This is a genomic window from Nocardia sp. NPDC127526 (assembly GCF_042672265.1).
GTDB lineage: Bacteria > Actinomycetota > Actinomycetes > Mycobacteriales > Mycobacteriaceae > Nocardia.
The window spans coordinates 1-55,115 of the sequence record NZ_JBHXVO010000029.1 but is presented as its reverse complement, the minus strand read 5'-3'; the positions used below and the strand labels follow the sequence as shown (position 1 = coordinate 55,115).

General features: G+C 68.0%; 57 protein-coding genes and 2 pseudogenes (1 of these 59 running past the window's edge). 33 read left to right on the top strand and 26 right to left on the bottom strand.

From position 1 onward, the window contains the following. A protein-coding gene (locus ACFVIV_RS32050) for an NAD(P)H-binding protein (protein ID WP_379202823.1) crosses the window boundary here: on the bottom strand, positions 1-66 show its start. It extends 744 nt beyond the left edge of the window; only the first 66 of its 810 coding nucleotides appear in the window; it begins with the start codon at positions 64-66; its stop codon lies beyond the left edge, outside the window. A gap of 152 nt (positions 67-218) precedes the next feature. On the opposite strand from ACFVIV_RS32050, the gene ACFVIV_RS32045 reads away from it, so the two are divergent. Further along, on the top strand, positions 219-1,025 hold the full coding sequence (locus ACFVIV_RS32045; RefSeq protein ID WP_379202821.1) for a LysR family transcriptional regulator: 807 nt from the start codon (positions 219-221) through the stop codon (positions 1,023-1,025). Positions 1,026-1,145: 120 nt separating this feature from the next. Here the strand turns inward: ACFVIV_RS32045 and ACFVIV_RS32040 are convergent, their stop codons facing one another. Continuing rightward, on the bottom strand, positions 1,146-1,328 hold the full coding sequence (locus tag ACFVIV_RS32040) for a hypothetical protein (protein WP_379202819.1): 183 nt from the start codon (positions 1,326-1,328) through the stop codon (positions 1,146-1,148). 51 nt (positions 1,329-1,379) lie between these two features. Here ACFVIV_RS32040 and ACFVIV_RS32035 point away from each other — a divergent pair, with 51 nt between their 5' ends. From ACFVIV_RS32035 to ACFVIV_RS32020, 4 genes are all read left to right on the top strand, one after another. Further along, positions 1,380-2,957: a deoxyguanosinetriphosphate triphosphohydrolase family protein gene (locus tag ACFVIV_RS32035; RefSeq protein WP_379202818.1), complete on the top strand. Its 1,578-nt coding sequence runs from the start codon at positions 1,380-1,382 to the stop codon at positions 2,955-2,957. A 93-nt stretch (positions 2,958-3,050) separates the two neighbouring features. After that, complete coding sequence (locus tag ACFVIV_RS32030; RefSeq protein WP_379202816.1) at positions 3,051-3,512, top strand: SRPBCC family protein; 462 nt, start codon at positions 3,051-3,053, stop codon at positions 3,510-3,512. A 136-nt stretch (positions 3,513-3,648) separates the two neighbouring features. Then, entirely contained in the window at positions 3,649-4,494 is an 846-nt protein-coding gene (locus ACFVIV_RS32025) for an NAD-dependent epimerase/dehydratase family protein (protein WP_379202814.1), read from the top strand. An 83-nt stretch (positions 4,495-4,577) separates the two neighbouring features. After that, positions 4,578-5,276 (top strand): bleomycin resistance protein, encoded by a 699-nt coding sequence (locus tag ACFVIV_RS32020; RefSeq protein ID WP_379202812.1) that lies wholly within the window; start codon positions 4,578-4,580, stop codon positions 5,274-5,276. A gap of 15 nt (positions 5,277-5,291) precedes the next feature. Here the strand turns inward: ACFVIV_RS32020 and ACFVIV_RS32015 are convergent, their stop codons facing one another. The 3 genes from ACFVIV_RS32015 to ACFVIV_RS32005 are packed head-to-tail and all read right to left on the bottom strand — an operon-like array spanning position 5,292 to position 7,681. Next, a complete protein-coding gene (locus tag ACFVIV_RS32015) occupies positions 5,292-6,671 on the bottom strand; it encodes an acyl-CoA dehydrogenase family protein (RefSeq protein WP_379202811.1) in 1,380 nt (459 codons plus the stop codon). 54 nt (positions 6,672-6,725) lie between these two features. Continuing rightward, positions 6,726-7,013, bottom strand: a complete 288-nt coding sequence (locus ACFVIV_RS32010) for a putative quinol monooxygenase (protein WP_379202809.1) — start codon at positions 7,011-7,013, stop codon at positions 6,726-6,728. Positions 7,014-7,033: 20 nt separating this feature from the next. Further along, entirely contained in the window at positions 7,034-7,681 is a 648-nt protein-coding gene (locus ACFVIV_RS32005; protein WP_379202807.1) for a dihydrofolate reductase family protein, read from the bottom strand. 57 nt (positions 7,682-7,738) lie between these two features. On the opposite strand from ACFVIV_RS32005, the gene ACFVIV_RS32000 reads away from it, so the two are divergent. Continuing rightward, positions 7,739-8,260: a winged helix-turn-helix transcriptional regulator gene (locus ACFVIV_RS32000; protein ID WP_379202805.1), complete on the top strand. Its 522-nt coding sequence runs from the start codon at positions 7,739-7,741 to the stop codon at positions 8,258-8,260. 63 nt (positions 8,261-8,323) lie between these two features. Here the strand turns inward: ACFVIV_RS32000 and ACFVIV_RS31995 are convergent, their stop codons facing one another. Then, positions 8,324-8,611, bottom strand: coding sequence for a hypothetical protein (locus ACFVIV_RS31995; protein ID WP_379202803.1), 288 nt, complete (start codon positions 8,609-8,611; stop codon positions 8,324-8,326). Between the two features lie 35 nt (positions 8,612-8,646). Beyond that, positions 8,647-9,486: an SDR family oxidoreductase gene (locus ACFVIV_RS31990; RefSeq protein ID WP_379202801.1), complete on the bottom strand. Its 840-nt coding sequence runs from the start codon at positions 9,484-9,486 to the stop codon at positions 8,647-8,649. Positions 9,487-9,700: 214 nt separating this feature from the next. Between ACFVIV_RS31990 and ACFVIV_RS31985 the strand changes: the two genes are divergently transcribed. From ACFVIV_RS31985 to ACFVIV_RS31970, 4 genes and pseudogenes are all read left to right on the top strand, one after another. After that, a complete protein-coding gene (locus ACFVIV_RS31985; RefSeq protein WP_379202799.1) occupies positions 9,701-10,675 on the top strand; it encodes an iron-containing redox enzyme family protein in 975 nt (324 codons plus the stop codon). After that, positions 10,626-10,907 (top strand): annotated as a pseudogene (locus ACFVIV_RS31980) (50S ribosomal protein L11 methyltransferase); the annotation flags it as partial. The gene ACFVIV_RS31985 and the pseudogene ACFVIV_RS31980, both read left to right, overlap by 50 nt. Positions 10,908-10,992: 85 nt before the next feature. Beyond that, positions 10,993-11,358 (top strand): hypothetical protein, encoded by a 366-nt coding sequence (locus tag ACFVIV_RS31975; protein WP_379202874.1) that lies wholly within the window; start codon positions 10,993-10,995, stop codon positions 11,356-11,358. Next, entirely contained in the window at positions 11,336-11,554 is a 219-nt protein-coding gene (locus tag ACFVIV_RS31970) for a CDGSH iron-sulfur domain-containing protein (RefSeq protein WP_379202797.1), read from the top strand. Before ACFVIV_RS31975 ends, ACFVIV_RS31970 begins: the two co-directional genes overlap by 23 nt. Positions 11,555-11,562: 8 nt before the next feature. On the opposite strand, the gene ACFVIV_RS31965 is transcribed toward ACFVIV_RS31970, so the two are convergent. The 3 genes and pseudogenes from ACFVIV_RS31965 to ACFVIV_RS31955 all read right to left on the bottom strand — a co-directional run. Continuing rightward, the gene (locus ACFVIV_RS31965) at positions 11,563-12,681 is read right to left on the bottom strand and encodes a serine hydrolase domain-containing protein (RefSeq protein ID WP_379202870.1); all 1,119 of its coding nucleotides are present in this window, start codon (positions 12,679-12,681) and stop codon (positions 11,563-11,565) included. Between the two features lie 268 nt (positions 12,682-12,949). Beyond that, a complete protein-coding gene (locus ACFVIV_RS31960) occupies positions 12,950-14,407 on the bottom strand; it encodes an aminotransferase class I/II-fold pyridoxal phosphate-dependent enzyme (protein ID WP_379202795.1) in 1,458 nt (485 codons plus the stop codon). Between the two features lie 179 nt (positions 14,408-14,586). Beyond that, positions 14,587-14,712: pseudogene (locus tag ACFVIV_RS31955) on the bottom strand (winged helix-turn-helix transcriptional regulator); the annotation flags it as partial. Here ACFVIV_RS31955 and ACFVIV_RS31950 point away from each other — a divergent pair. Then, entirely contained in the window at positions 14,680-15,270 is a 591-nt protein-coding gene (locus ACFVIV_RS31950; RefSeq protein WP_379202793.1) for a DsbA family oxidoreductase, read from the top strand. The pseudogene ACFVIV_RS31955 and the gene ACFVIV_RS31950 overlap by 33 nt on opposite strands. Here the strand turns inward: ACFVIV_RS31950 and ACFVIV_RS31945 are convergent. The 4 genes from ACFVIV_RS31945 to ACFVIV_RS31930 all read right to left on the bottom strand — a co-directional run bounded on the left by ACFVIV_RS31945 (position 15,253) and on the right by ACFVIV_RS31930 (position 19,221). Beyond that, positions 15,253-15,753: an inositol monophosphatase family protein gene (locus ACFVIV_RS31945; RefSeq protein WP_379202868.1), complete on the bottom strand. Its 501-nt coding sequence runs from the start codon at positions 15,751-15,753 to the stop codon at positions 15,253-15,255. The genes ACFVIV_RS31950 and ACFVIV_RS31945 overlap by 18 nt on opposite strands. A 14-nt stretch (positions 15,754-15,767) precedes the next feature. Next, complete coding sequence (locus tag ACFVIV_RS31940) at positions 15,768-16,673, bottom strand: CPBP family intramembrane glutamic endopeptidase (protein WP_379202791.1); 906 nt, start codon at positions 16,671-16,673, stop codon at positions 15,768-15,770. Between the two features lie 82 nt (positions 16,674-16,755). Next, positions 16,756-17,376 carry a PadR family transcriptional regulator gene (locus tag ACFVIV_RS31935; protein WP_379202789.1) on the bottom strand — a complete coding sequence of 207 codons (621 nt, stop codon included), beginning with the start codon at positions 17,374-17,376 and terminating at the stop codon, positions 16,756-16,758. Positions 17,377-17,397: 21 nt separating this feature from the next. After that, positions 17,398-19,221, bottom strand: a complete 1,824-nt coding sequence (locus tag ACFVIV_RS31930) for a PDR/VanB family oxidoreductase (protein ID WP_379202787.1) — start codon at positions 19,219-19,221, stop codon at positions 17,398-17,400. Positions 19,222-19,499: 278 nt separating this feature from the next. Here ACFVIV_RS31930 and ACFVIV_RS31925 point away from each other — a divergent pair, with 278 nt between their 5' ends. The 8 genes from ACFVIV_RS31925 (at position 19,500) to ACFVIV_RS31890 (ending at position 28,194) form a co-directional block, all read left to right on the top strand. Beyond that, positions 19,500-20,645, top strand: a complete 1,146-nt coding sequence (locus ACFVIV_RS31925; RefSeq protein ID WP_379202785.1) for a sensor histidine kinase — start codon at positions 19,500-19,502, stop codon at positions 20,643-20,645. Then, on the top strand, positions 20,642-21,301 hold the full coding sequence (locus tag ACFVIV_RS31920) for a response regulator (protein ID WP_379202783.1): 660 nt from the start codon (positions 20,642-20,644) through the stop codon (positions 21,299-21,301). Before ACFVIV_RS31925 ends, ACFVIV_RS31920 begins: the two co-directional genes overlap by 4 nt. A 333-nt stretch (positions 21,302-21,634) precedes the next feature. Next, the gene (locus ACFVIV_RS31915) at positions 21,635-22,117 is read left to right on the top strand and encodes a cation:proton antiporter regulatory subunit (RefSeq protein ID WP_379202781.1); all 483 of its coding nucleotides are present in this window, start codon (positions 21,635-21,637) and stop codon (positions 22,115-22,117) included. Positions 22,118-22,124: 7 nt separating this feature from the next. Then, complete coding sequence (locus ACFVIV_RS31910; protein WP_379202779.1) at positions 22,125-23,306, top strand: cation:proton antiporter; 1,182 nt, start codon at positions 22,125-22,127, stop codon at positions 23,304-23,306. A gap of 93 nt (positions 23,307-23,399) precedes the next feature. Further along, positions 23,400-24,314 carry an ATP-binding cassette domain-containing protein gene (locus ACFVIV_RS31905; RefSeq protein WP_379202777.1) on the top strand — a complete coding sequence of 305 codons (915 nt, stop codon included), beginning with the start codon at positions 23,400-23,402 and terminating at the stop codon, positions 24,312-24,314. Beyond that, complete coding sequence (locus ACFVIV_RS31900) at positions 24,311-25,921, top strand: ABC transporter permease (RefSeq protein ID WP_379202775.1); 1,611 nt, start codon at positions 24,311-24,313, stop codon at positions 25,919-25,921. Before ACFVIV_RS31905 ends, ACFVIV_RS31900 begins: the two co-directional genes overlap by 4 nt. A 133-nt stretch (positions 25,922-26,054) precedes the next feature. After that, the gene (locus ACFVIV_RS31895) at positions 26,055-27,245 is read left to right on the top strand and encodes an NAD(P)/FAD-dependent oxidoreductase (RefSeq protein ID WP_379202773.1); all 1,191 of its coding nucleotides are present in this window, start codon (positions 26,055-26,057) and stop codon (positions 27,243-27,245) included. A gap of 10 nt (positions 27,246-27,255) precedes the next feature. After that, positions 27,256-28,194 (top strand): sigma-70 family RNA polymerase sigma factor, encoded by a 939-nt coding sequence (locus ACFVIV_RS31890; protein WP_379202771.1) that lies wholly within the window; start codon positions 27,256-27,258, stop codon positions 28,192-28,194. 49 nt (positions 28,195-28,243) lie between these two features. Here the strand turns inward: ACFVIV_RS31890 and ACFVIV_RS31885 are convergent, their stop codons facing one another. The 3 genes from ACFVIV_RS31885 to ACFVIV_RS31875 form a co-directional block, all read right to left on the bottom strand. Further along, entirely contained in the window at positions 28,244-29,449 is a 1,206-nt protein-coding gene (locus ACFVIV_RS31885; RefSeq protein ID WP_379202769.1) for an FAD-dependent monooxygenase, read from the bottom strand. A 126-nt stretch (positions 29,450-29,575) separates the two neighbouring features. Then, positions 29,576-30,862 carry an ArsB/NhaD family transporter gene (locus tag ACFVIV_RS31880; protein ID WP_379202767.1) on the bottom strand — a complete coding sequence of 429 codons (1,287 nt, stop codon included), beginning with the start codon at positions 30,860-30,862 and terminating at the stop codon, positions 29,576-29,578. Positions 30,863-30,902: 40 nt separating this feature from the next. Further along, positions 30,903-31,349: a CBS domain-containing protein gene (locus tag ACFVIV_RS31875; RefSeq protein ID WP_379202765.1), complete on the bottom strand. Its 447-nt coding sequence runs from the start codon at positions 31,347-31,349 to the stop codon at positions 30,903-30,905. A gap of 255 nt (positions 31,350-31,604) precedes the next feature. Between ACFVIV_RS31875 and ACFVIV_RS31870 the strand changes: the two genes are divergently transcribed. Beyond that, positions 31,605-31,742 carry a hypothetical protein gene (locus tag ACFVIV_RS31870; protein ID WP_379202763.1) on the top strand — a complete coding sequence of 46 codons (138 nt, stop codon included), beginning with the start codon at positions 31,605-31,607 and terminating at the stop codon, positions 31,740-31,742. A 12-nt stretch (positions 31,743-31,754) separates the two neighbouring features. On the opposite strand, the gene ACFVIV_RS31865 is transcribed toward ACFVIV_RS31870, so the two are convergent. Next, positions 31,755-32,612 (bottom strand): hypothetical protein, encoded by an 858-nt coding sequence (locus tag ACFVIV_RS31865; RefSeq protein WP_379202761.1) that lies wholly within the window; start codon positions 32,610-32,612, stop codon positions 31,755-31,757. A 219-nt stretch (positions 32,613-32,831) separates the two neighbouring features. Here ACFVIV_RS31865 and ACFVIV_RS31860 point away from each other — a divergent pair, with 219 nt between their 5' ends. After that, complete coding sequence (locus tag ACFVIV_RS31860) at positions 32,832-34,376, top strand: alanine/glycine:cation symporter family protein (protein WP_379202759.1); 1,545 nt, start codon at positions 32,832-32,834, stop codon at positions 34,374-34,376. A 57-nt stretch (positions 34,377-34,433) separates the two neighbouring features. On the opposite strand, the gene ACFVIV_RS31855 is transcribed toward ACFVIV_RS31860, so the two are convergent. Next, positions 34,434-40,622: an amino acid adenylation domain-containing protein gene (locus ACFVIV_RS31855; protein ID WP_379202757.1), complete on the bottom strand. Its 6,189-nt coding sequence runs from the start codon at positions 40,620-40,622 to the stop codon at positions 34,434-34,436. 289 nt (positions 40,623-40,911) lie between these two features. Between ACFVIV_RS31855 and ACFVIV_RS31850 the strand changes: the two genes are divergently transcribed. Both ACFVIV_RS31850 and ACFVIV_RS31845 read left to right on the top strand, forming a co-directional pair. After that, positions 40,912-41,787: an NAD(P)H-binding protein gene (locus tag ACFVIV_RS31850; protein WP_379202755.1), complete on the top strand. Its 876-nt coding sequence runs from the start codon at positions 40,912-40,914 to the stop codon at positions 41,785-41,787. 76 nt (positions 41,788-41,863) lie between these two features. Beyond that, the gene (locus ACFVIV_RS31845) at positions 41,864-42,379 is read left to right on the top strand and encodes an Lrp/AsnC family transcriptional regulator (protein WP_379202753.1); all 516 of its coding nucleotides are present in this window, start codon (positions 41,864-41,866) and stop codon (positions 42,377-42,379) included. 22 nt (positions 42,380-42,401) lie between these two features. On the opposite strand, the gene ald is transcribed toward ACFVIV_RS31845, so the two are convergent. Beyond that, positions 42,402-43,508 carry an alanine dehydrogenase gene (ald, locus tag ACFVIV_RS31840; RefSeq protein ID WP_379202751.1) on the bottom strand — a complete coding sequence of 369 codons (1,107 nt, stop codon included), beginning with the start codon at positions 43,506-43,508 and terminating at the stop codon, positions 42,402-42,404. A gap of 278 nt (positions 43,509-43,786) precedes the next feature. On the opposite strand from ald, the gene ACFVIV_RS31835 reads away from it, so the two are divergent. After that, entirely contained in the window at positions 43,787-44,317 is a 531-nt protein-coding gene (locus ACFVIV_RS31835; protein WP_379202749.1) for a TerD family protein, read from the top strand. On the opposite strand, the gene ACFVIV_RS31830 is transcribed toward ACFVIV_RS31835, so the two are convergent. Beyond that, on the bottom strand, positions 44,305-45,012 hold the full coding sequence (locus tag ACFVIV_RS31830) for a hypothetical protein (protein ID WP_379202747.1): 708 nt from the start codon (positions 45,010-45,012) through the stop codon (positions 44,305-44,307). The genes ACFVIV_RS31835 and ACFVIV_RS31830 overlap by 13 nt on opposite strands. A 39-nt stretch (positions 45,013-45,051) precedes the next feature. On the opposite strand from ACFVIV_RS31830, the gene ACFVIV_RS31825 reads away from it, so the two are divergent. Continuing rightward, the gene (locus ACFVIV_RS31825) at positions 45,052-45,678 is read left to right on the top strand and encodes a TetR/AcrR family transcriptional regulator (RefSeq protein ID WP_379202745.1); all 627 of its coding nucleotides are present in this window, start codon (positions 45,052-45,054) and stop codon (positions 45,676-45,678) included. A gap of 25 nt (positions 45,679-45,703) precedes the next feature. On the opposite strand, the gene ACFVIV_RS31820 is transcribed toward ACFVIV_RS31825, so the two are convergent. Continuing rightward, a complete protein-coding gene (locus tag ACFVIV_RS31820) occupies positions 45,704-46,714 on the bottom strand; it encodes an LLM class flavin-dependent oxidoreductase (RefSeq protein ID WP_379202743.1) in 1,011 nt (336 codons plus the stop codon). A gap of 20 nt (positions 46,715-46,734) precedes the next feature. After that, a complete protein-coding gene (locus ACFVIV_RS31815; protein WP_379202741.1) occupies positions 46,735-47,028 on the bottom strand; it encodes an ArsR/SmtB family transcription factor in 294 nt (97 codons plus the stop codon). Between the two features lie 317 nt (positions 47,029-47,345). Between ACFVIV_RS31815 and ACFVIV_RS31810 the strand changes: the two genes are divergently transcribed. From ACFVIV_RS31810 to thpD, 6 genes are all read left to right on the top strand, one after another. Beyond that, on the top strand, positions 47,346-47,555 hold the full coding sequence (locus ACFVIV_RS31810) for a hypothetical protein (protein ID WP_379202739.1): 210 nt from the start codon (positions 47,346-47,348) through the stop codon (positions 47,553-47,555). A 320-nt stretch (positions 47,556-47,875) separates the two neighbouring features. Further along, on the top strand, positions 47,876-48,646 hold the full coding sequence (locus ACFVIV_RS31805) for a response regulator transcription factor (RefSeq protein WP_379202737.1): 771 nt from the start codon (positions 47,876-47,878) through the stop codon (positions 48,644-48,646). Positions 48,647-48,744: 98 nt separating this feature from the next. Further along, positions 48,745-49,266, top strand: coding sequence for a diaminobutyrate acetyltransferase (gene ectA / locus ACFVIV_RS31800; protein WP_379202735.1), 522 nt, complete (start codon positions 48,745-48,747; stop codon positions 49,264-49,266). Continuing rightward, on the top strand, positions 49,263-50,537 hold the full coding sequence (gene ectB / locus ACFVIV_RS31795) for a diaminobutyrate--2-oxoglutarate transaminase (RefSeq protein WP_379202733.1): 1,275 nt from the start codon (positions 49,263-49,265) through the stop codon (positions 50,535-50,537). Before ectA ends, ectB begins: the two co-directional genes overlap by 4 nt. A gap of 1 nt (position 50,538) precedes the next feature. Beyond that, complete coding sequence (locus ACFVIV_RS31790) at positions 50,539-50,934, top strand: ectoine synthase (protein WP_379202731.1); 396 nt, start codon at positions 50,539-50,541, stop codon at positions 50,932-50,934. Between the two features lie 23 nt (positions 50,935-50,957). Further along, a complete protein-coding gene (thpD, locus tag ACFVIV_RS31785; RefSeq protein ID WP_379202729.1) occupies positions 50,958-51,839 on the top strand; it encodes an ectoine hydroxylase in 882 nt (293 codons plus the stop codon). Between the two features lie 88 nt (positions 51,840-51,927). Here the strand turns inward: thpD and ACFVIV_RS31780 are convergent, their stop codons facing one another. Then, positions 51,928-52,701, bottom strand: coding sequence for an ABC transporter permease (locus ACFVIV_RS31780; protein ID WP_379202727.1), 774 nt, complete (start codon positions 52,699-52,701; stop codon positions 51,928-51,930). A gap of 72 nt (positions 52,702-52,773) precedes the next feature. Then, positions 52,774-53,205, bottom strand: coding sequence for a GNAT family N-acetyltransferase (locus ACFVIV_RS31775; RefSeq protein WP_379202725.1), 432 nt, complete (start codon positions 53,203-53,205; stop codon positions 52,774-52,776). 358 nt (positions 53,206-53,563) lie between these two features. Between ACFVIV_RS31775 and ACFVIV_RS31770 the strand changes: the two genes are divergently transcribed. After that, positions 53,564-54,067 (top strand): hypothetical protein, encoded by a 504-nt coding sequence (locus ACFVIV_RS31770; RefSeq protein WP_379202723.1) that lies wholly within the window; start codon positions 53,564-53,566, stop codon positions 54,065-54,067. Here ACFVIV_RS31770 and ACFVIV_RS31765 read toward each other — a convergent pair. Continuing rightward, entirely contained in the window at positions 53,979-54,407 is a 429-nt protein-coding gene (locus ACFVIV_RS31765; protein ID WP_379202722.1) for a VOC family protein, read from the bottom strand. The two genes, ACFVIV_RS31770 and ACFVIV_RS31765, sit on opposite strands and share 89 nt — an antisense overlap. A 192-nt stretch (positions 54,408-54,599) precedes the next feature. Here ACFVIV_RS31765 and ACFVIV_RS31760 point away from each other — a divergent pair, with 192 nt between their 5' ends. After that, complete coding sequence (locus tag ACFVIV_RS31760) at positions 54,600-55,037, top strand: DoxX family protein (RefSeq protein WP_379202720.1); 438 nt, start codon at positions 54,600-54,602, stop codon at positions 55,035-55,037. Positions 55,038-55,115 lie beyond the last annotated feature (78 nt).

Genomic DNA, 55,115 nt, shown 5'->3' with positions numbered 1-55,115 from the left:
GACGATGTCGACGCGGGCGCGGACCGCCTCCGGGAGTTTGCCGGGGTCGCGCACGATGACGCGCAATTCTTCACTGCGAGTGGATGTTTCGAGCAGGACTCGCTATAGTCGGCCGCCGATGTGGCCGGTGGGGGAGGTGATGACGATCATGCTTCGAGTCTGGGGAAGAGCGCATCTCGGCGTCCAAGACCCTTTCCGCTGATTGATACCGTGAGGGTATGGATCTGGATCTGCGCAAGCTCCGCTACTTCGCCGCGGTGGCCGAGCACCGGCACTTCGGCCGGGCGGCGGAGAAGCTCTACATCGCTCAGCCCGTGTTGAGCCGTCAGATCAGGGCTTTCGAACAGGAACTGGATTGCGTTCTGTTCGTGCGGACCACCCGCACGGTGGAGCTGACCGCCGCCGGGCGGCAGCTGCACGAGGAGGCGCAGCGGATTCTCGCGGCCGTCGACGCGGCGGTGCGGCGGGTGCACGATGCCGACCGCGGGGTGCGGCGGCTGGTGGTCGCCTTCTCGGCCGGTTTGTATGTCTCGGAAGCGATCCGGCAATTCTCGACGCGACACCCGGAAGTCGAAACCGACGTCGTCCCGGCGCGCTGGTGGGAGCCGGATGCGCCACTGCGCGACGGGCGCGCCCAGATCGGTTACCTGCGAAGGCCTTTCGACGAAACCGGATTGCGCACCATCTCCGTCGGCCACGATCCCCGGGTGGCCTGCATGCCCGCCTCCCATCCGCTGGCCGCACGCCGCGAGCTGGCGCTGGCCGACCTCGACGGCGAACGGATGCTCGACGCCCCGGCCAGACGGTCGTCCTCGCTGGAGGAGAAATTCGAGCGCATCGCCTCCGGGCACGGCCTGGCCCTCGTCCCCCTGAGCGTGGCGCGCGCCTACGTCCGCCCCGACCTCGTCCATCGCCCTGTCGCCGACGCCCCTGCGGCCGAGACCTGCCTGGCCGTCCCCGCGAACCACCACGACAAGCTCGTGCGCGAATTCCTCGACATCGCCGCCGCGACGCTGCGGCACTGAACCGTTCGATCGACCTGGCCGATGCCGGTTCCGCGCCCGCGGCGATGGCGGGATGCGCTTGCCCGCGACGTGAAAGAGCAAGTGGCGGTGTCGGATTGCCGGTCGTATCAGCCCTGTGGCTCAGCCGGAGCGGCCGTCGGGGGTGTGGTGTCGGGTCGGCAGGTCGGCGGCCGCGTCGGGGTCGCGAGCCAGGCCGTCGGCTGTGGTGGTGCCGCTGTTCTCGGCGCGGTCGAGCTTCCGGTCGTCGAAGGCGGTCCGGTAGTCGGTGCGCCGCCGGCGAACCGGCCCGCTATCGGGTGGCATCGGATCAGGCGACCGTCTCGTCGAGGGCGGCGCGGCAGTAGGGTCGAGATCATGACTGGTGATAGTCCGGATCCGCGGCAGGTTCGGCGCTGGCAGGGGTCCGCCCCTGCCGCGCGCCCCACCTCTGCCGATCTCGCGGTGAGCCCGTATCGGGTGGATCGGGATCGGATCATCGCCTCACCGTTTTTCGCCAGGCTCGGGGGAGTGACGCAGGTGGTGAGTGCGAGCGGTTCCAGCCTGCTGCACAACCGGTTGACCCACAGCCTGAAGGTCGCGCAGGTCGGGCGGGCGATTGCGGAGCGGCTGGCGGCCGACGAGCAGGTCGGGCCGCTGCTGGAACGGCTCGGCGGTTGTGATCCCGATGTGGTGGAGGCGGCCGGGCTGGCGCACGACCTCGGTCATCCGCCCTTCGGGCATCTCGGTGAGCAGGTGCTCGACCGGCTCGCCTGGGAGCGGTTCGCGCTGCCGGACGGGTTCGAGGGCAATGCGCAGAGTCTGCGGATCGTCACCAGTACCGATGCCGGTGGGCCGATCGGGATCGGGCTCGATCTGACCGCCGCCGTGCGCGCGGCGATATTGAAGTACCCGTGGACGCGCCTGTCGCATCCCGACCCGCATCCCCGCGATATGGCTGATCCGCCGCGGGGCGCTTCCGCGCCCGCCGATGCGCCGGACAGCGGGTCGAGCAAGTTCTCCGTGTACATCACCGAACTCGACGAGATGGCCCAGGCGAGAGCGCCTTTCGCCGGGAAGCTGGCGGGCTGGCAGCAGACGGTGGAGGCCTCGGTCATGGATATCGCCGACGACATCGCCTATGCCATCCACGATCTGGAGGACTTCCACCGCATCGGCGTGCTGCAGCACGCGCCGGTCGCCGCCGAGCTCGGCCAATGGCGTTCCCATGCAAGAGAACTCGCCGCGCTCGACGACACCGAATTGGCCAAGTGGTCGCGGCGACCCGGGCAGTCCCTCGAGCTGCTGCGCCGCCGGCTGCACAGCAGGGATTCCTGGATCGTGGACGATGATGCCTTCTCCGCCGCGGTGTCGCGGGTGCAGGCGGAGCTGGTGGAAGGTCTGCTCGCCATGCCGTTCGACGGCTCGGCGGAGGCCGAGCAGGCGGTCGGGCGGTTCTCCGCCGGGTGGACGAGCCGGTTGGTGTCCGGGATCGGTGTGGTGCCGAATCCGCCGACCCGGTCCGGGCACGTATTGCTCGCGCCCGCGCAATGGCACGAGGTGCAGGTGCTCAAGTTCGTGCACAAGCAGTTCGTGCTGCTGCGGCCGGATTTCGCGCTGCATCAGCGTGGGCAGGCGCGGCTGGTGACCGCGCTGGTGGAGGCGCTCGACCGCTGGATCGGTGATCGCGATGAGGCGAGCCGGCTACCGCGCCGGCTGCAGGATCTGGCCGAACGCGCCGAGGCCGAATATCGCACGCTCGCCGCAACGGATATGCCCACGGTGTTCGGTGCGGCAGGACGGACCGGGCGGGATCCCGAAGCGATCCATGAACTGGCGCGTGGGCGCGCGATCATCGACTTCGTCGCCTCACTGACCGACAGCCAGGCCGCGGCCTTGCTCGCCGCGCTCTCCGGCCGCACCACCCAGCCTTGGTCGGACATGTTCGTGTTGTAGCGGTGGTCGAGGAGCTGATCCGGCACCGGGGCACCGGTTTCGTGGGCTGCCGCCCGGGTAGGCGAGGGACACGACGATCAGAGGAGGCCCCCGATGAGCACCATCACCGCGTCGACAGAGGTGCACGTGCCCTTGCGTACCGCCTACAACCAGTGGACGCAGTTCGAATCGTTCCCGCAGTTCATGGAGGGCGTGGAGCGGATCGATCAGCTCGATGCGACCCATACGCACTGGAAGGTCAAATTCGGACCGGTGGAACGCGAATTCGATGCGACCATCACCGAACAGCATCCCGATGAGCGGGTCGCCTGGCATTCCGACAGCGGACCCTGTCATGCCGGGGTGGTCACCTTCCACCGCATCAGCGACGACACCACGCGCATCATCACTCAGATGGATATCGATCCGGAGGGATTCGTCGAGAACGTCGGCGATAAGACCGGGCTGCTCGATCGCCGGATCAAGGGAGATCTGCGCCGGTTCAAGGAGTTCATCGAGGATCGGCCGCACGAGACCGGCGCCTGGCGTGGCGATGTGCCGCGTCCCGGGCGCTGAGGGGTCAGGCGGTTCCCGAGAAGAAGGATGTCCGCTGGATCGGTTTCAGGGTTCATGCCACGCGGGTGCCCTGCGATAGCGGGACGAAACCGGATGATCATACCGATCGGGCCTTCCCCGGGTAATGTCGGCCTTCATGGGGTTGGGAACGGTGTTGGTGACCGGGTCATCCGGTGTCGTAGGAGCCGCGGTCGCGCGGGAATTGCACAGCGCGGGATGGCAGGTGCATGGCTGGGACCTGTGCCCGGGACCATGGACGACCCATCGAGGCGACCTGCGCGACCCGGGCATCCGAACCGACGCCCTCACCGGTGCGACGGTGGTCGTGCACACGGCCGCACTGCACGCCCCGCATGTCGGCGCGGTTCCCGACAACGAGTTTCGCGCCGTCAATGTCGAGGCCACCGCCGCCCTCCTTCGGCAAGCGGCCGAATCCGGCGTCCAGCGAATCGTTTACACCAGCACCACCTCGGTATACGGCCACGCCCTCGTACCCGACGGCCGCGCGGTATGGGTCGACGAATCACTACCGCCCCGGCCGCGCGATATCTACGACGAAACCAAACTCGAGGCCGAAACCCTCGTCACGAGCGCTCATCACCCGTTCGCGACGATCGTGCTGCGCATCGCCCGCTGCTTTCCCGAGCCGCCCGCCACCCAGGCCGCGCACCGCCTCTACCGGGGAGTCGACGTCCGCGACGTCGCTCGCGCACACCGGCTGGCCGCCGAACACCCCACTGCCACCGGGACATTCAATATCGCCGGCCCAATGCTGTTCCACCCCGCCGACACCCGCCAATTATGGTGCGACGCAACGGCGCTGATCACCGATCGAGCCCCCGAGGTAGTGGCCCTGTTCCACCGGCAAGGCTGGCCGCTCCCGGCCAAGATCGACCGCGTCTACGATTCGCGCAGCGCCGGGGATCACCTCGGCTATCACCCCGCCTACGGTGTCGAAACGCTCGTACCGGCACCCAGATAGCACCAAATCGTCGATGACCAGGGAAAGTCGGCCTTCTCACTTTCATGTGCACGCCACCGGCCCGCGTCCCTACCTTCAGGTCCATGACGGAGAAGACAATTCCCAGACTCATGGCCCGATCGATCGACCCGGTCGCCGACTTCTACACCGCCCTCGGCTTCGAGATCACCTTCCGGCAAACGGCGCCCTACCAGTTCCTCAGCGTGAAACGCGGCGGCATCGAGCTGAACTTCTACGGAGACAAGAAGTTCGACCCAACCACCTCCACCCACGGCTGCCTGATCGACACCGACGACGTCGACTACCTGTTCGCGGCCTTCACGGAAGGACTCCGGCAAGCTTTCGGATCCGTACCCACACAAGGGCTTCCGCGAGTAGGCGCACTGAAGAACAAAACCTACGGCGTACGAGAATTCCTGCTGAACGACCCCGCCGGCAACACCATCCAGATCGCCCAGCCGATCAGCGACGACCAACGCCACCGCCCGCTCCCGAAAGAAACCTTCGCCCGCGCCATCCACATGGGCTCCCTCTTCGCCGATTCCAAGCAGGACCTGGAACTGGCGGTGAAAGTCCTAGACCGAGCCCTCCATCGAACCGACGAGCAACCAACCCCGGTGCAACTCGTCAAACTCCTGGTCCTCCGCGCCGACGTAGCAGTCCGCCAAGGCGATTCGACCCTGGCCGAGCAACTACTGAACCGTGCCAGGTCCAGCGGAGCCGACGGCCTAGAACTGGCCGACGATCTTCGTCGAGCCGCCGAACTCGAAGCCGGGCTGTGAGCGGAACCAGCAAGGTCAGCGTGGTGGGCGGAGGATCTTCAGGGCGGCTTTCAACACCGGTGTCGGGACGCGGTCGCGCATGTTGAGGGCGGTGGCTGCGGCTTTGGTGCGGGCTTTGGTGCCGCGGCCGAAGAGTTTGCTCAGGGGGCCGCCGGAGGGGGCGAGGTCGACGTGGAGGGGTGGGCGGTCGGGGGCTGCGCCGAGGGCGTGGGAGATTACTATGCGCTGGATTTCGCTGGTGCCTTCGAAGATGGTGTAGAGCTTGGCGTCTCGGAGCCATTTCTCTACGGGATGGTCGGTGATGTAGCCCCAGCCGCCCAAGGTTTGGATTGCGCGTTCGGTGGCCCGGACCGCCAGTTCGCTGGCGGCGAGTTTGGCCATGGAACCTTCGCCGCGGTGGAAGGGGACGCCTCGTGCGGCCATCCAGGAGGCGCGCCAGGTCAGCAGGCGGGCGGCGTCGAGCTGGGTGGAGAGGTCGGCGATGGGGAAGGCGATGCCCTGGTTGTCGATAATCGGGGAGCCGAAGGCCTCTCGGTGCTTGGCGTAGGTGGTCATGTATTCGATTGCGGCTCGGGCGATTCCGAGGGCCTGGGCGGCGACCATGGGGCGGGTCTGCTCGAAGGTGCCCAGGGTCACCGAGCCGGAGCGGCCGTCGCCGCGGATGGCTGCGCGGCGGGTGGCCAGGGAGTGCTCGAGTTTGTCGATGCCGCCGAGCAGGTGATCCAGAGGGATGCGGACATCGGTGAACGTCAGTTCGGCGGTGTGGGAGGCGCGGCAGCCGAGTTTGTCGAGCTTGCGGACCAGTTCCAGGCCGGGTGTGCCGCCGGGGACGATGAACAGGGCCTGGCCGCGGTGGCCGAGCTGTTCGTCCACGACGGCGTTCACGACGTGCACGTCGGCGATGCCGCCATTGCCGATCCACATCTTGTGGCCGTTGATGATCCACTCGTCGCCGTCGCGGACGGCGCGGGTGCGCAGGTTGCGCACATCGCTGCCGCCCTCGGGTTCGGAGATGGCCAGTGCCGCCAGTTTCAGATCCCCGGGCGTGCCGAAACATTCGGGGGCCCAGCGCAACATCTGCTCGGGTGTGGCGGCCCGGCCGATCGCCGACAGCGCCAGGGCGGGCATGACGATCGCCAATCCGATGCCGGCGCAGCCCCAGAACAGTTCCTCCATGAACATCGGGAGTGACAGTCCGGTCGAGTCGCCGATCAGGTCGCGATAGAACAGCGGGCTGTAGAACCCTCGATCGGCGGCCTCCTCCAAGATCGGCCACGGAAACTCCTGGGTCCGGTCGTAGTGCGCCGCCACCGGCCGGATGCGGTCGCGGGCGAACTCGTGCGCCCGCTTGGCCAGGTCGTGCTGCGCTGCCGTCGGAGTCAGATCGAACGTCACGAATGGTCGATACCCCGTCAGCGCTCCTCGACACGCCGCCGAGCGAAACACCGCTCAGGTCAGCGACCGCACCCCCGCGATGTCGTACTCGGCCACCGCGGCGGACCGAATCGCGGCGGTCTGCTCCGCGCTGGGCCCGCTGCCGCGAAACGCCTCCACCGCGGCACGCGTCTCCCAGCGCTCGAAGATCACCACCCGTTCGGGGTCCAGCAGGTCCGCGCTGACGGAGAAATCGAGGCAGCCGGGCGTGGTGCGCGCCTGGTCGACCACGGCGACGCAGCCCGCGAGGTAGGAGTCACGCTCGGCGGCGTCGACGCGGATATGCCCTGCGACGATGATCATCGGCTGCTCCTGCTCGGCGGTCACTTGCGCCAGAAGAAATGGTGGACCACCGAGCCGCCCGGGCTCGGGACCTTCTCCAGGTGGAAGCGGTCGAGGAGGTCGTCGGGGCTGTTCCAGAGGCGTTCGCCGCGGCCGAGTTCGGTTGGCGAGACGGCGAAATGGAGTTGGTCGATGAGGTCGGCGTCGAGGAACTGCCGGACGGTGGCGACGCCGCCGCCGATACGGACGTCCTTGCCGTCGGCGGCCTCGAGGGCCTGAGCCAGGGCGTCCTTGGGGGAGGCGTCGAGGAAGTGGAATGTGGTCTCGCCCAGCGTGAACGACGGGCGCGCGTGGTGGGTGAGGACGAAGACCGGGGTGTGGAAGGGAGGCTCGTCGCCCCACCAGCCCTGCCAGTCGTAGTTCTCCCACGGTCCGCGCTGCGGGCCGAATTTATTGCGGCCCATGATTTCCGCGCCGATATTGTTGGCGTAATCGCGGGTGATGTAGTCGTCGAGGCCGTAGGTCCCGCCCGGTTCGGTGCGGTTGGGCCAGTGCGCGGTGGCGCCCGCCCAGGCGAAGAGGGCGCCCGGGTCGGCGTGGCCGAAGGGGCGGTCGAGGCTCTGGCCCTCGCCGGTGCCGTAGCCGTCGGCGGAGACCATGAAGTTTTGAACGCGGACCAGCTGTGCCATGAGAAACCCTTCTGGTTGCAATGTGCAATCGGTTGCGAATCTACCTAGACTGATCTCGTGTCGCAACCAGTTGTTCATCGCAAGCTGCCGGTGCCGCCCGGAAAATCGGGCTGCCCGATCAATATGACCGTGGAGCTGCTGGGGGACCGGTGGAGCCTGATCGTGTTGCGCGACATGATGTTCGGCGGGCACACGCATTTCCGGGAACTGCTCGCCGCATCCCTGGAGGGCATCGCATCGAATATTCTGGCCAACCGGCTCGCCAAGCTCGTCGACGCGGGCCTGTTGACCCGGCACGACGATCCGAGTCATCGGCAGAAGGTGGAATACCACCTCACCGAGGCGTCCATCCAGCTGGTGCCGGTCCTCGCGCAGCTCGGCGCGTGGGGCGCGGCCTGGTTGCAGACCGCGCCGGAATTGACGGTGCGAGCGGAATTGCTCGCCGCCGGTGGGCCACCACTCTGGGAACGGTTCATGGCCGAATTGCGCGCCACCCACCTGGAGGGCGTGCCCGCCCGCACGGATGGAGTGCTCGCGGAATTGACCGCCGCCTACCTCGCGGCGGTCGCCGAGTCCTAGGCCATCCCGGCGGAAGCGGTCAGCGCGGCCTGCATGGCGACGCCGTGCGATGGACTCGGAACCCTAGTGGCCCTTCGGGTCTCGGAGGCTCTGTCCGCGGTGGGCTCGAATCCTGCGGTGCTCGAGCAGGATCAAGGCGCTGCCGCCGATCAGGCATAGCGCGCCCGCGACCGCGGCGATGACTGCCCAGCCTGCGAAGCCGTAGCCGGCGGCGGTGAGGGTCGCTCCGAGGCCGACCACGCTCAGCAGGATGAGGATCAGGCCGGGCCAATTGCGGTTGTCGAGAATGGTTTCCCCGGCGTGGGTTCGCGTCGTGCGCGCATCATCGGGGATATCGGCACTATCGGGCATCGGAATTCCTCCTAGCAGCGGTCGCCCGCGCTCGACTACAAGATCGGCCGGCCACCGGTCACGGCGACCCGCGCACCGGAGATGTAGCTGCCGTCGTCGCCGGCCAGCAGCACGTAGGCCGGTGCGAGCTCGGCGGGCTGACCCGCCCGGCCCAGGGGAGTGTCGTCGCCGAAGGCGGTCACCTTCTCCACCGGCATGGTCGAGGGAATCAGCGGGGTCCAAATCGGCCCGGGCGCAACGCTGTTGACGCGAATCCCGCGCAGGCCCAGCAGTTGCGCGAGGCTGGCCGACAGATTCGCGATCGCGGCCTTCGTGGCGGCATACGGCGCGAGAGTGGGCGAGGGCATATCGGAGTTCACCGAGGAACTGCCGATGATCGAGGCGCCCGCCTTCATATGCGGCAGAGCGGCTTTCACCAAGGTGAAGTAGGCCGACACGTTCACCTTGAAGGTGTAGTCGAACTCCTCGTCGCTGATTTCCTCGAGATTGTCATGGGTCATCTGATAGGCCGCATTGCTGACCAGCACGTCGATCGTGCCGAATTCCTTGACGGCGGTATCGATCAGGGCATAGCAGTGCGTGCTGTCGGACAGGTCGCCCGGTACGAGAACGGCGCGGCGACCGGCATCGCGCACCAATTTCTCGACCTCCGCGGCATCCTCGTGCTCGCTGAGGTAGGAGAGCACCAGATCGGCGCCCTCGCGCGCGAACGCGATGGCCACCGCCCGCCCGATTCCGCTGTCCGCGCCGGTGATCACCGCGACCTTGCCGGTCAGCTTGCCCGAGCCGCGATAGCTGTCCTCGCCGCAATCCGGCGCGGGGCGCATCTGCTGCTGTGATCCGGGAACCTGCTGTTGTTGCTCGGGAAATCCCACGATGTACTCCCTTCGGCGCGGATAGGGCGGATGCTGCGGCCATACCCGAGCACCCCGTGCGAAAACCTCGGACGCCGTCACAGGGATTGGCGGGGCGCGGGCGGGGTACGCCGATCAATGCCGGACATTCCCGTAACCGAGGAGTTGCCCAGTGCGGCGTTTCGCGAAAACCGACCCCACGAGACCGCTGCCCCGCCCGCGCGGTGACTTGTCGATGGCGGTGGCCGAAACGCTGCTGCGGCAGGCCGGAACGCCGGTTCCGGTCTGCCGCGACGCCGATCCGTACGGCGATGATCTGCAGCTTGCGCTGCACACCTGCTACGCGCTGCACTACGACGATCTCGAGGGCGTGGATCCGGGCTGGGAGTGGGATCCGGGGCTGCTGGGTCTACGTGCGGAACTCGAACGGCGGTTGCTGACGGCCCTGCGCGACGGCACGGCCGGTGGCGGCGATCTCGACGCGGAACTCGAGGAACTGCTGACGGTCCCCGCCGAGGAGACCGGTCTCGGCCCCTACCTGCGTGACCACGGCCTACCGTGGCAGCTGCGCGAGTACTTCGTGCATCGCTCGATCCTGCATCACCAGGAGGCCGACCCGTACGCATGGTTGATTCCCCGGCTGCGCGGGCAGGCCAAGGCCGCGCTGGTCGCCGTCGAATTCGACGAGTTCGGGGGCGGGCGCGGCGAACGCATCCACCACCGGCTCTATGCGGACCTGCTGGCGGGCGCGGGATTGGATCCGGGCTACCTGCACTATCTGGACGTCGTTCCGGCCCCCATGCTCGCGCTCGTCAACATGATGTCGCTGTTCGGCTTGCACCGCGATCTACGGGGTGCGGGGATCGGTCATTTCGCGTCCGTGGAGATCACGTCTTCACCCGCGTCTCGACGCCTTGTCGACGCGCTGACCAGGTTGGAAGCCGACCCCGCCTGTGTGCTGTTCTACCGTGAGCACGTCGAGGCCGACGCGGTTCACGAGCAGCTGCTGCGCCGTGAGGTCATCGGTGATCTGCTGACCCGTGAGCCGGGACTGCGCGCGGACATCGTCTTCGGAATCCAGGCCACCGCACTGCTCGAAGACCGATTCGCCGATCACGTGCTGACCTGCTGGAAAGAGGACCGCAGCTCCCTGCTGGCGGATGCGGCCGGTCCCGCGATCGACCCCCGGCGGACTCGACCTGCGGATTAGCGAGCGGTTCACCGGCTATCCGGTACTCGTGATGTTGATACGTGCACCGGGTGTCTACAAGCCCCAAGCCGATACCCGAATGCTCCTCCGCGCTTTCGCCGACGCGGGTACACCGCCGCACGGCCGGGTCCTCGATGTGTGCACCGGCACCGGCGTGCTCGCCATTGCCGCGGCCCGGGCTCGCGCCGCATCGGTGACGGCCGTGGATATCTCCCGTGCCGCTCTGGTTTCGGCCTGGCTGAACAGTCGCGTGCGAGGCGCGGGGATCGAGCTGATCCGCGGCGACTTCCGATGCGCTGCGCGGGCGGCAATTCGATGTGGTGCTCGCCAACCCGCCGTACATGCCCGCCGAAGCGGCCGGGCCGCCCCGGGGCAAGGACCGGTGCTGGGATGCCGGATTCGAGGGCCGGTCGGCCATCGACGCCCTGTGCCGGCTCGCGCCGGAATGGCTGTCCGCCACCGGCTTTCTGCTCATGGTCCACTCCGGACTCTGCGACGCTGACCGCACCCTCACCGGCCTGCGCGGCAGCGGGTTGAAAGCCGCGGTGGTCGCCCGCGCGACGATACCGTTCGGGCCGGTATTGCGCCGTCGTGCGGGCCGGCTGACGGCGCGCGGCCTGCTCGCGCCCGGACAGCAGGACGAGGAATTGGTGGTGATCCGTGCCGACCGACCCCGAAGGTAACCGGCGGACAATCACTTACACCGCCGATGGCCCGGCCCTGGTCGAGGGTCCGGTGGAGCTTGTAACCGCTGACGGTCGCATCATCCGTTCCGACCGCTGCGTGGTCGCGCTGTGCCTGTGCCGCCGCTCCGCGATCTATCCGCTGTGCGACACCAGTCATCGCAAGCGCCGGCGCGGCACGGACAGTGGCGATTAGGCCCCGGCTCAGGGTGTGGCGCAGAGGGCGGCGTCGACGACCTTCCCGACATCGGCTGTGGCCTGCGACTGTTCGGGGACCTGGTTGACGCTGACGGTGACCGCGCGGCCATCGCTGGTGACGCCGCCGCGGGTTTCGAAACCGTCGATATCGCCGCCGTGGCCCCAGCTGTCCTTTCCGCACGACAGCGTGCGGCGCATCAGGCCCAGGCCGTAGCCGATCGATGCTCCCGGAACCGGCACGGGCACCGTGCGTTTCATCTCCGTGAGTTGATCGGCCGGGAGCAGTCGCCCATCCAGCAGTGCGGTGAAGAACCGGTTCATATCCGCGCCGGTCGAGACCATCGCGCCCGCCGCACCGGCCCACGACGGGTTCAGATTCGTGTAATCGACCAGTGCGCCGCCGAGCCCGCTGTATCCGACAGGGTGCGGTCCCCGGATCTCGGTCTCATCCGGCCCGGGATAATAGGTGTCGCGCAAGCCGAGCGGCTCGATGATCCGGCGCGTGATCTCCGCCCCGACCGTCTCTCCGGTAACCTTCTCGATCACCATTCCCGCCAATGCGTAGTTGGTATTGGAATACGCCCACTGCGCGCCCGGCTCGAAATCCGCGGGCGCTGTCAACGCATTACGCACAACCTCAGTGATATCCGTCCTCATCCACCGAGTCTGCTCGTTGTAGATATCGAGCTGTCCGGGCTCGGGCGCAACCCCGAACTCCGCCGCATACTCGGGCAGCCCACTGGTGTGCTGCAACAGATTCCGTATCGTAATCCGATTCCCGTCGATCCCCGGCCCCTGCACCACTCCCGGCAGATACTTCTCCACCGCAGCATCCAATTCGACTTTTCCCTCCGCCACCAGCTGAAGAACGACGGTCGCCACGAATGTCTTGGTATTGCTCCCGATCCGCACCCGCGCATCCTCGGGAAACGGCGTCCCGCGCTCGATATCACCCACCCCCGCAGCAGCGACCCACACCCCATCCCGATCGCTCACCACAACCTGAGCGCCCGGCAACTTGTCCCCTGAAACCAAATGATTCAGGGCCGCAACAGCATCCGCCCGCCCGATCTCCGCGCCACTCGTCCTCCCCTGCTGGACGTCCCCGGAATCACATCCCGCCACGACGGCGACCCCAAGTCCCACCGCCACCGCAGTGGCCAGTACCCGACGACTCTCCCTGATACGCAAAACAATTCCCTTCTGCTGCGGACACAGTCACGCTACGAGCAGTCCGGGACCCCCAACCAGCTGGCGAACACCCTTCTTTGCGGTAGTGCCAACCCCACCGCCGATCCAGCTCCGCGCCGATCGCTCGCCGGATGCCATCGCTCATGTGCCTCACCCCAATGAGCTTCTCGCCGTGCATCGTTGCGATGGGGGGGCAAGGATTCTATTCCAGTGAGACCACCCGAAGGGTGCGTAGTTCGGAGTCTGCGGGGTCGGGGACGTTCATTCCTACTGCCGTTCCGGAGCGGAGGTAGTCGATGACCGCCTTGTCGATGAGTTCGCCGGGGACCAGGACCGGGATGCCCGGGGGATAGGGGGTGACCTGTTCGGCGGCTATGCGGCCGGGGGCCTGGTCGAGGGGGACTGTTTCGCAGGGGCCGAAGAAAGCGTCGCGGGGGAGCATGGCCTGTTCGAGTTGGAGGTCTCGGGGGGAGGGGAGGTCGATGGGCGGGGGTGGGGTGGGGGTGATGGTGGTGCGCCAGGCGGTGAGGGCGTCGACCAGGGCGTCGATGGTGGTTTGGTCGTCGGAGGTGGAGAGGGTGGCCAGGATGCGGCGGTGGTCGATGAGGCCCAGGTCGAGGCGGCGGTTGGTGCGGAGCCAGTCGGCGATGTCGTATCCGGTTGCGCCGGTGGGGGATACGTCCATGAGGACTTGGAGGCGGTCGAGATCGTGGGAGGCTTCTACGCCCAGGAGTTCGTCTTCCATGACCGTGATGCCGGGGATGCGGGCCAGAGCGGAGCGGGCCTTGGCGGCGGTTTCCAGTGCGGCGTCGAGGAGTTCGCGGCCGTGTTGGACCATGTGGCGGCGCCAGCCGTCGATGGCGGCGTAGAGCAGGACGTTGGGGCTGGTGGTCATGAGGAGGTCGGCGCACAGTTTCAGGCGGTCGCGGTCGATGAGGTCGCCTTGGACGTGGAAGACCGAGCCCTGTTCGAAGCCGCTGCCCATTTTGTGGACGCTCACCACGCAGATGTCGGCGCCGGCGTCCATGGCCCAGGTGGGCAGGTCCGGGTGGAAGGGGAGGTGTGCGCCCCAGGCCTCGTCGACGATGAGGGGTTTGCCGTGTTCGTGGCATATGTCGGCGATGGCCGCGATATCGGCGCAGGTGCCGTAGGGGCTGGGGCTGACAATGAGCGCCCCGGCCGCATCCGGATGCCGTTCCCAGCCCTCGCGGACCTGTTCCGGTGAGGGCGGATGGGAGAAGTGGCGTTCGGCGTCCCAGCGGGGTGCGATCCAATACGGTTGGACGCCCGAGAACACGAGCCCCGCCACAATCGATTTGTGGCTGTCGCGTCCGAGAATGAGCCCGCCGTCGCCGCCCGCCACCGCCAGCATGGTGGCTTTGACCGACAGTGAGCTGCCGCAGGTCGAGAAGAACGCCCACTCGGCGCCCACGGCGTCGGCCATCAACTCTTCCGCGTGCGTGAGATGACCCTCCCGCGACAGCCGGTCGTCCAAGCCCGGCGAGGCCAGCACATCGGCCCGCATCGCCCCGCCGAGGACCTCGAGAATCCGCGGATCCACATTCCGGCCTTGCCGATGCCCCGGCGGCGTGAACCCATAACGCCCGAGCCGTTGGTAATCGGCCAGCGCGTCGAGAATTGGAGCGCGTGCATGATCCATCGCGGCTGCGATACCCCGGTTTGGCCATGCCAAACACCACGGGCCGCCTCGCTGCGAGCAGATCGCCCGCAAACACCGTCACTGAGCTGTGGAATCGTAGCGTTCCTGGGCTTCCACGATCGCGGACGTGTTCGCGCCGATCCAGAAGATCAGGTCGCACAGATACCCGGCGCCCTCGCGGCCCAGACCGGTCAGCGCGTAGCTGACCTGCGGGGGTTGGTGGGTTCGACGGTGCGGGTGACGAGCCCGTCGCGGTCGAGCGTGCGCAGGGTTTGCGACAGCATCTTCTCGCTGATGCCGTCCACCAACGCGACGACGTCGAGATCCACTGGCACGCCTTCGAACTCGACCCAACCCTCGGGCGCGCACCGAACCTCTCCCTCCCCGAACGCTCCCAACGCGACCTCGGCGGCACGGACCGGCAGACCCGCGAACGCATGGAAATGGTCGAAGCGATGGCAGCTCGCGCCGGACTGCACTACGACCTGTCCCGCGCCCGCCCCGTGAACAGCCACGACGCCCACCGCCTCATCAAATTCGGCGAATCGGCCCAACTCGGCGACGCCATCCGCGAGCGACTGATGCGCGCTTACACCAGCGAGGGCGCCATCCTCACCGACACAGCGACCCTCATCCAGCTGGCCCGCGAGGTTGGTCTCGATCCCGACAGCACCCGAACCCTGCTGGCGGGCACCGATTTCACCGACGCGGTCCACGCCGACCAAGCCGCCGCCCGAACGCTCGGCATCGGCGGCGTCCCCACCTTCGTGTTCGACAACCGCTACGCGATTTCCGGCGCGCGGCAGCCCGAAGAGTTCCGGGAACTTCTCGAACGGTCGGTGCGGTCACCGATCAGCGGTTAGGCCCTGTGCTCCGATAAGTTCGACGAGCCGCGCGTGCGTGCTCGTGTCGGCGGCGGCGAGGAGGCCGCCCGGGGTGCTGTGCAGGGGCTGCCCGGCCAGGCCGGTTACCGTGCATCCCGCTGCTCGGCAGATCGCGATCCCGCTGGTGAAGTGCACATTGTCGCGGAACTCGGCGCCGTCGGTGAGGTAGGCCGCGCGCCGACCGGCGGCCACCCAGACCAGCGCCAGGGACGTGGACAGCACGCGGGGATGGAATTCGGCGGCGAAGCGGTCGTCGTCGAGCAGGCGGGCGGCGCGGAATCGTTCCAGGTTCGGGAACGGGGGATCGAGATCGATATCGACCAGCCGGCTGTCGGGCCGCGGGCGGAGCGGCTGGTCGTGACCATCGCCCCGGAGGAAGGCCCCCGCGCCCGCGGTCCAGAACACCTCCTCGGCGACCGGATCCGCCACGGCCGCCACGGTGATGGCGCCGTCGATTCGCAGGGCGATACTGTACTTCAGTTGCCGACTCCGCTCCGGAGGTTATGCCGCGCGGCGATCGGCGACATCGAATCCGGCCGAGTCACGGCTTTTCTCAGCCGCCCGGTGCAGACGATCCAGCCGGCGGTCACGCCGAGGGGCGCGGCCAGCAGCGCGGTGACCAGGGTGTCGCCCAGCGTGCCCGCCAGCAGGTCGCCGACCAGCAGGGACAGCACCAGATTGTTGCCGGCGTGCGCGAGGCTGGGCACCCAGATGCTGCGGCTGCGCAGGTAGAGCCAGGTCAGGATGACCTCCTGGAACAGGAGGGACATCGTCCACACGCCCAGCCCGGCAAAGACATTGCCGAAATGCACGTAGCCGATGAAGGCCAGCGGGTAGTGCCAGGAAGCCCAGATGAGACCTGTCGCGGTCACCGACGCGATGGGCCGTCCCGGGAACAGCCGCGGCCGCAGATATCCGGTCCAGCCGAATTCCTCCCCGAAGTACAGCGGCGTCAGCACGATCGCCGCCACCAGCAGGATCGGCGTCAGCCCGGTGATCGGAATATCGAAATCCGAACTCAGCCAGGACGAGTCCGGCCACCACAATCGGATCATCACCGCCGTGGCAATGCTGGCCACAGCCAGGGCCAGGGGGCCGAGCCAGGCGATCAGATACCACCACCGGCGTTCGCGAAACCGCAGTGGCAGAGCGGCATCGGCGAAGCCCTCCCGCGTCACCCAGCGCCGGACCACCAGCGCCGCGATCGCCGGCGCGACTCCCATCGGCAACTGCACGATCGGATTGATCACCGAAAACCCCAGCCACACAACCGCGAACAACAACCAGAGCCAGGAAATCCCGAAGGCGATCAGCAGAAATACCGCCACCCCCACCGGATTCGAGACCGCCGGCCGTCGTTGCCCCACTCGTCCATCGATCATGTTTCGATCCCACCGCGCCCGGCGACGAAGATCAGCGGTGCGAACCCCCGAATTCGAGGTGTAGCGAGCTACACCCGCACGCTCAGCCGACCGGATCGCCGGGAGCGCTGCGCGCAGCGTGGAACTGCCGCCAGAACTCGCCCAGCGCGGCCGGGTCGTGCTCGATCAACTCGCGGAAGCGGTCGATGAATCGCAGTTCGGCTTCGATCAATTCGAGGCGATAGCGGTATTCGATGAGAAACAGCGGATCGACCTCTCGTGCCCTGTCGAGCACCGCGTGCTGCTGCGCGGCCTGCTCCTGGAGGGCCCGGCGACGCCGGGCGAGCAGCGCGGGAACGTCCTCCGGCGGCAAGACGACAATGAGGGACAGCGCGGCCTCGAACTGCCGGTACTCCTTGCCCGGTACCGCGACCATCTCCCGCATGTGGTCGCGCAGCCGTTCCGCACCGGCCTCCGTCGGGGTGTACACGGTCCGCTCCGGCCGCTGCCCATCGCGCTCGGTGTGCACGGCGGTGATGTATCCGGCGCGAGCGAGCTGGTCCACGACCATATAGAGCGAGGCGTGCTTATATCCGATATTCCGATCGGCATTGCGCTGCTTGAGCAATTTTCCGATCTCGTACGGGTGCATGGGCCGCTCGAGCAGATAGGCGAGCACCGTGAGCGCGAGCGGATTGTGCAGCGGGTCCCGCCGAGTCGCCACGGGCCCCTCCTCGATCACCAGCTACACGTCGAGCTCGATGCGCTCGCTGCGGGCACGAGACACGCAGGGGTAGATGATATCGACCCGCTCCCGCTCACCGGCCTGCAGCACATCGTCACGATGATCCGGCACCCCGGCCAGCACCCGGGTGGCGCAGCTCCCGCAGACACCGTCCTCACAGGACAGATCGACGGTGGGATCGACCTCCTGGATGGCGGCGAGCAGCGTCCGGTCGGCGGGCACCTGGACGACGACACCGGAGCGGCGCAGCACGGCCTGGAACGGCGTCGCGGCCTCGTTGGCGCGGTTGCTCGCGGCGAAGCGCTCGGCGTGCACGGTCACGTCCGGGCGTTGCGCCGCAGCGATTTCCACGGCACGCAGCAGTCCTTCGGGACCGCAGCAGTACACTGCCGCTTTGCGTGGCGCGTTGCTCACCAGCGCCGCGAGATCCGGCCGGGAATGGGTATCGCCCGGCAGCAGCGTCACCCGATCCGCGTACTGCGCCCGCAGCGCGGTCGCGAATGCCATGGCCGCCAACGATCTTCCGCGGTAGATCAGCCGCCAGTCGGCCCCGGAACGAGACAGCCGGTGCAGCATCGGCAGGAACGGCGTGATCCCGATACCTCCCGCGACGAACACGTAGGCGGGCGCATCGACGAGCGGAAAGTTATTGCGCGGCCCCCGAATACCGATGCTCATCCCGGCACGCAGCCCGTGAATCTCCGTCGATCCGCCACGGCCCTCGGGCTCGTTCAATACCGCGATCCGATAGCAGCCGCGGTCGCCGGGATCGCCGTAGAGCGAGTACTGCCGCACCCGTCCCGACGGCAACACCACATCGATATGCGCACCCGGCTCCCACTCCGGCAGCGGCTCGTCCCCGGCGGCCCGCAAGGTCACAGCGATTGTCCCCGTCGCGAGTTCACGGCGATCCGCCACCGTCGCGCGAATCTCCCGCCCGGCCGCCCGCGCGGGCAGCAGTCGCCGGCCCCGCCTGGTCTTCCCGCCCGGCTTGTACAGCGACAACAGCACCGCGCTCACCAGCCCGAGCAGCGAGGACCCGAATCCCCAGAAGACCACATCGGCGGCGCCGGTGAGCTCCGCGCTCGTGCCGCCCGTAGCGGCCAGTCGCGCGGCCTCCTCGTGCGCCTTCTCCAGTGCGTCGTGCAGGAATCCGAACGCCATGGCCAGCACTCCCACGGCAATGGTCAGCTTGATCGTCACCCAGTAGTACCTGATCAGCCCCCACCCGGTGGTCACGCCGAGCGCGAGCCCGGTGAGCACGGTCGCGAAGTTCGCCCACGGCAGCAGCGTGATGTCGAAGACCGTCATGAGTTCGTAGGTGGTCACGCTGGTTTCGATGGTCCCGGTCGTCATGGCCACCACCGCCATGGCCGTAATGGTCAGGGCGATACCCACCCAGCAGGCCGCCGCGACGGCGTGCGCCGCGACGAGCGCCTTGCGCGGTCCGGGCCGCAACTGTCCCGCGAGCCGTGAAACAGCCGGTACGACAAGCCAGGTCGCGAACATCGCCGCCCCGTCGCCAATGGCGAACGCCTGCAGCACGGTCGCAATGATCAGCACCCAGCCCAGCGTCGTCACCAGCGGCCGCGGAACGCCCCGCCACGCCGTCACGAGCACCGCCAGGCCACCGCTGAGTGCGGCGAGGAAGTACCACATCGGAGCGACCGCATCCGGCAGATACGGCGGGAACAGCGGCGGTAGCTGCGCGGCCCCGAGCGCGAGAATCGCGAAGCCCACCAGGCTGTTTCGCGCGCCGGTAGCGGGCCGGGCGGGTGGTCGGGCAGGTCTGGTGGCCGGACGGACAGCGGTCTGGGTCTGCATTATGCGTCTCCGCGAGCTCGAATAGTCGATATCGACTATTCGAGTATGTGCGCCGAACCCGCCCGCTGCCATCGGGAATCACCCTGATACCGCGAAATCGCACCGCGGAGCCACCCGCGCCTCACCCCACGGTGCCGCGTCCTCATACCTGAGAGTGATATTCGAAGACCCCTCCGCAGCGGGATGCCGCCGCCGGCAGCGGTTTCTAGCGTCCAGAGGATGAGGAAATCCGGCCGATCGTGTCGACGCCCGAGTCCGCCGTGGCCGATAGTGATCTCATGACCTGGCTGACCCGGGCGGGCCCGCGGCCATGGTGGGCACCGGTTTTCGCCGCCACACTGGTACTCGGAGTGGCCGTATTCGGCATCGTCATGCACACGCTCATGTCCGACACCGGCCTGTCCGACCGCCGCGCCCTCGGACTGGCCCTGGCTCAAGCGCTCGCCTTGGTGCTGGCGGTGCGGCTCCCGGTGATCGCCTGGGCTTGCTCGACGATGGCGGTGTCACTGGCGTCGTACTGGTCCGGCAGCGGTCTCTGGGTGGACGCCATGGCCAACAGCTACCTGATGGTGCTGGGCGTGATCGCGCTGACCGTGCCGACCCGGCATGCGGCGGCCTACTGGGGCGCGACCGTCGCGGCCGGGCTGGGACTGGCCGTCGCGCTGCACCCGCCATCCTGGCTGCCGGACCTCCTCGATTTCACCGTCCTGACCGGCCTGGTCCTGATCGCCGGCGCCGCGGTGCGCGGCCTGGCCGTGGCCCGGCGCGGCCTGCGCGACCAGCAACGGGCCATGACCCGCCAGCGCGAGCGAAACGCGGTGCTGGAGGAACGAACCCGCATTGCCCGCGAACTCCACGATGTGGTCGCGCACCACATGTCGGTGATCGCCCTGCAGGCCGAGGCCGCGCCCTTCCGCGATCCGGAATCCGCGCCGCAGACCTTCGCCGCCATCCGCGAGAGTGCCGTGACCGGGCTCGCGGATATGCGGCGCATCCTCGGCGTGCTGCGTTCCGCCGACACCGGCACGGCTCCGCCACCCGCTCTCGCCGATATCGGCGGCATGGTGGAACTGGTGCGCGGCACCGGAACTCACATCGACCTGGAAATCGAGGGTGATCTCTCGGCCGCTCCGCCCGGAATCGGCCTGTCGGCCTACCGAATCGCGCAGGAGGCGCTGAGCAATGCCGTCCGGCACGCGCCCGGCGCACCCGTGCGCGCGCGAATCGTTCTGGACGACAGTCTGATTCGGATCGACGTCGACAACCCGCTCGGTGGCCCGGCGATCACCGCCGAACCCGGGGGCCACGGCCTCACCGGAATGCGCGAGCGCGCAGCGGCTTTCGGCGGTACCTGCGCAGCCGGACCGACCGGCGACGGCCGCTTCGCGGTCTCGGTCACGCTGCCGTTGCGGGAGGCGCGATGACGCCCATCCGAGTTGTCGTCGCCGACGATCAGCAATTGGTCCGGGAGAGCCTGGCGGTACTGCTGAATGCCCAACCCGGTATCGAGGTCGTCGGTCAGGCCGCCGACGGTGAGCAGGCCGTCATCGAGATCGCGCGGTCCCGGCCGGATATCGTGCTCATGGATGTCCGCATGCCCATCCTGGACGGCCTGGAGGCCACCGCGCGTATCGCCGCGGCCGAGTACCCGCCGAGGATCATTATGCTCACCACTTTCGACCTCGACGAATACGTCTACGCCGCCTTGCGCGCCGGCGCCAGCGGCTTCCTGCTGAAAGACGTCTCCGCACATGCCCTCGGCGACGCCGTGCGGGCGGTGGCCCGGGGCGATGCCATGCTCGCACCTTCGGTGACCCGCCGCCTGCTCGAACGATTCACCCGATTCCCGGATCGATTCGCGCCGCTGGCCCAGCGATCGGAGGAGCTGACCGCCCGCGAGAACGAAGTCCTGGTTCTCATCGCCCGCGGCCTGTCCAATGCCGAAATCGCCAGTGAACTGGTCATTTCGGAGCAGACGGTCAAGACCCACGTGGGCCGCATTCTCGACAAACTGCACCTGCGCGACCGGACCCAGGCCGCGATCTACGCCTATGAGGCCCGCCTGATCCGGCCCGAGTAAGCGCCGGAAGCGGATGGATGCCAGCGTGATTCGTCACATTCGTCTTCTAAGACGGGCGACCGGTTTGCCAGACCGGCGTCTTTACGGAATCATTACCCACCAGGTGGGCCGGGAAATCTGGTCGGCAAGGGACTCCACGAGTCCGTTTCATCGTGGATCGACCCGAAAGGAGCCGCCCGTGGCATTCACGCATTCCGCGTATTCGACAATGCTGTACCTCTCTCTCCGGACGGCGCGCCGATAGCCGAACGGCTGTGCGCGGCGGCGTGGCTCGGGGTGTCCCGGCGCGGCTCGCCGGGCAACGACCCCGGGGCGCCGGTTAGGGTGGGTTGTGTGAACGTCGAGGTTACACAGCTGCCCGGCATCGGGGTGCGCAAGGAATTCTCACTGTCGGGCGCCCGTCGCCGGATCGGGATCATCGATCACAAGGACGGCACGATCGACCTGATCGTGAGCAAACCCGGCAATCCCGATGCGACGGACCAGATCCCGCTGTCCGCGCAGGAGGCGACGGTACTGGCGAATCTGCTGGGCGCACCGCAATTGGTGGCGCAGCTGCGCGAGGAGCACCGGGATTACGGAGAGCTCGAGACCCGGCAGTTCACGGTGCGGAGCCGCTCACCCTACGACGGGCGGCAGCTGGGCGACACCCAGATGCGGTCGCGCACCACGGTTTCCATTGTGGCCGTGATGCGGGCGGGACATGCGATCCCCTCGCCGGGCCCGGATTTCGTCTTCACGGCCGGGGATGTGTTGGTTGTTGTCGGTACGGCGGAGAGCCTGACGGCTGCCGCCAGAATTTTGACGGATGGCTGAAAAGTAGATGGTGGCACACGAAACCGCGCTCGCGCTGATTCAGCTGGGCGCGGTCTTTTTTGGTCTGGGTTTGCTGGGAAAGCTCGCCGCGCGGATCGGGATGTCGCCGATCCCGTTGTATCTGATCGGCGGATTGGTGTTCGGCACGGGCGGACTGGTCGAGCTGGGGCATGTCGACGAGTTCATTCACCTGGCCAGTGAAATCGGTGTGGTGCTGCTGCTGTTGTTGCTCGGATTGGAGTACAGCGCAAGCGAACTGGTGACGGGTCTGCGCGGTTCCTGGCAGGCCGGCGTGGTCGATCTCGTGCTGAACGCGACACCCGGGGTGCTGGTGTCGCTGTGGCTGGGCTGGGGCGTGACCGGAGCGGTCGCCATGGCGGGCGTCACCTATATCTCGTCCTCGGGCATCGTGGCCAAGGTGCTCGGCGATCTCGGCCGGCTGGGCAACCGGGAGACGCCGACCATCCTGTCGATCCTGGTGTTCGAGGATCTGGTGATGGCGGCTTACCTGCCGGTGCTCACCGCCATTCTGGCGGGAGTCGGTTTCGCGGCCGGGCTGAAGACGCTCGGCATCGCGCTGGCCGCGGTGACGGTGGTGCTCGTGGTGGCGCTGCGCTACGGCAAGTACGTGTCCATGATCGTCGACAGCGACGACCGCGAGATCTTCCTGCTCAAACTGCTCGGTGCGGCGCTGCTGGTCGCGGGTGTCGCCTCCGCGCTGCAGGTGTCGGCGGCGGTGGGCGCGTTCCTGCTCGGCATCGCGATCTCCGATTCCACGGCCCACAATGCCACCAAACTGCTCGAACCCCTGCGGGATCTGTTCGCGGCCCTGTTCTTCGTGCTGTTCGGCCTGACCACCGATCCGCGCAGTATTCCGCCGGTGCTGGGCTGGGCGATCGTGCTGGCCGTGGTGACCACCGCCGCGAAGCTGTTCACCGGCTGGTGGGCGGCCCGGCGTGCCGGGGCCTCGCGCTACGGTCGCGCCCGAGCCGGGGCCGCCCTGGTCGCGCACGGCGAATTCTCCATTGTCATCGCGGGATTGGCGGTCGCCGCGGGTGCGGTGCCGAGTGAGTTCGCGGCGCTGGCCACCACCTATGTGCTGCTGATGGCCGTGCTCGGCCCCATTGCCGCGCGTGTGGTGGAGCCGCTGCTGCGGCAGTTCGAGCGGCCCAAGGCGGTCGCCGAATGATGGGGTGCGAGGTTGTAGTCGCGCCTTGACGCCGGTGATGGGCGGTACCAGCATGGATGGCGGGGAGTAACAGGTCACCATGAAGGGACCGCCATGGGCAGCGCTGCCGTCATCGAAATCGCGGGGCTGAGGAAAACGTTCGGCCGCACAACGGCTCTGGAGGGATTGGATCTCACTGTAGCGCCGGGTGAGGTGCACGGTTTTCTGGGGCCGAACGGGTCGGGCAAGACCACGACCATCCGGATTCTGCTGGGCCTGCTGCGGGCCGACGCCGGAACGGTCCGGGTGCTGGGCGCGGATCCCTGGGCCGATGCCGTCGCCCTGCACGAGCGGCTGGCCTACGTCCCGGGGGAGGTGGTGCTGTGGCCGGGGATCACCGGTGGCGAGGTGATAGACCTGATGAGCCGGCTGCGCGGCGGGATCGATCGGCGGCGGCGAGACGAGCTGCTGGAACGGTTCGAACTCGATCCGCACCAGAAGGCGCGCGCGTACTCCAAGGGCAATCGGCAGAAGGTCGCCCTGGTCGCGGCGCTGGCCGGAGCCACGGAACTGCTGCTGCTGGACGAGCCGACCGCGGGCCTGGATCCGATCATGGATGCCCGATTCCGCGAGTGCGTCCGGGAATTGACGCGGCAGGGCTGCACGGTATTGCTGTCGAGCCACATCCTGGCCGAGGTCGAGGCGCTGTGCGAGCGGGTGAGCATCATCCGCCACGGCCGCACCGTCGAGACCGGCACGCTCACCGAACTGCGCCATCTGACGCGCACCACCATCAGCGTCGAGACCACCGGATCGCCCGCCGAGCTGGAGAAGGTGCCCGGCGTGCACGATCTGATCGTGGACGGTACCCACGCTCGATTCGACGTGGACCCGGCGCATCTGGACGACGCCCTGCGGGCGGTGGCCGCACTGGGCGTGCGCGATCTCGTCAGCACGCCGCCGACGTTGGAGGACATCTTCCTGCGCCACTATCGCGACGAGGCCGAGCCGGTGGGTGAGCACGCGTGACGATCGGCGTGACGGGACTGCGCGGTGACGCCGCGGGAGCCGGGGTGCTGCTGCGGTTCGCCTTGCGGCGGGAGCGGTTCCCGCTGCTGGCGTGGCTGTGCGGGGCCGCCGCATTGCTGGCCATGCAATCGCTGAGCAGCCAGCGCTTCTACGACACCCCGGAGAAGCTCGCCCAGCTGCGCCGCACCATGGGCGGCAATGCGGCCGCCGTCGCCATGGGCGGTCCGGAACGCCTGCTGGACACCATCGGCGGTGAAGTGCTGTTCGAGGTGTTCGGCTATGTGGCGATCGTGGTCGCGCTCATGAGCATGTTCATGGTCGGCCGCCATACCCGCACCGATGAGGAGACCGGGCGGATGGAGCTCATCCGTTCCGCGCGGGTCGGTCGGCGCGCGCCGGCCATTGCCGCGCTGGCGCTCGCCGGTATGGCGGATCTCATTGCCGGACTGGCGGTTTTCGCCGTCGCCGTCGGAACCGGCCTGCCGGTGGGCGGATCGATACTGCTCGGGGCCGCGATCACCGGAGTCGGGCTGACCTTCGCCGCCCTCACCGCCGTCGCCGCGCAGGTCTTCGAGAATCCGCGCAGCGTCTACGGTTCCGTGGCGTTGTGTCTCGCATCGGCTTATGTGCTGCGCGCGGTGGGTGATGTCGGCGACGGCACGCTGTCCTGGGCATCCCCGCTGGGCTGGGGCCAGCGCACCTATCCCTATGTCGAGAATCGCTGGTGGCCACTGCTGTTGTTCGTGGTCGCGACCATCGCCCTCACCGCGCTGGCGTTCGCGCTGCTGACCCACCGCGATTTCGGCGCGGGCCTGCTGCCGTACGCCACCGGGCGGGCACGCGCGACCTGGGCGCTGCGCTCACCGGCCGCATTGGCGTGGCGGCTGCAGCGAGGGACGTTGGCGGGCTGGGTGATCGGCGTGTTCGGGCTGGGCGCGGCCTACGGCTCCTTCGCCGACAGCATCGAGCAGTATCTCGCCGACAATCCGGAGTTCGCCGCCTTCCTGCCCGGCGGCGCGGAGGATGCGGTGAACTCCTATCTCGCGCTGTCGCTGTCGATGCTGGCGCTGCTGGTGTCCGCGTACTCGATCACCGCCGTCCTGCGCGCCCGCGCCGAGGAGGCCGACGGCCGCGCCGAACCGATCCTCGCGGCACCGGTGAGCCGATACGCCTGGTTCGGCGGTCACCTGGGCGCGGCGCTGATCGGCAGCACGCTGGTGCTGGTCGCGGGCGGCTTCGGTCAGGGCCTGACCCACGGCCTCATGACCGGCGATGCGGGCGAACCGGCCCGGCTGGCCGCCGCCTCCCTCGCCTACCTGCCCGGCGTGTGGACCATTGCCGCCGCGGCCGCCATCGCCTTCGGCTGGCTACCGAAGATCGCGCTGCCCGTCGCCTGGTCGGTCTTCGCCTACTGCGCGGTCGCCACCCTGTTCACCGACTCCTTCGACCTGCCCGACTGGTTCGACGACGCCTCCCCGTTCGCGCACACACCCCTCGCGCCGCTCGAGGGCGTGACCGCGACGGCGCTGCTCATCCTGCTCGCCCTCGGCGCGGCGGGAATCGCGGTGGGACTGACCGGCTTCCGCCGTCGCGACGTGGGCGCCTGACCCCTTCGCCGACCGCGCGGGTATCCACCCGGGACCCGCCCGTTCGCAGGGTGACGCGCGTCACCGAAAGATGCTGTCAGGAATTCGGGGCCTGTCTCGTTCAGAGTGCACGCGAACCAGACAGGAGCGAATCATGAAGCACCGCATCGTCGTCCTCGGAGCCGGATACGCCGGAGCCTTCACCGCCGGATACCTGGCCCGCACCCTGCACGCCGACGACGTCGACATCACCGTGGTCAATGCCGAAGCCGATTTCGTGGAGCGGCTGCGCCTGCACCAGCTCGCCGCCGGACACGAGCTGCCGCACCGGCCGCTGGCGGAAGTGTTCGCGGGCACCGGCATTCGGCTGCGGACGGCACGGGTGACGGCTGTCGACGCCGAGCAGCGGACCGTCACCATTGTCGACGGCGAGGGCATCGACCAGCTCGAATACGACACCCTGCTCTACGCACTCGGCAGCACCGTCGCCGACCACGGTGTTCCGGGCGTCGCCGAGCACGCCTTCCATGTAGCGAGCCGGCCGTCCGCGCTGCGGCTGCGTGCACGCCTGGACGAGCTGGGCGAGAACGGCAAGGTGCTGGTCGTCGGCGGCAATCTGACCGCCATCGAAGCCGTCACCGAAATCGCCGAAGCCCGCCCGGGACTCGAGGTGAGCCTCGCCACCAGCGGTGAGCTGGCCGGCTGGCTGGGCCCGAAGGCCCGCCGGCACCTGCTGCGCGCCTTCGACCGGTTCGGCATCACGCTGCACGAGCACACCGCGATCGAGCGCGTCGAGCAGACGGGCGCGATCGCCGCCGACGGCGCCGTCTTCGCCTCGGACGCGACCGTGTGGGCGGCCGGTTTCGCCGTGCACCCGATCGCCGCCGCCAGCGGACTCGCGGTGCAAGCCAACGGGCAGATCACCGTCGACCGTCAGATGCGGTCGATCTCGCACCCGAATGTGTACGTGGCCGGTGACAGCGTCTTCGTCATCGGCGAGAACGGACAACCCCTGCCGATGTCCTGTGCTTCAGCGGGATTCACCGGCTCACAGGCGGCGGCCGCGATCGTCGGGGATCTGACCGGCCGCAAGATCAAGGCGACCGCGCTGGCCTATGTCGGCAACCACATCAGCCTCGGGCGCAAGGACGGGATCTTCCAGCTGGTCGACGGTGACGCGCACGCGAAGTCCGGGGCCCTGTGCGGCCGACCGGCGGCACAGGTCAAGGCGGCGATCGTGGCGACCAGCGCCTGGGCCATCAGCCGCCCGACCTACGGCATGCCGAGCCGCCGGCACCGGTTGGCAACCACCCCAGCGCATTCGGTCGACGTGGTGCCCGCATAGATTGGTGGTCATGGACACTGCCACCGTGGCGAGATTCGAGGCCAGCCGGAATCGGCTGGCCTGTCTCGCCTACCGTCTGCTCGGATCGGCCGCCGACGCCGAGGACACGGTGCAGGATGCCTTCCTGCGGTGGCAGGCCGCCGACCGGGACCACATCGAGGTCCCCGAGGCCTGGCTGACCAAGATCGTCACGAATCTGGCGCTCGACCGCCTCCGTTCGGCGAAACTACGGCACGAACGCGCGGTCGGCGCCTGGATGCCCGAACCGCTGCTCGACGGCGACCCGATGCTGGGCCCCGCCGACACCGTCGAGCAGCGCGAGTCGGTGACCCTGGCGGTGCTCACCCTCATGGAGCGGCTGTCGCCGGTCCAACGGGCCGTTTACGTTCTGCACGAGGCATTTTCCTACAGCCACGCCGAAATCGCCGAGATCCTCGGCATCACCGAGTCCGCGAGCCAGCAGCACATTCACCGCGCCCGCCGCCGGATCGCCGCCGCCCGCAATGGAATCGGCATCGACCAGACCTCCGCGCGCCGAATCGTCGAGGCGTTCATCGACGCCGCCTCCTCCGGCCGCACCGAACAATTGGTGGCGCTGCTGACCGCCGATGCGACCGGCGTCTCCGACGGCGCCGGGGGATCGGCCGAGAAGCTCATCCGGTACCTGAACCCCGAGCAGATCGCCGCCGCGGTGCGGGCCGGCCTGAAACCGTCTGCGGCCAAACGCAGACTCGCCGGCGGCACGCCCTCCATCCATGCCGGTGTGGTCAACGGCTGCCCGGCCATGCTTTTCACGATCGACGATCGGATCCTGGGCGTCACGATCCTGGAAATGCGTGACGACAAGATCGCAGCCATCCGCGGCATCGCCGCCCCGGCCCGCATCGCGCGTCTCACCGCGCAATGGCAGCGGCAGGAGCACGACGCGCCATTGGTCGAATCGTGGTGACCGACTCGGGCTTTCACCGCGCCGATCGCCCGGGGCCGGTCGGTGCGCGTCACACGTCGCGGAGGGGGTAGTCCGGCACCACGATCGACTCGTGCAGCCGCACTCCCTTGTTGTTCAGTTTGGCGGCGGCGCGGCTCACCGGTGCGGGGACATGATTGATCAGGCGGACCGCATTGAGCATGGCCCACAGGTCCAGACGGCGAGCGGGGACGATCACCTTCGCGGCGGCGACGGCGAAACCGCGGCTGCGGCGCACATAATCGCCCATCCGGCGTTCGTAGGCGGCGCAGGCGGCCCGATGGTCACCGGCGTGGGTGGCGAGTTCGCCCGCGAGAATGTACGCCCCGACCACGGCCATGCTGGTGCTGCCGCCGACCGCCGCGCCCGGGCAGTAGGCGGCGTCGCCGACCAGGGTGACCCGGCCGCGCGACCAGGTGTCCAAACGCAGTTGCGTAATGGAGTCGAAGTAGAAGGACGGCGTGCGGTCCAGCTCGGCGAGCAGGCGCGGCACTTCCCAGCCCATGCCGCGGAAATGGTCGCGCAGCAACTGTTTCTGCCGCTCGGTGTCGCGATGGTGATAGTCGAGCGGTTGCGGCGGACGAAGCATGAACAGGGCGCGCGCGTCGTCCATGTGGGCGGCGCTGTAGATGCCCGCGCCGCGCCCGACCTCCACGGTCACGGCCATCACGCCGTCCAGGTCCAGATAATTGGGGACGGAGATGACCGCGAGGTAAGCGCCGATCCAGGTCGAGTACCGGGACTCCGGGCCGAAGACCAGGGCCCGCACGTTCGAGTGCAGGCCGTCGGCGCCGACGATCAGATCGAAGCGCTGCGCCGGACCGCGCTCGAAGGTGACCTCGCCGTCGTCGCCGATCGCGGTGATCGAATCGCCGAAGATGTAGTCGACCTCGGAAGAGTTGGTGCCGTAGAGGATTTCGCTGAGATCGTCCCGCATGATCTCGACATGGTTGTCGGACACCGCGGTGAACACCTTGCGCAGATCGACCCGCAGCGTATTCGCGCCGGGCCGGTGGATCTCCAGCGCTTCCGTCCCGGTGGCCTTGGCGCGGATATCCTCGGCCACCCCCATCCGGTCCACGATCTCCATGGCGGGACGGAACAGATCCACCGCGTGCCCGCCCGACTTCCGTTGCGCCGGAGCGCGTTCGACGACGGTGACCGCGAATCCGTACCGGTTGAGCCAGTACGCCAGGACGGGCCCGGCGACACTGGCCCCGGAAATCAGAATGCGCATGGCTACCCCCTCGGTACGGCGACAAGTCCATGATCGCCTGCGGGAGGGCCATGAGGGGTCCGAAGAAGGACAGAATCATGGCGAATCCGAACAGCGCCGCCGCGAACTCTTCGGTGAGGAGATCGGTCAGCCGAGTGCGAAGTAGCGCAGCCACAGGTACGGTGCCGCGATCGCGATGGTGATCGCGGTGACGACGACGCCCTTGCGGGTGAACTCCCAGAAGGAGATCGGGTGGTCGGAGCGGCGGGCGATGCCGAGCATGACCACATTGGCGCTGGCGCCGATGGCGGTGAGATTGCCGCCGAAGTCGGCGCCGAGCGCCAGCGACCACCACAGCGCGCCGGCCTGGGGATGGTCGAGGCCGCCGACGAGGTCGGCCACGATCGGGCTCATGGTGGCCACGTACGGGATGTTGTCGATGATGCCCGACAGCAGGGCCGAGACGACCAGGATGAGCATGGTGGCCAGTAGGGCGTCGCCGCCGGTGGCCTCGGTGGCCAGCTCGGCGAGGCGTTCGATCACGCCGGTCTTCACCAGGGCGCCCACCATGATGAACAGGCCCGCGAAGAACAGCAGGGTCTCCCACTCCACCGCGGACAGGTAATCGCGTTGGGGGAGTTGGGATATCAGGACCAGCACACCGGCGCCGAGCAGGGCGACCACGGACGGCTCGACGTGCAGCACGGAATGCCCGATGAATCCGGTGAACACCGCCGCCAGCACCGCCGCGCACTGCACCAGCAGCCTGCCGTCGCGAATGGTTTCGCGTTCGTCGAGGGACATGATGTCGGCGACGCGTTCGGGGTCGACGGTGAACGAGCCGCGGAACAGGCGCGGCAGAATCAGCGTGAACACCGCCAGCTCGATCACCACGATCGGGGCCATGTGGATCAGGAAGTCGTTGAACGACAACCCGGCCCGGCTGCCGATGATGATGTTGGGCGGATCGCCGATGAGCGTGGCCGCGCCGCCGATATTCGAGGCCAGCACCTCCGCGATGAGGAAGGGCACCGGGTTGATCGCCAGCCGATCGCACACCAGCAGCGTCACGGGGGCGATGAGCAGGACGGTGGTGACATTGTCGAGGAAGGCCGAGGCGACCGCCGTGATGAGCACCAGCAGGATCATGATGCGCAGCGCGGATCCCTTGGCGCGCTTGGCCGCCCAGATGGCCGTGTACTCGAACGCGCCGGTCTGGCGCAGCACCCCGACGATGATCATCATGCCGAGCAGCAGGAAGATGACATCCCAGTCGATGCCGGTCTCGTGGGAGAAGAAGGCGTGTTCGGAGTCGGTGACGCCCAGTGCCAGCACGATGGCGGCGCCGCCGAGCGCCGCGGTGGTCTTCGGAACCCGTTCGCTGGCAATGAGAATGTAGGCCACGGTGAATACCGCCACCGCCACGGCGGTCATCGGGGTCCGCCCCCGAGGCGGTCCCGGATCCCGGGCGGGATCAGGAATAGCGCAACATCGCGGCCAGCAGCCGGGACGCGGTGATCACGCCCGCGAGAGCGCCGTCGTCCATGACGGCGATGATCGGGGAGCGGGATCGGGCCATCAGCGCCGCGACCTCGAGCACGGTGTCGTCGGCTCGGACCGGCGGGATCTCGCTGAACTTCTCGGGGATGACATCGCGAACCTTCTTGCCGCGCAGCTTCTCCGCGATCCGATCGGACATGGCCTCGTTGAGGACCCCCGCCAGCGACGGATCGTCCTGCACATAGGTCGGGACCAGGAACCGCACCACCTGGGAGGCGGGCAGGATGGCCTGTGGCTCGCCCTGGCCGTCGACGACCACCAGACCGGGCAGCCGATGTTCGGCGAGCAGCCGAGCCGCATCCAAGGCGGTGGTGTCCAGACCGACCACCGGGTATTCCTCGGCGATTTGAGCAGCGTGCACACGTGCAGAATACGACTCGGCGGGTTGTCGCCGAGAGGAAAGACGTCGAGGTGGAGCGCATATCCGTCACGCCGACTCCGGTTTCGTCGGGTCACGGTCCGAGGCTTTCGGACCGCGTATCGCCGACCAGACTTCCCGGCACGCCTACATAAAGATGCCGTAAAAAACGGCCCAAGAGCAAGTCGAACAGCCGTTGACGAATGCCTCTTTTGCGAAACCACGAACAGACCCGTCACGCATACCGCGGAGGTAGCGGTGAACAGGGCGGTGACGGGGTCGGTCCAGCCCTCGGATTCCGAGGCGAACGGCAGCATCAGCAATAGGGTGCGGCTGCTGCTCGGGATTCTGGCGGGCCCGACGGCCATCGCGACCCGCGGGTTCCGCTGGGAGTGAGCGGACGCAGCGTCACAGATCCTGGGCGGGCCAGCCGGGGAAGGGCGGTTCGGGCGCCGGGGGCGGATTCGCCGGTGCGCCATCCTGTCTCGTGCCGAGGACATCGACCCGCTGGTTGTCGCGGGCCCACGTGGTGCAGTTCTGCGCTAGGGCGGCCTCGTCCGGCGTGCGCGGTGAGGGGCCCCAGGCGGTGGTGACCTGCCAGCCCTCGAAGGCGTTGTAGTTGGGTGCTCGGTCGGTGCGGGCCGTGGTCGACGTCGAGGGGGAGGACGGCTGCGCGGTGGCGGGGTCGATGCGCGCCGTCAGCCAGATCGGCCAGCCGGTGGGCGGCGCGCCGCCGAAACCGGTCCGGACCCAGCGATAGGTGGCGCCGCCGTCTCCGGACACCGCGACGCCGTCGAAATCGAGGCAGTAGGCCGCGGTGAAGCTCTCGGGTCCGGTATCGATCCGCAGAATCCGGGCGTGGAAAGTTCCGGCCCAACGCAGTACCCAGTCACCGCGGGTGGCGCCGGGCGGGTATTCACCGCCCTCGGGAACCCGGAGCCAATCGACCGGTGCGACGGCGCGGGCGTATCCGGGATAGGACAAGTCGGAGCCCACCGCCATCGACAACCGCTTGGCCTCCGCGAAGGCCCGGACGAACACGGCCTCCGGGGTTGCCTGATCAATGGGGTCGGCGGCGCTCCAGCGGAAGGTGAAGTCGCCCGCCCACTCGGTGGGAAAGGTGTAGTCCGCCGCCGGTACCGGCGTCGGATGCGCCGGCCGCGGCGGCCCGGCGGTATCGGCGCGGTTGCCGATGGCACAAGCGGTGGTGACCAGGAACAATAGCGCGACGGCGGTGCACAAACCCGTACGCTGCATCGAGCGCATGAAGTTCGTCCTTAGGTTGGCTGACTTGCCTCGGAAGCGTAGCGCCACGATTGCCGACACGCGCACACAACGCGACGGTCGATGCAGTCGCCTCGAGATTCCCGGCCGTCCCGGCCCGATGCAGGCGCCTTACATCGATGTGACCGATCGGTAACTGGCGGTGTTGCCGGGTATGCGAGGATCTCGGGCGGTTGTCGTCACCTCGAGGGAGCACGTGTTTTGACTGAATTTCTGGACACCCTGAACGGGTATATCTGGAGCAAGGGCCTGATCTACCTGTGCCTCGCGGCGGGTGTCTACTTCTCGGTGCGCTCCCGGTTCGTGCAGATCCGTCAAATCCCGGAGATGATCCGGCTGATGTTGCAGGGCGAGAAGTCGTCGTCGGGTGTGTCCTCGTTCCAGGCGCTGGCCATGTCGCTGTCCGGCCGCGTCGGCACCGGCAATATCGCCGGCGTCGCCACCGCCATCGCGTTCGGCGGGCCGGGTGCGCTGTTCTGGATGTGGGCGGTGGCGTTCCTGGGCGCGTCGACCTCGTTCGTCGAATGCACCCTGGGCCAGATCTACAAGGCGCGCGATCCGCTCACCGGCGAATATCGCGGCGGGCCCGCCTACTACTTCAGCAAGGCGATGGCGCATACCCGCGCCGGTTCGGCATTCAAGGTCTACGGCTTCATCTTCGCGGCCGTGACCGTGCTGGCCTGCGGTCTGCTCATGCCCAGCGTGCAGTCCAACTCGATGGCCTCGGCCATGCATCAGGCCTGGGGCGTCGGTGAATGGGTGGTGGCGGTCGGCACCGTCATCGTGCTGGCGTTCGTGATCATCGGCGGCGTCAAGCGCATCGCGGCCTTCGCCGCGGTCGTGGTGCCGTTCATGGCCATCGTCTACATCGCGTTGGCGCTGGTGGTCGTGATCGTCAATATCGGCGAGCTGCCCGGGGTGCTGCGCCTGATCTTCGCCAGTGCCTTCGGCATCGACTCCGCCTTCGGCGCGATCATCGGATCCGCGGTCATGTGGGGCGTCAAGCGCGGGGTGTACTCCAACGAGGCCGGCCAGGGCACCGGCCCGCACTCCGCCGCCGCGGCCGAGGTGTCGCATCCGGCCAAACAGGGTCTGGTGCAGGCCTTCGCGGTCTACGTCGACACGCTGTTCATCTGCACCGCAACCGGATTCCTCATCCTGTCGACCGGCGCCTACCGCGTGTTCGAGGGTGAATCCGCGAACGGCGCGGTGATCGCCGAGGGCGGCGCGCTGCCCTCGAACGCCGCGGTCGGCCCCGCCTACGCGCAGGTCGGCTTCGACACCATGTGGAGCGGCGCCGGATCCACCTTCATCGCGATATCGCTGGCGTTCTTCTGCCTGACCACGATCATCGCCTACTACTACATGGCCGAAACCAACCTGCGATTCCTGCTCGGCAAGGCCGCGTCCATCCCGGTTCCGTTCATTCGCGGCACCATCGGCTCGAACTCCACCCTGCTGTTGCAAGCGCTCATCCTGGTCTCGGTCGCGGCGGGCGCGGTGTCGACCGCGACCGACGCGTGGACCCTCGGCGATATCGGTGTCGGACTGATGGCCTGGCTCAACATCATCGGCATCATCATCCTGCAACAACCGGCCTACAAGGCGCTGCGGGACTACGAACGCCAGCAGCAGGCGGGCAAGGATCCGGTCTTCGATCCCGTGGCATTGAGCATTCCCGGCGCCACGTTCTGGGAGACCTACGAACCGCAGGCCCAGAAGGAGAAAGCGCCGGTTTCGCCCTAACCGCGCGGAAGGCCCGGGCACTGCTCGGGCCGTCCGGCGGGACATCGCCTCTGGCGACTACGCGCGAGGAGCTGGCGGAAAGAATCCCGTCTCGATGAAGAAGTCGAAATAGCGGGTGAGCACCGCGGTGTCGACGCCGGGAACATGGGCGACCGGGTGGTCTCGGACCGGTTCGCCGGTGGTGTTCTCGGCGTCGCCCGAGGTGGGCTGTCCGGCGTAGTTGGTGCTCAAGGCCGCTGCGCGCGAGAGTGATTCGTCTCCGGCGGCGAGGCGCTCTTCGGCGACCGCCGTCAGCGCTGCGGGGAAGTTCTCGGGTTGGACCAGGTCCAATCGATAGCCGCGTCGCCGGACTTCATCCGCGATCGCTCGCAGCGGCAACGCGGTTTCCGGCGCCAGGTCCACCGATCCGGTGTGCTCCTGCTCCATTGCGGAGCGCACGATGGCCGCCGCGACGTGATCGACCGGCAGCATGGCGATTTCGGCGCCGGTGAGGTCGGGCGCGGTGCCGATGACGAGCATGGATCGCAGCATCGTCCACCAGGCGTCCTCGGTTCCGGCTGCCCCGGTGCGCGAATCGCCGGTGATCAAGCCGGGGCGATAGATCGAGGCGGGTATACCGCGGCGCGCGCCCGCGCGGACGAGCTGCTCGGCAACCCATTTCGTGAGGACATAGCCGGGTAGCCCCATCGGCAGGTCGGTGGTGTGCGGGGCGGAGCTGGTCGATACATAGTGGACCGGTTTGAGCCGGGGCGTGGCGGCCAATCGCAGAATCTCGGTGGTGCCTGCGACATTCGCCGCGCGCATGCGCTCGTAAGGTTCGAGATGGTTGACCAGCGCGCCATTGTGGTAGATCGCGTCGATGCGCTCGCCGAGTTCGGCGAATCGGAACTCGGTCAGGCCGAGTCGCGGCTGTGCGAGGTCGCCCGGGACGGCGATGATGCGGGATTCCATGTCCGCCAAGGAGATCCGGTATCGCGCTGCAGCTGCCAGGATCCGGGCGCGGGCGGCGGAACCGGCGTCCTCGCGGGAACTTCCTGAGATCTCAGGGTTCTCGGGAGCCCGCACGAGGCAGTAGATCGTGGCCCGGGTCCGGTCGAGCAGTTCGCGCAGGAGGAAGGCGCCCAGGAATCCTGTCGCGCCGGTGAGCAGGATGGCCTCGGGCGCGCCGGGTCCTACGGGAGCGCGGCCGGCACCGGTGATCGCCGCGTCCAGCACGGTATCGGCCAGCGGATCGGCGACGGCCGTAGTACCGGAACGCGGGGCGAGATCACCACCGCGCACGACGATGGCAAGCTCGCCGACCTGCGGATGAGTGAACAAATGCCGCAACGGGACCGGAACGCCGAGGCGCTCGGCCAACGCCGCCCGCACCCGGACCGCGGAGAGCGACGTACCGCCGAGGGCGAAGAAGTCATCGTCCCGGCCGACCCGGTCGACGCCGAGCACGGTCGCGAAGACCTCCGCGACCATCTGCTCGTCGGCGGTGCCGGGAGCGCGGTACTCGCGCACCGGCACCTGCGGATCGGGCAGGGCGGAGCGGTCGAGCTTGCCGGTGGTGCCGAGCGGGAATTCGTCCAGGACCATGAGGTGCGCCGGAATCATGTAGCCCGGCAGCATTTCTCGCAGTGCGGCCAGCACGTCGGCGGTGTTCACCGTGGCGGCCGGTGCGGCGCTCACATAGCCGATCAGCTGTTCGCGGCGCACCGTGACCGCCGCGCAGGCGACCGTCGGATGCGCGCGCAGAGCGGCCTCGATCTCGCCCGGTTCGATGCGCTGCCCGCGCAGCTTCACCTGAGCGTCGGTGCGGCCGAGGTATTCCAGATCGCCGGTTCGGTTGCGGCGCACCAGATCACCGGTGCGATACATCCGCGTCCCCGCACGACCGTAAGGATCGGCGACGAACCGTTCCGCGGTGCGACCGGGTTGGCCGAGATAGCCGCGGGCCAGCTGGGGCCCGGCCAGATACAGCTCACCGGGGGTGCCCGCTGGAACGGGATGCAGGCGTGCGTCGAGGATGTAGGCCAGGCAGTTCCCGTGTGGGCGACCGATCGGCACCGGTCCGGCGCCGCAGCCGGTCACATCGGCGCCGGTAATGGAAACCGTCGCTTCCGTCGGCCCGTAGAGGTTGTGCAGCCGGGCGGCGCCCGCGGCGGTGAACCGGTCGATGGTCGCGACGGGCAGCGGTTCGCCTCCGACCCACACCGCACGCAGCGACGACAAGGACTGCGGCGGAGCCGAATCCAGCAGGGCTGCCAACAAGGACGGCACCGAGGCCGTCATCGTCACCCGGTGCTGTGCGATCAGCCGGGCCAGCTGTGCGGGATCGGTGCGTTCCTCCGCGGTGGCGATCACCACGTGCGCGCCGACGCTGAGCGGCGCGGCATAGCCGATCAGCGACGCATCGAAGGTAGCGGGGACCGACTGGAGGAGGGTGTCGGTCGTGGCCAGCCGGTATTCCGCGGTGAGGAAGGAGATCTGGTTGACGATCGCCGCGTGCGGAACACCCACGCCCTTGGGGCGTCCGGTCGACCCGGATGTGAAGAGGACATACGCCAGGTCCTGCTCACGCAGTGGCCGCAAGCGGTCGGCGTCGGTCAGTGGCGCGTCCGAGAATGCGGACAGCGCACCGGAATTCGCCGGATCGCCCACATCGAGTACCGGCCTGTCCCGGATATCGACGCCCACCCCGGCCGTCAGGACACAGATCGGATTCGCGGCATCCAGGATGTCGGCGATGCGGGCCGCGGGCTGACCGGGATCGATCGGCACGAAGGCCCCACCGGCCCGCACGATCGCGTACATGCCGACGACCAGGTCCGGCGCGGGGTCCATGGCGAGGCCCACGGTCACCCCGGGACCCACACCCATGCCGATCAGCTTGCGCGCCAGCCGATTCACGCGGCCGGCCAGCTCACCATAGGTCAGTGATCCACCCTCGCCGCTCACCGCCGGCGAGTCGGGGGAGCGGCGGGCCTGCGCGGTGAATCCGTCGAGCAGCAACCGGTGCGGCAGGGGCAGGCGCGGCCCGGTCGCCGCGGTCAGCTGTGCGGTGCGCTCCGGCTCGTCCAGGATGGGCAGATCGCCGGTCGGCCGCTGCGGGTCCGCCACGGCCGCCCGCAGCAGAATGGTCAGCCGCCGGCCGAGGTCATCAACCGTCGCGGGGTCGAACAGGTCCCGGGCGTAACGCCAGGCGCAGAACAGTCCCGCCGGGTCCCCGGAATCCTGCTGCGGCACAACGGTCAATTGCAGATCGACGGGGGAGACCTCATCGCCGAGGTCGATCGGCGCGATGGTGAGGTCCGGCAATCGCAGGGCCTGGCCGGGGAAGTTCTGGAACGACAACGCCACCTGGAACAGCGGGTGATGCGCCTGGCTGCGTGGCGGGTCGAGCTCGGCGACGAGCCGCTCGAACGGAATGTCGGCATGGCTGAAGGCGCTCAGATCGGTCTCCCGCACCCGGTCGACCAATTGCGCGAAACCCTCGGAACCATCCGTGCGGGTGCGCAATGCGAGGGTATTGACGAACATGCCGACGAGATCGTCGAGTTCCTGCTCACCGCGCCCGGCCACCGGCGTGCCCACCGCGATGTCCGCGGTGCCCGACAGCCGGGCCAGCAGCAGCGCGAGGGCGGCGTGTACGACCATGAACAGGGTGGCGTCGCGATCGCGCGCGAACTGTTCGAGCGCGCGATGCAGTTCCGGATCCAGCTGGAAGGCCCGGGCCGCACCGCGATTGCTCGCCACCGGCGGGCGCGGGCGGTCGGCGGGCAGGTCGAGCACGGCCGGCAGGCCCGCGAGGGTCTCGCGCCAATACCGCAGCTGCTCGCTCAGCAGCGAATCCGGATCCGTTGCCGCACCGAGCGCCTCGTGCTGCCAGATCGCGAAATCGGCATACTGCACCGGCAATGGCGTCCACGCGGGTGGCATGCCCTGCGTGCGTGCACCGTATGCCACCATCAGGTCGCGCGTCAGCGGCGCCAGCGAGGAGCCGTCCGCGGCAATGTGATGGATCACCAGCGCCAGGACGAATTCGGTGTCCGTGAGCCGGAATATCCGGGCGCGCAACGGCACATCCGCCGTCACATCGAATCCCGCGCCCATGAATTCGGTGAGTTCCCGGCGCAAGGCGGTTTCGGTGGTCGTGGTGGGCGTCAGATCCAGCGTTACCTGCTCGGCGGGCAGGATGTATTGGTAGCCGTCGCCCTCGTGCTCCGGATAGATCGTGCGCAGCACTTCATGTCGTTCCAGCACATCACGCAGGGCGGCAGTGAGTGCATCGATACGCACACTGCCCGAAAGGCGCAGTGCCACCGGGATATTGTGCGCGGGCGACGCCGGATCCAGCCGGGCCAGGAACCACATTCGCTGCTGTGCCGGCGACAGCGGGATGTGCTCGCCGCGCTCGCGGGCGGTCAATGGCACATGCCGCGCGGGTGTGGTGGCGAGCGCGTCCAGGGCCGCCGCCAATGCCGTCACGGTGGGATGCTCGAACACGGTTCGTGCCGGGACCCGGATCCCCAGCACGGCCCGCAATCGCCCCGCCGCCCGCGTCGCGAGCAGCGAATTACCGCCCAGCTCGAAGAAATCGTCGTCCGCGCTCACCCGCGGCGTGCCGAGCAGATCGGCGAACACCTCGGCCACGGTGCGCGCGGCCGGCGTCACCGGCTCCCGATAGGCCCGCGCGGTGAACACGGGCTCCGGCAGGGCCGCGCAATCGAGCTTGCCGACCGGCGTGAGCGGAATGCTGTCGATCGCCACGATGGCGGCGGGCACCGCATGCCGGGGCAACTGCCGACGGACGCAGTCCCGCAGCGCCTCGGCATCGAACGACGATCCCGGCGCCGGAACCACATACGACACCAGGGCATCCACGCCACTGGGCAGCCGCCGCACCACGGTGGTGGCGAAGGCCGCCGCCGGAGAGCTCATGAGGGCGGCATCGATCTCGCCCGGCTCCACCCGGAACCCGCGAATCTTGAGCTGCGCATCGGTGCGGCCGAGATACCGCAATCGCGCGACGCCGTCCTCGCCGGCCACCCAGCACACCAGATCGCCTGTGCGGTACAGCCGTTCACCGCTGCCATCGGGATGCGCGATGAACCGCGCCGCCGTCAGCCCGGCCCGGCCGTGATAGCCGCGCGCCAATCCCGGCCCCGCCAAATACAATTCGCCCGCCACCCGATCGGGCACCGGCGCCAGGCGCGCATCGAGCACCAGCGCCGTCATCCCCGCGACCGGCCCGCCGATGGTGATCGTATCGCCGGGCAGCAGCGCGTCGCTGATCGTGGCCGCCACCGTCGTCTCGGTCGGGCCGTAGAGATTGAAGAACGCCCGCCCGTGCGCCCAGCGCTCCATCAGGTCCGCCGGGCACGCCTCGCCGCCGACGATCACCGTGCGCAAGTCCGGCAGATTCGTATTCTCGAGCCCCGCCAGTGCCGCCGGGGTGATGAACGCGTGGGTCACGCGCTCGTCGCGCAGCAGCTCGGCCAGTTCGTCGCCGCCATAGACATCGGGCGGGACCACGACCATGGTCGCTCCGGCGCCGACCGCCAGCAGCAGCTCCAGAATGGACGCGTCGAAGCTCGGCGAGGCGAAATGCAAGGTCCGCGCCGCCGCGGTGGTCCGGAACCGCCGCACCTGCTCGGCGCACAATCCGGCCAGGCCGGCGTGCGTCACGGCCACGCCCTTCGGCCTGCCGGTCGACCCGGATGTATAGATCAGATAGGCGAGGTCCTCGCCGTGCAGCCGTCGCACGCGTTCGCCGGAGTGCACCGGTTCCGCCGAGACGCGCGCGAGCTCATCGGCGCATGCGGGTGAATCGAGTTCGAGCCACCGCACGGCCGCATCCAGTTCGCCGCGGCAGGCCGATACCGTCACACCGAACGTGGCCCCGCAATCGCCGATCATGTGCGCCACCCGCTCGCGCGGGTAGCGCGGATCCACCGGGACGAACGCCGCCCCCGTCTTGGCCACCGCCAACACCGCGACCACCGAATCGATGGATCGAGGCAGCGCCAGCACCACCGCATCGCCCGGACCCAGCCCCCGCCCGATCAGCACCCGCGCCAGCCGCGAGGACCGCGCATCGAGGTCGGCATAGGTCAGCGACTGCCCGGCGAACCGGATCGCGCACGCCCCGGGGTCGAGGCCCACCGCCGTCTCCAGCAGCTGCGGCAGGGTGCATACCCGCGGCTTGCGAATCCGCGGCCGCCGGGCGCGACGGACCGCGAGAGTCTCGGCAGACACCAGCTTCTAACCCTCAACCTTCGATCCGTCGCACAATTCCGTCTCCTCGACCGTACCAGGGCAACAGTTCAGCTATTTTCCGCTTCGCGGGGGAGAAAATACTGACGGGCCCGCCCTCGCGAGTGTGGCCGAAAGTCGAAGGCCGCTCCCGCGGTATGCAATTCGCAGAGTGATGGCTGCCGGTGCAGCGCGTCCCGTCGCCATCCGCCCCGAGAGCCCTTGACCTCAACACGAATTGAGGATTTAGCGTCGTTGCGGATCGGTCACTACGCATGAAAAGAGCCTGTTCATGATTCTTGTCACCGGATCGACCGGAAATATCGGCGCCGCCCTGCTGCGGCAACTGCGCGAGCAGGGCGCGGGCCCGCTGCGCGCCCTCACCCGCAATGCCGCCCGCGGCGCCTTCCCCGAGGGCGTCGAGGTGGTCGAGGCCGACTTCGAGGACCTGGCCTCGCTCGAACCGGCCTTCGCGGGCGTGCGATCGATGTTCCTGCTGCCGCGGCTCGGCCCCGATGCCGAGATCCTCGCCGCCGCACGCCGGGCGGGCGTGCGGCATGTGGTGCTGGTGTCCTCGATAACCGTCGAAACCCACCCGCGACTGGGTCCCGCCATCGAGAACGCCGAGGTCGAGCGGCTGCTGCAGCACAGCGGCATGGACTGGACGATCCTGCGGCCGACGCAGTTCGCCGCCAATAGCCTGATGTGGGCGGAGACGATTCGCGCGGGCGAAGCGGTCCGCGCGCCCTACGCCGATATCGGGCTGCCCACCATCCACCCGGCCGATATCGCGGCGGTGGCGCGGGTGGCGCTCACCGAACCGGGCCACGTCGGCCGGATCTACGCCCTGACCGGCCCGGAACGAGTGACGGCCCGGCAGCAGGTCGCGACCCTCGCCGCGGCGCTGGATCGTGAGATCCCGTTCGCCGAGATCACCCGGGAGCAGGCGCGCGCGTTCATGGTCGCGGTCTTCGGCGCCGCCGCCGATGCGGTGCTCGACGTGACCGGCGGCGATATCACCGACGAACTGGTGCGGGTGCGCGACACCGTGGAACGGGTCACCGGAACACCGGCCAGACCGTTCCGGCAGTGGGTCGCCGAGAACATCGCGGCATTCGACGCCCTCGAAATCGGCTCCGCCGGATCGCTGGTGCCCGCAAGTCGCTGAAATAGCGATCCGCCGGGCTGAAGATCAGCTCGGCCGATCGCCCGATCGGGTGAATTTCGTTCGATACAGTTCCAGGGTGAGGAAATCACCTTCGACGCCCGGGCGGCCGACGGAACCCCCGCGGCCACCGGCCCCGATCGATGACATCGACCGGGTGCTGGTGGCCGAACTCTCGCGCGACGGGCGCATCACCAACAATGCGCTCGCGGCCGTCGCGGGCATCGCGCCGTCCACCTGCCTGGGGCGGGTGCGCGGCCTCATCGAGCGCGGCGTGATCCGCGGGTTCCACGCCGATATCGACCCGGCCGCGCTGGGCCGTGCGCTGCAGGCCATGATCGCGGTGCGCGTGACCGCCGAGGCGCGCCACAATCTGGCCGCCTTCGGCGAGCAGATGGCGGCGCTGCCCGAGGTCGAGAACGTGTATTTCATTGCGGGAGCGGATGATTACCTCATCCACGTGGCCACGGCCGACTCCACGCAGCTGCGCGGCTTCGTGCTGGAGCACCTCAGCGCGCACCCGGCGGTGGCCTCGACGGAGACCATTCTCATCTTCGAGCACGTGCGACCCGGCGGGCGGCAGTCACTGTCCTGACCGCGCCCGCCGGATCGAATGCTCAGGCCACCAGGCTCTGCGCGGTGTAACCGTGTGCGGCGGCGACGGATTCGGACAGCAGCACGCCGTCATGGGTGCTCAGGCCCGCGGCCAGGCCCGCATCGGCGGCCGTGGCGCGCTGCCAGCCCTGCTCGGCCAGGGCGATGGCGTAGGGGAGGGTGGCATTGGTGAGCGCCACGGTCGAGGTGTGCGGCACCGCGCCGGGCATGTTCGCCACGCAGTAGAAGATCGAATCGTGCACCCGGTAGGTCGGGTTCTCGTGCGTGGTCGGGCGCGAATCGGCGAAGCAGCCGCCCTGATCGATGGCGATGTCCACCAGCACCGAACCCGGCTTCATCTGCGCCACCAGCTCGTTCGACACCAGGGTGGGGGCCTTGGCGCCCGGCACCAGCACCGCGCCGATGACCAGATCGGCCTCGCGGACCAGGGTCTCCACCTCGTGGCGGTTGGACATGACGGTGCGCACCTGGCCGTGGTACAGATCGTCGATCTCGCGCAGACGGGCGATATTCAGATCCAGCACCGTGACCGCGGCGTGCATACCGTGCGCCACGGCAATGGCATTGCGGCCGGACACGCCCGCGCCGATCACGACCACATTCGCCGGCCGCACGCCCGGCACGCCGCCCATGAGCACGCCGCGGCCGCCGCCGCTGCGCATCAGATGGTACGAACCGGCCTGCGGCGCAAGCCGTCCGGCGACCTCGCTCATCGGCGCCAGCAGCGGCAGCGAGCCGTCGCGGCCGGTGACCGTCTCGTAGGCGATGGAGGTGATGCCGGCGGCCAGCAGCGCGTCGGTGCATTCCTTGGACGCGGCCAGATGCAGATAGGTGAACAGTGTCTGGCCCGCGCGCATGCGCGAATACTCCTCGGCCACCGGCTCTTTCACCTTGAGCACCAGATCCGCGATGCCCCACACCTCATCGGCGGTGTCCAGCACCCGCGCCCCGGCGTAGCGGTAGGCGTCGTCCTCGAAGGTGGACCCGGCGCCCGCGCCGGTTTCGATGTACACCTCGTGCCCGCGCGAGACCAGTTCGCGCACACCGGCGGGGGTGCAGGCAACCCGGTACTCGTGGTTTTTGACCTCGCGGGGGATTCCGACCTTCATTTCACACTCCTCGGAGTCATCTCGACTGAACCGGCAGGTCATGCCGGGTGATGGTGTGAAGTATGAAGATTATGCGGGTAGATCGCCATAGCGCTGAAGAATATTCTTTGAACCACTGGTTCACTATTCGATCCAACGGATCCGTGTCCGATCCGGGCAGATCATCCGAAGCATCTTCGGCCAATCGCACAAACCTGCCGGTCCGCCCGCGAGGCGGTTTGCGCCGGCCCGATCCATACGGCATCTTTACGGGTACAGCTCTGGCGGAAGGAAATCACGTGGTGTCCAACGCGTTCCGCGACGATCGCGGCGCGAGCCCCGAATACATCACGGTTGGCCTCGGCTGGGACCCCTCCCTGGGGCACGCGCCCGATATCGACCTCAATATCGCCGCCTTCCTCTTCAGCGCCGACCGCCTCGTCGATGTCGTCTACCACGAACAACTCAACTCGGCCGACGGCGCGGTCCGTCATCACGGCGACAGCATCACCGGCGAGGGCCGCGGCGACAACGAGGTCATCTCCGTCGACCTCACCCGCCTGTCCTCCTCGGTCACCACCGTCCTCTTCCTCGTCACCTGCTACACCGGCCAATCTTTCGCCGAGATCGCGAACGCCTACTGCCGCGTCGTGGACCAGACCTCGAACACCGAGATCGCCCGCAGCCAACTCAGCGGCCTCCCGAACAGCGGCCTGGTGCTCGGCGCCCTCGACCGTGTGAGCGGTTGGCAATTCCGCCCCATCAACCAGGGCATCGACGCCCAGCACCCGGTCGAAGCCGCTCCGCAGCTGGTGTACTACCTGGTCTGAGCCTGGCCGGCGGCGGTGGGCAGGCGGAACAGGGCGAGGCCGTAGGCGATCAGCCAGAGGACCCACATCAGCCAGGTGACGAGGCCGATCAGGGTGAGGGGGCCGCCCTGGTCGAGCATGGCCGGGGTCAGGAGGGCGGAGAGGAATTGGCCTGCGGCGGCGACCAATCCGAGGGTGTAGTGCCAGGGGCGGAGCAGATCGGCGTGGCGTCCGGCCAGGGAGAAGCCGAGGAGGGCCAGCGCCAGGAATGTGCCGTTCAGCAGGAAGATCGCATCGTGGAGGGTCCACAGGCCGGCGATGGCGGGGGTGGAGTGGTCGGGGGTTGCGGCGAGGGCGAAGCGGAGTGCCACCACCATGGCGAAGGCCCCGTTCTGGAGCAGTACTCCGGCGAAACCTACCAGGGCCCAGGCGGATACGGCGCGGCGTTCGGTGGACCAGAGTGCCGCGACGCCGCTGGCGGCGAAGACGGTGGACAGGACCCAGCCGAGGGGAATGACGGCCATGATCGCGCCGGCGGAGTCGCCGTGATCGGTGTAGAACGCAGCGACCTGGTCGATGGCAGCGCCGGTTGTGGGTGGACGGATGGGTAGCAGGGCCAGGTTGACGCCGAGGATGACGAGCGCGAAGCCGATGGCGGACGCGCCGCCTATCCGGGTGTGAGAGAGGGCGTCCCTGCTCGCGACTTTCTGTATCATCTATTCAATCTAAGCACCGAAAAACGAAATGGGGAAGAGATGGATTCGGAGCCGGAGCGGCGCCGGTACGACTCGTTGCGCCGGGCGGCGCAGGCGAGGCAGACGAGTGCGGAGATCGCCGAGGCGGCGCGCAAGCTGTTCGTGGCCAATGGGTGGGCGGCCACGACCGTGCGTGATGTGGCGCGGGAGGCCGGGGTTTCGGCGCCCACCGTGTACGCGGCCTACGGGAACAAGTCGGGGTTGACCAAGGCGCTGGTGGATGCGGCCGATCTGTCGGCGGATGCGGCCCGGATGATCGCCGGGCTCGAGGCGGATGCGGGTGATCCGGCGCGGCAATTGGGCGCGATCGCGGGATACGACCGGCGGCTGTTCGAGCGGGCCGGGGATGTGATCGTGCTGGTGCGGGAGGCGGGGCGTACCGAACCCGAACTGGCGCAGGCCTATCGGGATGGCCGGGCCGCCGGTGATCGGACCCGCGTGCAGGTGTTCTCGTCCTGGCCGGAGGGCACGCTGCGCGAGGGGCTGGATGTGCCGTCGGCGGTCGACATCTATGCCGCGCTGTGCAATATCGATGTGTATCTGACGCTGACCGTCGAGCGCGGCTGGTCCGCGGATCGGGTCGAGCAGTGGTGGTGCGGCGTGCTGGTTCGCGAGCTGCTGGCCTGAGCGGCCGGCAGCTCGCGGCGTGCGGTCAGCCGGCGACCGGCTCGTGGGTGGCGCCGAGGGTGCGGCCGGTGAGCTCGACCGAGCGGATGCGGTCGTCGATCTCGGTGGCGTAGTGGGCGGTGATGAGCTCGTCGGCCCGGATGGAGGCGGCGAAATCGGCGAGGTAGGCGTCGACCTCGGCGGGAGTGCCCACGGCGGTGTACTTGGTCATGGCCATGAGGTGACTTCCATTGGGGGAGGCCAGGAATGCGTCGATCTCGGCGTCGGTGTAGTTCGGGGTGGAGGGGCCGCGAGCGATCATGGCGCGGGCGCGCGAGCGGTAGGCGATGGTCTTCTGGGCCTCGGCCGCGTCGCGGTCCTCGGCGGCGAAGACATTGATGCCGGCCATCACGTAGGGCTCGGCCAATTGTTCGGAGGGCTGGAAGGTTTCGCGGTAGACGTCCACGGCCCGATGCAGGGCGTCGGGGGCGAAGTGGGAGGCGAAGGCGTAGGGGAGCCCCAGGTGCGCGGCGAGCTGGGCGCCGAACAGCGAGGATCCCAGGATGTAGAGGGGGACACCGTTTTCCGCGCGCGGGACGGCGTCGACGCCGGGCACGCGGGTATTCCCGTTGAGGAAACCCTGGAGTTCGAGCACGTCCTGAGGGAAGGAATCGGCCGAGGCCGGATCGCGGCGCAGGGCGTACATGGTCTTCTGATCGCTGCCGGGCGCGCGGCCCAGGCCGAGGTCGATGCGGCCCGGATGCAGGGTTTCCAGCGTGCCGAACTGCTCGGCGATCACCAGCGGGGAATGATTGGGCAGCATGATGCCGCCCGCGCCGAGCCGAATCGTGCTGGTGTGGTTGGCGATATGGGCGATGAGCACGCTGGTGGCGCTGGAGGCGATGGAGCGCATGTTGTGGTGTTCGGCGTACCAGACGCGGCGGTAGCCGCTGCGCTCGGCGGCCTGCGCCAATATCACGCTGTTGCCGAAACTTTCGCGCGCACTCTGGCCGGGCGCGATGGTCGCCAGGTCGAGGATGGACAGCGCCAGGGGCATGGGAGGACTGCCTTTCGATATCAGAGCCGGCTGTGCAGGAGTGCGGTGAACTCGCGGATGCGGGCCTCGTCGCGGCGGTAGTACATCCATTGGCCGCGCCGCGTCGCGGTGAGGAATCCGGCGCGCTGCAGGATCGCCAGGTGGGCCGAGATGGTGGAGGCGGACGCGCCCGCCTTCTGCTGGATGAGGCCCGCGCACACGCCCAGCTCGGTCGTATCCGCCGCACGTCCGGGGAAGTGCGTCTGCGGCTGCTTGAGCCACTCCAGGATTCGCAACCGGGTCTCGTTCGCCAGTGCCTTGCACTCGTCGAGCACGCCACCATCCTTCGTTATTTCGCTAATTACCGAAATTAGTCCGAATGCGGGCGTTCGGCATCGTGACAACGGTCACCCCGGACCATCGACCCGAAAAGTTGCGACCGGTTCGCTGTATGTCAGAAGGTTGGCACGATTCGTCATCTCATCAGGCGCTGAATGTCGGACGCGCGCGGTTACTGTGGGCGGCGGTCCGGACAGATGGTGTGCTGCCGGTACCGATCGAGGGGTGAAGGTCTCGCCCTGCGCTCCCGGTGGCTGTCTTATCGCGGGGTGAGACCTTCACGCCGGGAACACTCGACGTGAGGTGAGTGCGGATGATGGCGACGAGCGCGCAGCGCCTACTGGCCGAAGTGCTGCCGCGTTACGGGTCGGTGGAGGCCTTCATCGCGGAACTACGCCGCGCGGCAGGTGATCCGCGGCGCGGCGATCCGGGTCCCGAGCATCCGACGCTCGAATTGCCGCCCGCGCCTGCGCATCCCGCCGACGGCGCGGGCGGCAGGCATCGGCGGCCCGATTCGGAGTGACTCCGGCGGCGTCACGAGGGGTCGACGCTGGGGAATTGCTGGATTGTCATCGATGTGCAGCGCTGGCCCGGATGAGCCATCCGGCAGGTCGACGGGAACATGTTCGCAATCCCGTCGTAAGGAAGCCGTCAAGAAACGCCGGGTAGCTATCGGGCATAACAGCAGCTGGAGCACGTTTCGGCGGCTCTCGGCACTATGCGGAGGGCCACTGTCCGGTTTGACGGTTAGCTGAACGGGTACTCGCTATCTTCGTGTGCGGCGTGCAACCGATGTCGCTCGCCGAGGGCGCGAACGTGTCCGGCTGTCGAAGAGGATGGGTTATGGGTGCGAACCTGATGATCGTGGAGGACGACGACCGGGTCCGCGGGGCATTACGGGTCGCCATGGAGGACGAGGGCTACGAGGTCGCCGAAGCCTGGGAGGTGGACGCGGCGCTCGAGCATCTCCGCAATCACGGTGAACCCGATGTCATGATCGTCAATCTCATGCTCGGCGATATGGACGGATTCACCTGCATCCGGGAGGTGCGGCGCGATTCGGATGTGCCGATCATCGTCATCAGCGCGCGCGACGACACCCACGATGTGGTGGCCGCGCTGGAAGCGGGCGCGGACGACTTCGTGAGCAAACCGTTCGTCATCAAGGAGATTTCGGCCCGCATGCGCGCCCTGCGGCGGCGAGCCCGGTTGGCCGAGCGCGACAATGGCGCCGACGACCTACCCGAACCGCTGACAGAGATTGTGCTGGAAGACCATTCGGATCATCCGCTGGTGCTCTCGCCCGACGGCGGCCTGGTACGCCGGGGTGAGGAGCCGCTGCATCTCACCGTCACCGAATTCCGGCTGCTGTGCGAGCTCGCCACCAATGCCGGGCGTGTGCTCAGTCGTGGCGTGCTGCTCGAACGAGTCTGGGACGGAGAGTTTTTCGGCGACGAACGCATTGTAGACGTGCATGTGCGACGGCTGCGGACCAAGATCGAGCGCGATCCCGGGGCTCCGCGCCTGGTCGTCACCGTGCGCGGACTGGGTTATCGGTTCGATGTGCAGAGCGATCGTCATGAGATCGCAAAGATCTCGCACGGGAGTTCGTAAAGTTCCTTTGAAAGTCTGAAGCGGTCATGCAGACACAATTCAGGAACTCTCACGCTAAAACTCAGCAAACCCTTCTGACCAAGCCCGTGCGATCCACGATGCCACCGGCATCGTCTGTGAAACCATCGATCCTCGTACGCAATCCGTTACTGGACGACGGCGGCCGGATGTGGCGCATCGCCAAGGACTCCCGGGTCCTGGACGCGAATTCGAGCTACGCGTATCTCCTTTGGTGCCGCGACTTCGCGACCACCTCCGTCGTCGCCGAAATCGGCGGTGAGGTCGCCGGATTCGTCATCGGATACGTACGCCCGCAGCAGCCGGACACGCTGTTCGTCTGGCAGGTCGCCGTCGATCACGCCTTCCGCGGTCGCGGCGTCGGCGTGGCGATGCTCGACGTGCTGCTGGAAAGCCTTGCCGATCAAGGTGTTTCCCTGCTGGAGACCACCATCTCGCCGGACAACACCGCCTCCATCGCCATGTTCGGCGCGCTGGCGCGCCGCCGCCGGTCGTCCATGACCAGAACCCCGCTCTTCACCCCCGGCCACTTCCCCGACAGCCACGAAGCCGAGCTGCTGTACCGCATAGCGCCGGCAAATGATCAGGAGACTCGCCGATGACCACCACCGAGATGACGATTTTCGACGCCCTCGAGTCGAATGTGCGCGGCTACTGCCGCTCCTGGCCGACCGTGTTCGACACCGCCTCCGGCGCCTGGATCCACGATGAGAACGGCCGGGACTACCTGGACTTCTTCGCCGGCGCCGGTGCGCTGAACTACGGGCACAACAATCCGGTGCTCAAGGACGCGCTGCTGGAGTACATCGCCGGCGACGGCATCACCCACGCGCTGGACATGTCGACCGTCGCCAAGCGGCGGCTGCTCGAGACCGTGCAGAGCGTGGTGCTGGAGCCGCGCGGGCTGGACTACAAGGTGCAGTTCCCCGGGCCGACCGGCGCGAATGCGGTGGAGGCGGCGCTCAAGCTGGCCCGCAAGGTGACCGGGCGCACCGAGATCCTGAACTTCACCAATGCTTTCCACGGGATGACGCTGGGCGCGCTGGCGGTCACCGGCAATGCCGCCAAGCGGGCCGGAGCGGGTGTGCCGTTGCAGCACGCCACCTCGCTGCCCTATGACGGTTACCTGTCGGATATGGACACCGATCCGTTCCAGTGGATGGCTCGGGCGCTCGACGATCGCTCCTCGGGGCTGGACAAGCCCGCGGCGGTCATCGTGGAGACCGTGCAGGGTGAGGGCGGCGTGAATGTCGCGCGGGCCGAATGGCTACGCGGACTGGCCGATCTGTGCGCGGCGCGGGAGATCCTGCTCATCGTCGACGATGTGCAGATGGGCTGCGGGCGCACCGGGCCGTTCTTCTCCTTCGAGACCGCGGGGATCACGCCCGATATCGTCACGCTGTCGAAATCCATTGGCGGTTACGGGCTTCCGATGGCGCTGGTGCTGTTCAAGCCGGAGCTGGATCAGTGGAAGCCGGGCGAGCACAATGGCACCTTCCGCGGGAACAACCCGGCCTTCGTCACCGCGCGCGTTGCGCTGGAGCACTACTGGGGCAATGACGCCCTGGAGTCGGCGACCCTGGCCAAGGGGGAGCGGGTGCACCGGGCGCTGAGCGGTGTGGTCGCCGCCTTCGACGGCCTGTCGGTGCGCGGGCGCGGCCTGGTGCACGGCATCGCATTCGACGACGCCTCCCGTGCGGGCAAGGTGTCGCAGGTCGCCTTCGAGAACGGGCTGCTGGTGGAGACCTCCGGATCCGAGGACGAAGTGGTGAAACTGCTTCCGCCGCTGACCATTACCGATGCCGAGCTCGATCACGGCCTCGAAATCCTGGCCGCGTCCGTGGATGTGGTGTGCGGCGGGCGGGGGCACTGACATGATCGTGCGCACCACCGCGGAAATCACCGGCACCGACCGCGATGTGGCCGGCGTGGGCTGGCGCAGCAAGCGCATCATCCTCGGCGGCGACGGGGTCGGATTCTCCTTCCACGAGACCACCATCGACGCCGAGAGCGTGCACGAATTCCACTACCAGCATCATGTGGAAGCCGTGTGGCTCATCGAAGGCGAGGGCACGCTCACCGACCTGGACAACGGCGTCACCTATGAGCTCGGCCCCGGCTCGATGTACCTGCTCAACGGCCACGAACGGCACCGGCTCGACGTGCGGACGCGCATGCGCATGCTGTGCGTGTTCAATCCGCCGGTCACCGGCCAGGAAGTCCACGACGAGAACGGCGTCTACCCGCTCGTAGCGGTCCCCGCCCAGTAACGAATCACAGGAGTCCCCAACGAATGTCGTTGCCCGACACCACCCGCATCGATCGTTACCCCACCCGCACCGCCGAACCGCTCCCGCATGTCGAGCGGACCGACCGCACCGTGTGGGGTGAGATCGGCACCCCCGCCCTGTCGAATTTCGACGCCGACGGCTTCGCGGTCGTGAACCGGCTGCTCGATCCCGACGAGGTGACCGATTTCGCCATCGCCATCGATCGCCTCACCCGGGAGCCCGAGCTGCGGCTCGATGACCGGGTGATCATCGAAAAGTCCTCCAACACGGTCCGTTCCATCTTCGAGGTGCACAAGCTGAGCCCGATGATCGCGGATCTGGTACGCGAGAGCCGCGTCGCCGGCCTGGCCCGCCAGATCCTGGGCTCGGAGGTCTACCTGCACCAGACCCGGATCAACTACATGCCCGGCATGAAGGGAACCGGCTTCTACTGGCACTCGGACTTCGAAACCTGGCATGCCGAAGACGGCATGCCCGCGCCCCGTGCGGTGAGCCTGTCCATCGCCCTGACGGACAACTACCCGTACAACGGCAGCCTCATGGTCATGCCCGGCTCGCACCGCACCTTCGTCCCGTGCCAAGGCGAGACGCCGGCCGACAACTACCAGAATTCGTTGCGAGAGCAGCAGATCGGCGTCCCGTCGCCCGCCGACATCGCCGACCTGGCCGGCAAGTACGGCATCACCCAGTTCACCGGTCCGGCGGGCTCGGCCCTGCTGTTCGACTCGAATATCATGCACGGCTCGTCGAACAACATCACGCCGTATCCCCGCTCGAATATCTTCCTTGTGTTCAACAGCGTGGAGAACACTCTCGTCGATCCGTATGCGGCGGCCTCGCCTCGCCCGACCTATATCGCGAGCAGAGACTTCACACCCCTCTGACCGCGGCCGCTCCCTCCAATCCGAGCGCACCGCACCCGAGCAGGTCCTCGCACCGTCCCTCCCGCGAGGACCTGCTCACCGCTCTCGGCTACCGGACCGCCTTACGCGAAATACGGCCGCGCGCAACGAGTTCTATTGTCGTCGCGACCGCGCACGACTGCGCGAGCAGCAGTCCCAGCAGAACCAGCACCTGCACGGCCGCCGCCTGTGCAGCGGACCCGCTCGCCATCAGCACCCCGACGAAAGCTCCCGGCAGCGTGACCAATCCAACGGTCCGAGTCTGATCGACGCCGGGCAGCAGGGCATCCCCGGCAGTCGTCCGAATGATCTCCAGGCGCGCATCCCGGTCGGTGAACCCCAAACTGAGCGCCGCCTCCACCTCCCCATGGCGATCCCGCAACGCATCCAACGCCCGCCTCGCCGCCAGCGACGTCGCAGTCATGGTGCCCCCCAGCACAATCCCGCCAATGGGCACCACCGCCACACCGGTCAACGGCACAACCCCGCTCACCAGAATCGGCGTCAACGTCGCCACGGCCCCCACCCCGATCGACACCGCCACCCAAGCCCCAGCCCGCCCGGCCCCACTCCGCCGCGCCGCCGTAACCACCGCCGCCCCGAACATAACCCCCAGCACCACTACCGACGACCACAACCGCGACAGCGCCACCGCCAACACCAACGCCACCACCGTCAACTGCCCCACCGCCCGCACCGCCGCCCCCGGCGCAACCCCCACCGCCCCCAACCCGGCCACTCGATAAACCACCACCGTCCCCGCCACCAACACCACACACAACGCCGCCAACCCGACACTCGGCGTCGCCACCGCGTTCACACCCACCTCCGAGGCTCGGACCATCCCGCTCTGCCCGGACCATACGATGCGCGAGATTTCCTGTGCACACGGCGGGTTGTTCGCTGGGGGACCGCCTTATCCCTCGCCGATGAGCGCCATCCAATTCTGTGGATCGGCGAGAGGGGCGAAACCGGCCTCGGCGTACAAGCTGTGGGCATCGTATGTCGCCAGCACTATCCGCCTGATCTTGTAGGACGCGAGATGGTCGCGTACCGCGGCGACGAGCCGGCGGCCGATGCCTACGCCGCGATGCCGGCGATCGACATAGACATCGCAGAGCCAGGCGAAGGTCACCGAGTCGGTGATGACGCGGGCGTAGGCGACTTGCTCGCCGTTGGCGTCGTACACGCCGAAGTTCAGTGACCCGCGGATGGCTCGCTCGACGATCTCGCGCTCGCGTCCCAGCGCCCAGTACGCATCGGTCGAAAGCCAGTGATGGACTCGATCCACATCGATCCGATCGGGGTCGACATCGATGGTGTATCCGTCTTCATCGTGCGGGGTCATCGCCAGATGCTAACTGCGTCAGCATGAAACGAGTCCAGGGCCCGGGCCGTGCTCGGCGTCGTCGCCTCGTACCGAAGCTATGCTCGGGTAGCTACAAATGCGTATCTAGCGTGGGATTGAACCGCTTTCATCACGCTGTCTGGGATCTCCCAATGTCGCATCCATTGCCGGTCGCCGTCGACTGGGCGATGCCACTGCTCACGTCGAAGACCGAGCTCACGCGCAGGGGAGCGAGTTTCACCGGTAGGCGAACGCGCGATCGCTCATCACAGAATCTCCACACGCAACCCAAATCCCATCCACATCGAGCCGATAACGTTTGTGCGCGAACGCGATAACTCGGAACGAGGGGGACCTGATGAGTGGAGGCGAATCCGCCGTCGCGCGGGCGAAGCGTGGCTGGGCCCAGCACTGGCAGACCCGACATCTGATCGCGGCATGGTTCGCGATCCTCGGTGCGCTCGCATGGCTCATGCAGGCCTTCGGCATGTGGATGCAGTCGCAGGAAGGCAAGTGGCAGAACAACGACTACCTCTCGGTCGGTGATTCGACGATCACCGCGGACAACCTCATGTCGCTGCTCTGCGTCGCATTCCTCCTCGTCACCGCTCTACTGGGCGGCGGCGCGGTATACCTGTTGCGAGGCAGGACATCCGGACGCTACCCGGTGATGGCGGGAGCTTGGCTGGTAACCCTCGGCCAGCTGTTCGCCGCAGTGCTCGCATGGATCCCGATTGATGCCTTCTACCACTCCACGCCCCCCAACCCCGTCTTCATGACCCCGCTGGTGATCTTCCCCCTGCTGACGATCCTCCTCCTGACGGGCCGAGCAGATCCCAGCGATTACCCGATACATCAATGAACACCGCAACCCGCCCGTAGTCCTCATCCCGAGGCTCGGTCACGAATTCCACTCCCGCACCGACCATCCGACGATAAGCACCATCGAAATCCGCAACACGAAGAAAGAACCCAACCCGCCCCGCCACCTGCTCACCGATCGCACCCACCTGCCGGCCACCCTCGGCCCGAGCCAGCAGTATCCCCGTACCCCCACCCGGCGGCCGCACGACAACCCACCGCTTCGGCCTCCCATCATTGGTCCTCGCCGGCGAATCCTCGACCAACTCGAAACCAAGAGCCTTCACGAAGAAGTCGATCGCAGGGTCGTACTCCGCCACCACGATCGTGACCAGTTCCATGTGCACACTCCGAGCTTAGGCACCTCCCGCGAGCGCGCGGGGGCCTGCACGCAATCGGTCCGCACTGATCCAGAGGTGGTTGATCAGCGGTTTCGAAAATCTTTCGCGGACAGCGATGAATCCTGGAGCGGGCCTCCGTCCTAGCTGGTGAACGCGCTACCAACCCGGCGCGACCGACCAGAAGGACCAGAAATGACCACCGCGAACCCCACCGCCAACTTCTCCACCGACATCACCTACCGCCCCGGCAAGATCCGCAACCGCGTGCTGTGGACCCTGCAGATCGTGCTCGGCCTGTTCTTCATCATCGCCTCCGGCGGCCCGAAGCTCGTCATCCCGAACATGTTGATGGACAACGCCCCCGAGAACCTGACCATCCCCCTCGGGCTGCTCATCTTCATCGGAGTCGTGGAGGTCGCCGGAGGTATCGGCCTGATGGTGCCGCGGCTGAGCGCCCTCGCCGCCGCCGGGCTGTCCGTGCTCACCGTGCTCGCCGCCGGAACGCAGGCCTTCATCGCCGACAAGCCCTCGATGGCGATCTTCCCGCTGGTGCTCGCCGCGATCTTCGGCTGGATCGCCTACGAGCGCCGCGCCACCATCACCGACCTGCGGAACTCGCTGTCACGGTGACAATTCCATACGCATGACCGGCGATCGGGGGGCCCGGCCCCCATAGCCCCGTCCGCGTTGCCACGTAGATAGCCCGGC

Excerpts from the sequence above, each read along its gene's own strand:
- ACFVIV_RS32045 (WP_379202821.1), top strand. The coding sequence starts at position 219 with ATGGATCTGGATCTGCGCAAGCTCCGCTACTTCGCCGCGGTGGCCGAG.
- ACFVIV_RS32040 (WP_379202819.1), bottom strand. The coding sequence starts at position 1,328 with ATGCCACCCGATAGCGGGCCGGTTCGCCGGCGGCGCACCGACTACCGG.
- ACFVIV_RS32035 (WP_379202818.1), top strand. The coding sequence starts at position 1,380 with ATGACTGGTGATAGTCCGGATCCGCGGCAGGTTCGGCGCTGGCAGGGG.
- ACFVIV_RS32030 (WP_379202816.1), top strand. The coding sequence starts at position 3,051 with ATGAGCACCATCACCGCGTCGACAGAGGTGCACGTGCCCTTGCGTACC.
- ACFVIV_RS32025 (WP_379202814.1), top strand. The coding sequence starts at position 3,649 with ATGGGGTTGGGAACGGTGTTGGTGACCGGGTCATCCGGTGTCGTAGGA.
- ACFVIV_RS32020 (WP_379202812.1), top strand. The coding sequence starts at position 4,578 with ATGACGGAGAAGACAATTCCCAGACTCATGGCCCGATCGATCGACCCG.
- ACFVIV_RS32010 (WP_379202809.1), bottom strand. The coding sequence starts at position 7,013 with ATGATCATCGTCGCAGGGCATATCCGCGTCGACGCCGCCGAGCGTGAC.
- ACFVIV_RS32005 (WP_379202807.1), bottom strand. The coding sequence starts at position 7,681 with ATGGCACAGCTGGTCCGCGTTCAAAACTTCATGGTCTCCGCCGACGGC.
- ACFVIV_RS31995 (WP_379202803.1), bottom strand. The coding sequence starts at position 8,611 with ATGCCCGATAGTGCCGATATCCCCGATGATGCGCGCACGACGCGAACC.
- ACFVIV_RS31985 (WP_379202799.1), top strand. The coding sequence starts at position 9,701 with ATGGCGGTGGCCGAAACGCTGCTGCGGCAGGCCGGAACGCCGGTTCCG.
- ACFVIV_RS31960 (WP_379202795.1), bottom strand. The coding sequence starts at position 14,407 with ATGGATCATGCACGCGCTCCAATTCTCGACGCGCTGGCCGATTACCAA.
- ACFVIV_RS31940 (WP_379202791.1), bottom strand. The coding sequence starts at position 16,673 with ATGATCGATGGACGAGTGGGGCAACGACGGCCGGCGGTCTCGAATCCG.
- ACFVIV_RS31930 (WP_379202787.1), bottom strand. The coding sequence starts at position 19,221 with ATGCAGACCCAGACCGCTGTCCGTCCGGCCACCAGACCTGCCCGACCA.
- ACFVIV_RS31925 (WP_379202785.1), top strand. The coding sequence starts at position 19,500 with ATGACCTGGCTGACCCGGGCGGGCCCGCGGCCATGGTGGGCACCGGTT.
- ACFVIV_RS31920 (WP_379202783.1), top strand. The coding sequence starts at position 20,642 with ATGACGCCCATCCGAGTTGTCGTCGCCGACGATCAGCAATTGGTCCGG.
- ACFVIV_RS31910 (WP_379202779.1), top strand. The coding sequence starts at position 22,125 with ATGGTGGCACACGAAACCGCGCTCGCGCTGATTCAGCTGGGCGCGGTC.
- ACFVIV_RS31905 (WP_379202777.1), top strand. The coding sequence starts at position 23,400 with ATGGGCAGCGCTGCCGTCATCGAAATCGCGGGGCTGAGGAAAACGTTC.
- ACFVIV_RS31895 (WP_379202773.1), top strand. The coding sequence starts at position 26,055 with ATGAAGCACCGCATCGTCGTCCTCGGAGCCGGATACGCCGGAGCCTTC.
- ACFVIV_RS31890 (WP_379202771.1), top strand. The coding sequence starts at position 27,256 with ATGGACACTGCCACCGTGGCGAGATTCGAGGCCAGCCGGAATCGGCTG.
- ACFVIV_RS31885 (WP_379202769.1), bottom strand. The coding sequence starts at position 29,449 with ATGCGCATTCTGATTTCCGGGGCCAGTGTCGCCGGGCCCGTCCTGGCG.
- ACFVIV_RS31880 (WP_379202767.1), bottom strand. The coding sequence starts at position 30,862 with ATGACCGCCGTGGCGGTGGCGGTATTCACCGTGGCCTACATTCTCATT.
- ACFVIV_RS31865 (WP_379202761.1), bottom strand. The coding sequence starts at position 32,612 with ATGCGCTCGATGCAGCGTACGGGTTTGTGCACCGCCGTCGCGCTATTG.
- ACFVIV_RS31850 (WP_379202755.1), top strand. The coding sequence starts at position 40,912 with ATGATTCTTGTCACCGGATCGACCGGAAATATCGGCGCCGCCCTGCTG.
- ald (WP_379202751.1), bottom strand. The coding sequence starts at position 43,508 with ATGAAGGTCGGAATCCCCCGCGAGGTCAAAAACCACGAGTACCGGGTT.
- ACFVIV_RS31830 (WP_379202747.1), bottom strand. The coding sequence starts at position 45,012 with ATGATACAGAAAGTCGCGAGCAGGGACGCCCTCTCTCACACCCGGATA.
- ACFVIV_RS31825 (WP_379202745.1), top strand. The coding sequence starts at position 45,052 with ATGGATTCGGAGCCGGAGCGGCGCCGGTACGACTCGTTGCGCCGGGCG.
- ACFVIV_RS31820 (WP_379202743.1), bottom strand. The coding sequence starts at position 46,714 with ATGCCCCTGGCGCTGTCCATCCTCGACCTGGCGACCATCGCGCCCGGC.
- ACFVIV_RS31810 (WP_379202739.1), top strand. The coding sequence starts at position 47,346 with ATGATGGCGACGAGCGCGCAGCGCCTACTGGCCGAAGTGCTGCCGCGT.
- ACFVIV_RS31805 (WP_379202737.1), top strand. The coding sequence starts at position 47,876 with ATGGGTGCGAACCTGATGATCGTGGAGGACGACGACCGGGTCCGCGGG.
- ectA (WP_379202735.1), top strand. The coding sequence starts at position 48,745 with ATGCCACCGGCATCGTCTGTGAAACCATCGATCCTCGTACGCAATCCG.
- ectB (WP_379202733.1), top strand. The coding sequence starts at position 49,263 with ATGACCACCACCGAGATGACGATTTTCGACGCCCTCGAGTCGAATGTG.
- ACFVIV_RS31790 (WP_379202731.1), top strand. The coding sequence starts at position 50,539 with ATGATCGTGCGCACCACCGCGGAAATCACCGGCACCGACCGCGATGTG.
- thpD (WP_379202729.1), top strand. The coding sequence starts at position 50,958 with ATGTCGTTGCCCGACACCACCCGCATCGATCGTTACCCCACCCGCACC.
- ACFVIV_RS31780 (WP_379202727.1), bottom strand. The coding sequence starts at position 52,701 with ATGGTCCGAGCCTCGGAGGTGGGTGTGAACGCGGTGGCGACGCCGAGT.
- ACFVIV_RS31775 (WP_379202725.1), bottom strand. The coding sequence starts at position 53,205 with ATGACCCCGCACGATGAAGACGGATACACCATCGATGTCGACCCCGAT.
- ACFVIV_RS31770 (WP_379202723.1), top strand. The coding sequence starts at position 53,564 with ATGAGTGGAGGCGAATCCGCCGTCGCGCGGGCGAAGCGTGGCTGGGCC.
- ACFVIV_RS31765 (WP_379202722.1), bottom strand. The coding sequence starts at position 54,407 with ATGGAACTGGTCACGATCGTGGTGGCGGAGTACGACCCTGCGATCGAC.
- ACFVIV_RS31760 (WP_379202720.1), top strand. The coding sequence starts at position 54,600 with ATGACCACCGCGAACCCCACCGCCAACTTCTCCACCGACATCACCTAC.